34 protein-coding genes, 1 rRNA gene and 2 riboswitches are annotated in these 41,644 nt (G+C 42.8%); of the genes, 26 read left to right on the forward strand and 9 right to left on the reverse strand.

Features of this window, described 5'->3' with window-relative positions:
- Together FZC78_RS24435 and FZC78_RS22015 are read right to left on the reverse strand one after the other, a co-directional pair.
- On the reverse strand, positions 1-285 hold a 285-nt coding region (locus tag FZC78_RS24435; RefSeq protein ID WP_353733592.1), incomplete at its 3' end, for a DUF6431 domain-containing protein.
- Positions 266-475, reverse strand: a complete 210-nt coding sequence (locus tag FZC78_RS22015) for a hypothetical protein (protein WP_148948309.1) — start codon at positions 473-475, stop codon at positions 266-268. The genes FZC78_RS24435 and FZC78_RS22015, both read right to left, overlap by 20 nt.
- A 5-nt stretch (positions 476-480) precedes the next feature.
- Between FZC78_RS22015 and FZC78_RS22020 the strand changes: the two genes are divergently transcribed.
- The 8 genes from FZC78_RS22020 to FZC78_RS22055 all read left to right on the forward strand — a co-directional run bounded on the left by FZC78_RS22020 (position 481) and on the right by FZC78_RS22055 (position 10,251).
- Positions 481-1,632, forward strand: coding sequence for an ABC-three component system protein (locus FZC78_RS22020; RefSeq protein ID WP_148942225.1), 1,152 nt, complete (start codon positions 481-483; stop codon positions 1,630-1,632).
- A gap of 1 nt (position 1,633) precedes the next feature.
- Positions 1,634-2,137, forward strand: a complete 504-nt coding sequence (locus FZC78_RS22025; protein ID WP_148942226.1) for a three component ABC system middle component — start codon at positions 1,634-1,636, stop codon at positions 2,135-2,137.
- Complete coding sequence (locus FZC78_RS22030; protein WP_187445058.1) at positions 2,137-4,122, forward strand: DUF3732 domain-containing protein; 1,986 nt, start codon at positions 2,137-2,139, stop codon at positions 4,120-4,122. Before FZC78_RS22025 ends, FZC78_RS22030 begins: the two co-directional genes overlap by 1 nt.
- Before the next feature lie 1,134 nt (positions 4,123-5,256).
- The gene (locus FZC78_RS22035) at positions 5,257-5,826 is read left to right on the forward strand and encodes a Uma2 family endonuclease (RefSeq protein ID WP_148942228.1); all 570 of its coding nucleotides are present in this window, start codon (positions 5,257-5,259) and stop codon (positions 5,824-5,826) included.
- 551 nt (positions 5,827-6,377) lie between these two features.
- Positions 6,378-6,785, forward strand: coding sequence for a hypothetical protein (locus tag FZC78_RS22040; protein ID WP_148942229.1), 408 nt, complete (start codon positions 6,378-6,380; stop codon positions 6,783-6,785).
- Positions 6,786-6,914: 129 nt separating this feature from the next.
- A complete protein-coding gene (locus FZC78_RS22045) occupies positions 6,915-7,466 on the forward strand; it encodes a nitroreductase family protein (RefSeq protein WP_148942230.1) in 552 nt (183 codons plus the stop codon).
- Positions 7,467-8,123: 657 nt separating this feature from the next.
- Positions 8,124-9,233, forward strand: coding sequence for a polysaccharide pyruvyl transferase family protein (locus tag FZC78_RS22050; protein WP_148942231.1), 1,110 nt, complete (start codon positions 8,124-8,126; stop codon positions 9,231-9,233).
- A 94-nt stretch (positions 9,234-9,327) separates the two neighbouring features.
- Positions 9,328-10,251 carry a glycosyltransferase gene (locus tag FZC78_RS22055; protein ID WP_148942232.1) on the forward strand — a complete coding sequence of 308 codons (924 nt, stop codon included), beginning with the start codon at positions 9,328-9,330 and terminating at the stop codon, positions 10,249-10,251.
- Positions 10,252-10,480: 229 nt separating this feature from the next.
- On the opposite strand, the gene FZC78_RS22060 is transcribed toward FZC78_RS22055, so the two are convergent.
- The 3 genes from FZC78_RS22060 to FZC78_RS22070 all read right to left on the reverse strand — a co-directional run bounded on the left by FZC78_RS22060 (position 10,481) and on the right by FZC78_RS22070 (position 13,064).
- Positions 10,481-11,299: an alpha/beta fold hydrolase gene (locus FZC78_RS22060; protein WP_148942233.1), complete on the reverse strand. Its 819-nt coding sequence runs from the start codon at positions 11,297-11,299 to the stop codon at positions 10,481-10,483.
- Between the two features lie 947 nt (positions 11,300-12,246).
- On the reverse strand, positions 12,247-12,804 hold the full coding sequence (locus FZC78_RS22065) for a manganese catalase family protein (RefSeq protein ID WP_148942234.1): 558 nt from the start codon (positions 12,802-12,804) through the stop codon (positions 12,247-12,249).
- A gap of 2 nt (positions 12,805-12,806) precedes the next feature.
- Positions 12,807-13,064 carry a spore coat protein CotJB gene (locus tag FZC78_RS22070; protein WP_148942235.1) on the reverse strand — a complete coding sequence of 86 codons (258 nt, stop codon included), beginning with the start codon at positions 13,062-13,064 and terminating at the stop codon, positions 12,807-12,809.
- Positions 13,065-13,357: 293 nt separating this feature from the next.
- Between FZC78_RS22070 and FZC78_RS22075 the strand changes: the two genes are divergently transcribed.
- From FZC78_RS22075 to FZC78_RS22095, 5 genes are read left to right on the forward strand one after another with little or no spacing between them, the layout of a single operon-like run.
- Positions 13,358-14,326: a YncE family protein gene (locus FZC78_RS22075; RefSeq protein ID WP_148942236.1), complete on the forward strand. Its 969-nt coding sequence runs from the start codon at positions 13,358-13,360 to the stop codon at positions 14,324-14,326.
- Positions 14,323-14,994 (forward strand): response regulator transcription factor, encoded by a 672-nt coding sequence (locus FZC78_RS22080; RefSeq protein WP_148942237.1) that lies wholly within the window; start codon positions 14,323-14,325, stop codon positions 14,992-14,994. The genes FZC78_RS22075 and FZC78_RS22080 overlap by 4 nt, the downstream gene beginning before the upstream one ends.
- On the forward strand, positions 14,975-16,411 hold the full coding sequence (locus FZC78_RS22085; RefSeq protein ID WP_252183706.1) for a sensor histidine kinase: 1,437 nt from the start codon (positions 14,975-14,977) through the stop codon (positions 16,409-16,411). Before FZC78_RS22080 ends, FZC78_RS22085 begins: the two co-directional genes overlap by 20 nt.
- A 45-nt stretch (positions 16,412-16,456) precedes the next feature.
- Positions 16,457-17,236, forward strand: a complete 780-nt coding sequence (locus tag FZC78_RS22090) for a FixH family protein (protein WP_187445059.1) — start codon at positions 16,457-16,459, stop codon at positions 17,234-17,236.
- 25 nt (positions 17,237-17,261) lie between these two features.
- The gene (locus tag FZC78_RS22095) at positions 17,262-18,656 is read left to right on the forward strand and encodes a PepSY-associated TM helix domain-containing protein (RefSeq protein WP_148942239.1); all 1,395 of its coding nucleotides are present in this window, start codon (positions 17,262-17,264) and stop codon (positions 18,654-18,656) included.
- A gap of 78 nt (positions 18,657-18,734) precedes the next feature.
- On the opposite strand, the gene FZC78_RS22100 is transcribed toward FZC78_RS22095, so the two are convergent.
- The 3 genes from FZC78_RS22100 to FZC78_RS22110 are packed head-to-tail and all read right to left on the reverse strand — an operon-like array spanning position 18,735 to position 22,427.
- Positions 18,735-19,892, reverse strand: coding sequence for a Ger(x)C family spore germination protein (locus FZC78_RS22100; RefSeq protein ID WP_148942240.1), 1,158 nt, complete (start codon positions 19,890-19,892; stop codon positions 18,735-18,737).
- Complete coding sequence (locus FZC78_RS22105; protein WP_148942241.1) at positions 19,889-21,331, reverse strand: spore germination protein; 1,443 nt, start codon at positions 21,329-21,331, stop codon at positions 19,889-19,891. Before FZC78_RS22105 ends, FZC78_RS22100 begins: the two co-directional genes overlap by 4 nt.
- Positions 21,309-22,427 (reverse strand): endospore germination permease, encoded by a 1,119-nt coding sequence (locus FZC78_RS22110; RefSeq protein ID WP_148942242.1) that lies wholly within the window; start codon positions 22,425-22,427, stop codon positions 21,309-21,311. The genes FZC78_RS22105 and FZC78_RS22110 overlap by 23 nt, the downstream gene beginning before the upstream one ends.
- 1,072 nt (positions 22,428-23,499) lie before the next feature.
- Between FZC78_RS22110 and FZC78_RS22115 the strand changes: the two genes are divergently transcribed.
- The 10 genes from FZC78_RS22115 to FZC78_RS22160 all read left to right on the forward strand — a co-directional run bounded on the left by FZC78_RS22115 (position 23,500) and on the right by FZC78_RS22160 (position 37,335).
- Complete coding sequence (locus FZC78_RS22115; RefSeq protein WP_148942243.1) at positions 23,500-24,468, forward strand: LLM class flavin-dependent oxidoreductase; 969 nt, start codon at positions 23,500-23,502, stop codon at positions 24,466-24,468.
- A 274-nt stretch (positions 24,469-24,742) separates the two neighbouring features.
- Positions 24,743-24,997 (forward strand): hypothetical protein, encoded by a 255-nt coding sequence (locus tag FZC78_RS22120; protein ID WP_148942244.1) that lies wholly within the window; start codon positions 24,743-24,745, stop codon positions 24,995-24,997.
- 193 nt (positions 24,998-25,190) lie between these two features.
- Positions 25,191-26,666: a nicotinate phosphoribosyltransferase gene (locus FZC78_RS22125; RefSeq protein WP_148942245.1), complete on the forward strand. Its 1,476-nt coding sequence runs from the start codon at positions 25,191-25,193 to the stop codon at positions 26,664-26,666.
- Positions 26,667-26,751: 85 nt separating this feature from the next.
- Positions 26,752-27,582 carry an ammonia-dependent NAD(+) synthetase gene (gene nadE, locus FZC78_RS22130; protein WP_148942246.1) on the forward strand — a complete coding sequence of 277 codons (831 nt, stop codon included), beginning with the start codon at positions 26,752-26,754 and terminating at the stop codon, positions 27,580-27,582.
- A 222-nt stretch (positions 27,583-27,804) separates the two neighbouring features.
- The gene (locus FZC78_RS22135) at positions 27,805-28,413 is read left to right on the forward strand and encodes a nuclease-related domain-containing protein (RefSeq protein ID WP_252183708.1); all 609 of its coding nucleotides are present in this window, start codon (positions 27,805-27,807) and stop codon (positions 28,411-28,413) included.
- Positions 28,414-29,337: 924 nt separating this feature from the next.
- Positions 29,338-30,294 (forward strand): AAA family ATPase, encoded by a 957-nt coding sequence (locus FZC78_RS22140; RefSeq protein ID WP_148942247.1) that lies wholly within the window; start codon positions 29,338-29,340, stop codon positions 30,292-30,294.
- Entirely contained in the window at positions 30,295-31,512 is a 1,218-nt protein-coding gene (locus tag FZC78_RS22145) for a DUF58 domain-containing protein (RefSeq protein ID WP_148942248.1), read from the forward strand.
- Positions 31,509-33,719 carry a transglutaminaseTgpA domain-containing protein gene (locus FZC78_RS22150; protein WP_148942249.1) on the forward strand — a complete coding sequence of 737 codons (2,211 nt, stop codon included), beginning with the start codon at positions 31,509-31,511 and terminating at the stop codon, positions 33,717-33,719. Before FZC78_RS22145 ends, FZC78_RS22150 begins: the two co-directional genes overlap by 4 nt.
- A gap of 42 nt (positions 33,720-33,761) precedes the next feature.
- A riboswitch (purine riboswitch) is annotated at positions 33,762-33,863 on the forward strand.
- Between the two features lie 227 nt (positions 33,864-34,090).
- A complete protein-coding gene (gene guaA, locus FZC78_RS22155; RefSeq protein ID WP_148942250.1) occupies positions 34,091-35,644 on the forward strand; it encodes a glutamine-hydrolyzing GMP synthase in 1,554 nt (517 codons plus the stop codon).
- 97 nt (positions 35,645-35,741) lie between these two features.
- Positions 35,742-35,843: riboswitch (purine riboswitch) on the forward strand.
- A 157-nt stretch (positions 35,844-36,000) separates the two neighbouring features.
- Positions 36,001-37,335, forward strand: coding sequence for an NCS2 family permease (locus FZC78_RS22160; RefSeq protein ID WP_148942251.1), 1,335 nt, complete (start codon positions 36,001-36,003; stop codon positions 37,333-37,335).
- 134 nt (positions 37,336-37,469) lie between these two features.
- Here FZC78_RS22160 and FZC78_RS24440 read toward each other — a convergent pair whose 3' ends face one another.
- On the reverse strand, positions 37,470-37,670 hold the full coding sequence (locus FZC78_RS24440; RefSeq protein WP_252183709.1) for a hypothetical protein: 201 nt from the start codon (positions 37,668-37,670) through the stop codon (positions 37,470-37,472).
- Positions 37,671-37,772: 102 nt separating this feature from the next.
- Between FZC78_RS24440 and glcT the strand changes: the two genes are divergently transcribed.
- From glcT to FZC78_RS22180, 3 genes are all read left to right on the forward strand, one after another.
- On the forward strand, positions 37,773-38,615 hold the full coding sequence (gene glcT, locus FZC78_RS22170; RefSeq protein ID WP_148942252.1) for a glucose PTS transporter transcription antiterminator GlcT: 843 nt from the start codon (positions 37,773-37,775) through the stop codon (positions 38,613-38,615).
- Positions 38,616-38,792: 177 nt separating this feature from the next.
- Complete coding sequence (gene ptsG / locus FZC78_RS22175) at positions 38,793-40,859, forward strand: glucose-specific PTS transporter subunit IIBC (RefSeq protein ID WP_148942253.1); 2,067 nt, start codon at positions 38,793-38,795, stop codon at positions 40,857-40,859.
- 415 nt (positions 40,860-41,274) lie between these two features.
- Positions 41,275-41,644 (forward strand): 16S ribosomal RNA (locus FZC78_RS22180); the annotation flags it as partial.

Raw genomic sequence — 41,644 nt, forward strand, 5'->3', positions numbered from 1 at the left:
CCTGTAAATCGTAGATTCATCTGCTGCCACCGTCAGGTGGGCTGTTTGGAAAATGGTTTCCTCGATGACATCTGCAGCGTATCGTTTATATGGGATCATTAAGTCAGGAAGCTCGTGGTGAATCTTGTTGCACTGCTGGCAACGCAGCCTCCTGATGATAAACGTTCTGGCCATGCCTCTCTCATCTTTTAACTTTCTCTCCCTTGAACCAATGACCTTGAAGTCCTGATGATTACAACAGGGACAAGGAACCTTTTCTGCACATTTAATAAAAAACGCTTTTATCGGCGGATTCCACTATGATATAATCATTTACAACAATCATATTGTTTGAGGGACGTCTTCCGTCGCGCCACTGGTAATGGCCGGCATAATGGAAGGCGTCTTTTCCTTTCTTCAGGGTGATTAAGGACATTATATCCGTCAATCCCCGGACAAACAATACCGTCAACATATGGACGTTTTTAGACAGCATTAACAATGAATCACAATGCACCTGGTCAGTTATTAGGTTACTCTATGCAATTTCCCAGAGCTCTATATCATCTCTTAACATCTGAACCTGGAGATGTAATATGTGTTGAGGTATTAGGGGACGTTTCTTCTGAAGATAACAAAGGAAATATTATTACAGAAGAAGACAAATCTTCAATAAATGGAAATCCAGTAACCGATAGATCGACTGATTTGTGGAAAACGTTTTATAACTGGCTTGTTACTATACAAGAAGGGGATTTGAAAGTTGAAAGTTCTAAATTCATCTTATATTGTAATCAATCTGGAAGAGAGGGGATAGTAGGAAGGTTTAGTAAATGTATTACTATTCCTGAAGTAGAAGAAGCATTAGCTTATGCAAAAGATAAACTTGCAGATATTAAGAGTGACCATGAGATATGGAAATATTACAACTATGTTATGAATAATGAAGAGTTATTTCGATCACTAATATTGAAATTCGAACATCAAGTGGGCAGCAGTAGTGGGTTTGATGAACTAAGATTAGAGATAAAGAAAAAAATTATCCCAGAAGGTCAAAGAGAGTTTATCATTGATAAATTGCTTGGATGGGTACAGAAGAAAGTAATGGAAATGATTAGCCAAAAAAAGCCTGCAAAAATTAGTTGGGAAGCATTCAATGAAGAATGTCAACTGATTTTTGATAGGGCGAGGGGACGAGAGTTGGTTGATTTTACTCATGGAATTAATTATACCCATGATTTAATTGAGGAACAGTTTAAGACTAGACCAAACTATTTAATTCAACTTGAGGAAATAGAATCCAGTGGTGATCAGATGATAGAAGCAGTTTCCGACTTCCTCAGAGCAGAAACTAATCGCGATAAATGGATTGAAACAGAGATAATAGATAACGAGGTAGCTGTGGAATTTGAAGATAAATTAGAGAGGTTTTGGAAAAATCAACAAGAAAGAATTGACTTATTGCATACAGATAGAATTGAGATTCATAAAGGCAAACTACTATTAAATGAATGTAAACTTTACCAGGTAACTATTAGGGATATGAGTCCACCTGCATCAACTATTACAGGTACCTATCACTATCTCGCGAATCAATTAGTACTTGGTTGGCATCCCAGGTGGGAAACAATTTTCAATAAGGGAGGGGTGTAGTATGGGGAAATTAGTTGAAGAAGTACGCCTTTGGAATACACCGACTATTGGTGCTTACTTACTATGGAGGTTTTCAAGAGGATATATTAGAGGACATTCTACTGGGGACTCCCCAAATGGATTACTACACTTTATCGCTATGCCAATCCTTTTAAATAGAAGGTTAATAGAGCCTATAACTAGAAAGAGAAGTGGGTTACAATCTTATGTTCGTAGTTTTATAGATAATAAAAATTCAGATATTCTTTTCTCTATACATGATAGAGTCGACCAGAAGAAAGAATATACATTAAGTGCTATAGATATTGGTATTTCACAGGGATTACTATATTGGGATACTGAATCAGGGGGAATACATCCAAGAGATATAGAAGTCAAGGTAGGCAGAGGAAAGGCTTTAAAAAAGAAATTTAAACAGGATGGAGATAAAGCTGAAATATTAGGAGAATGGTTCGCCCAACACGACCTATATACAGTTATAAAATATTTAAAGGTGGTTTTATAATGCATTTTCAATTACTGAACCTTATAGTCTGGCCAGATTCAAGTCAATTAAAACCACAAGTTATTAAATTCAAACCAGGAATGGTTAATGTTATAACAGGTGCCTCGAGAACTGGAAAGTCCGCAATAATACCAATAATTGATTACTGTTTAGGTTCAAGCGATTGCTTTATACCAATTGATACAATTCGAGATTATGCCTCATGGTATGGTGTTGTTTTTCAAACTGATACCGAAGAGATATTGTTTGCAAGGAAAGTACCTATAGGGACTCATGTTTCTAATGAATTTTATATTCTTAGGGGGAAATCGGTTGAAATTCCTAAACAAATAACAGCAAGTAATCAAAATCTTGATGGAGTGAAAGATATTCTCAATACCCTTGCCTCAGTTCCTTATTTTAACCTTACAGGAGAAGAATCAAAAGAAGGTTATCATTCTAGGCTTGGATTTAGAGACCTTATGGCATTTATATTTCAAACACAGGATATAGTAGCAAATCAAAATATATTATTTTATAAAACACACTCCCATGTTCATAGAGAGAGGTTAAGGAACTGGATGCCATATATACTGGGTGCTGAAAACATAGAAACCCTTATGGCTAGACAAAGGATTAAAATATTGCAGAAAAAATTAATGCAATTAGAAAAGGAAAGAGAACAGGCGAGATCTGTTTCTACCAAGTGGGTTTCTAACATAAAAGGTCATTTACTCCTAGCAAGCGAATATGGACTTGTTAAAAGAAATGTAATCGAAGATGCTACACCTGACGAATTACTATTAATTGGGGAGAGGATAGTCGATAGTATTCCTGACTTTACACAGACAGAAACTTTTCATATAAGTGATTCAAACAGTCAATTGCTTAACCTGGAAAAAGAAGAAGAAATTTTAAGTACTGACATAGGGGTAACTAAAAATAGGCTAAGAGATTTAGAAAGACTTACAAGTGGATATAAAAATTATGGAAATACTATTCGGAAAAGAGCAGAAAGGTTACATATTTCAAGTTGGTTAGAGGAGATTTCTAGTGGGTCATATGATTGTCCAATTTGTGGATCAAACAAACACCCAAAAGCCGAATCAGAATTAAAGAAAGTGAGTACTGCTTATAAAAAGTATGAAGAACAAGCGAAGAGTGTTGCAGAGATCCCCTCGACTTTTTTAAGAGAAGAAGAAAGATTAAAAAGTGATTTAGAAACTCTTTTAGAAAAAAAGAAGAACTTAAATAATCGTATAGAACTACTACTTGCAAGGAATAAAGAGGCACAAAAAGAGTTTCATAAAAATAAAAGTTTATTTTTGTTTATGGGACAGTTTCGATCATCTTTCGAATTATATAGAGAAATTTTGAATAATGACTTAAATGAAGTGGAAATAGAGAATCTTAGAGAAGAATATGAAGGTTTGACGAAATTGTTAAACCCCATGGTAGTTCAGAATAGAACAGATAGTGCTGTTTTGAACATTGCCCAAGGTATGTTTACATACTTAAAATTACTAGATGTAGATGATAATTATAGAAGAATCCCACCAAAATTCAGTATAAAAGACTTAAATATTTCTGTTCTAAGCAACAATGATAACTGGCATTACATTTCTGAAGTGGGAAGTGCTTCTAACTGGGTGGCATTCCATATTTCTCTAATGTGTGCCTTACAAGAGTTCTTTCTAAAATTAAAAGGATCGTCTGTCCCAAACTTTGTTATATTTGATCAACCAAGCCAAGTATATTTTCCGAAAACTAAAAGCAGGAATAACAGAAGTCTAGATAACAAAAATTACGAAGATGAAGACATAGAAGCGGTTAAGAAAATTTTTTCTACTCTTGCTAGTTCTGTTAGTTCAAGTGATTTTGGGTGGCAAGCGATTGTATTAGATCATGCGGATAGTAGTATTTATGGGGGAATTGATAATATATATGAAGTAGATGTTTGGAGAGATGGAAATAAGCTGATACCACCTCATTGGTATAATTCTTAAAGTATTTATTAAAAGCTGCTCTATATTAAAGAGCAGCTTTTACCTAAATTTATTCTTTATTTCTTTCTAAATTAGAGTGAGATTTAAAAATAATAATTTTATGCATTATAGTTATTCGATTACTTGTAACTTTCGACCTGTCCCCTGAAAAATAATCTTGGGCAATTTTTTGATGTCATTCTCGTCAATCCATTGCTGTCATCCAGATTTATACTTTACAAGATGCATTGTATATGATATAGGTGCTTCCTGATCAAAGAATTTTTTCTTGAATAATTCATTAGGGAATAAAATAATATTTATCTCTTGTTCTAATTTCTCGTTAGTTATTTATTAAGAGTGCTAATTCAAATTCAAAATTGCATAAAGATTTTTTGAATTTTTCTTCTCCGATAACTTCTAATGTATCAACACACCAAACTACATTAAACAACTCCTATATATATTCCTAATATTAAATTACTTTATGTGTAAATTCCTATGGAGGCATTCGTATAAGATCTATACTTTCAACTCAACACATGTGGAGTGTGTTAACAAGTGCATTAAGCTATCTATTTAAATTTGCTAACATTTTGCTAACGTAATTCAGTAAAGAACTGTAACATCTCGTTAAAGATGTTACAGTTGAAAAATCCCGAAATGTTGATATACGCACTCTTTGCGCACTATGTTATAGATATGACACACCCTAACCTTAGGGGCGGCATGATGTAATAAGCCGCTCATCCCCTTGGTATATAAGGGGTTTGAAGTGATTTGCTAACAAAATGCTAACATAAGATATAAAAGAGGCTTCTCATTAGGTGATTAAACTTTTGAGAAGTCTCTTTTTTTACTAAAAGTTATTTTTTATTTAAAAAAAAGCCGTTTTTTCATCTCAGTACCACTCTGCTTGCTACGCTTTGGCTCAAAAAATTTGCTCTTTGCTGCTACAGACCTTTCGTTCCCTATATACCTTGTTCAGTGGTCTAAGATTAATGTGTTAAAAAACAGTAAAGTTTTAAAAAAGAGCCTTATTAAACGTGCCAGTTGGGGCAAGACTTGTTGTATTATGAGGCCTTGAAGTGAAGCTGAGGAATGCTTGCCGATATGCTAAAATATAATTAAGTATGAGTTGAAAGGGATGATTTAATGACCATTCCGGATAAAAAAGAGAAGTACTCGTATGCCGATTATCTAACATGGGACGAAGGTGGAAGATTCGAATTAATCGATGGGGAAGTTTTTAATATGTCTCCTGCTCCATCACGCAGGCATCAACAGGTTCTCAGAGAGCTATCTACAGCTTTTTCGATTTTCTTGCGAGAAGAAGAATGTGAAGTTTTTTTTGCGCCATTTGATGTAAGGCTATTAGTTGAAAATAATCAAGATGATGATATAAATAATGTTGTTCAACCTGATTTATCGATTGTGTGTGATCGGAAAAAGCTTGATGACAAGGGGTGCAATGGAGCACCGGATTTGATTATTGAAATCCTATCACCTTCATCTGTTAAGTTAGATCGCTGGAATAAATTTCAGCTTTATGAAAAAGCAGGAGTGAAAGAGTACTGGCTTGTTGACCCGGTTAACGAATCTGTAGAAATATATCTATTAGTCAATGAGCAATACAAGTTTCAAGGAGTCTTTACAAAAGTTGATACAATTACCGTGAACATTTTGTATGGATTAGAAATAGACCTAAATCAAATATTTGAATAAATTAAAGTGCCTGACCCCAGTGTGTTAATGCTTTAGCGTCCTGGGGGTCAGGCACCCTTTTTTTGTCTATAGAAACGTCCCAAGGCTCTTCTGCAAAGGTTCCATTGCCTATATATTCCTTGAGCCGTAATAAGGATTATAAAAGTGTATGATACACATTTGACATTGAGAATCATTATCAGATATAATAAAGCCACAAATGATAACAATTCTCATTTGTTCCCTGCGCTCAGAACTTGATACCCCCTCTTTTATCAGGTTCAAATGCCGGTTTCTTATTGCTTCTTTTATAGGGGCAATAAGAAACTTATTTAAGAACCCTTTTAAATCGGAAAGAGGCTGGAAAGGCAGGCGAGGAACAATCGAATTTATAATGTGCCAATGGTGCTTTTATGTCTATACACAGGATTTAGATGAAGGTGAATATGGCATTGATGGTGAGCACTGTCCATGCTGTGGTTCAAAAAATTGTTTAGAACAGGTACCGTTTAATGAAGGGGCAGCTCGCGATGAGTAAACGATAGAGGACTATTCTAAATGGAGGAAAAAGAATGGTGAATCATTATATTGCTGTACAATCATTTGTTCACAAGATTGATTGCTTTTGTCCAGGTAAGGAACATTCGGATAAGATAAAGGTCAGTCAGGGAGATATCATCAGCTTTCAATATGAGCGTACATATAACATGGTAAACGGTTGGTATGTCTTAGTCCAAGTGAATCATTCCAATTTTTATATAGCGGTCGAGGATTTAACTCACTATTATTTACAAGGGTTATTCTATACAGAAACGGACCTTGAGCTTCAGATTAATTATCTGAATTTCTGTGTAAATGAAGCTCTTGATCTTAATGATGAGGGAAAGTTTAAAGCGGCAGCAGAGAAATGGATAGAGTTAAAAGAGTATAGAGAGAAGCTGGCAGGAGCAGCAGATAGCAGTATGAAAGTATCTCTATAATCAGCTTAGCCTTAGTTCTCTAAGTCAGAGAACGATTTTTCTGTAAGAGAAAAACTACATACCTAAAGATAACATTCGTGCTGTCACGGATTGTTGGTCTATATAAAAGGTTTTGAGGAGGATATGAAAATGGAGAAGCTACTATCACCAATAGCAAAAGCAATTCGCGAACGAAGGTCCATCAAAACGGGGTATACGGACAAACCAGTTACAGAAGAGGTTGTGAAAGAGATATTGAGTGATGCGGTATGGGCACCTAATCACGGTTTAAGAGAGCCATGGCGTTTTCTATTTGTGCCGACAGAACGAAAAGAAGATTTTATAGAGGAAGCTGTACAATGGTTCCCAGCAGGGATGCAGGAGAATAGAAGGAATTACTTCAGCCAGCCGTCAGCATTTTTGATTGTGGTAATGAAGGAAGATCCAAGGCAGAAGCAATGGGACGAAGATTATGGAGCGGTGAGCTGCATGATCCAAAACTTTCAGCTGCTTGCGTGGGAACAGAAGCTCGGTGTTGTTTGGAAAACAAACCCTCACAATTATGATCCAAAAGCACGCGAGGCATTAGGAGTGCAGCCTGGTGAAAAGATTGTTGCTTTTCTCCACATGGGGTACTTTTTAGAAGCCCCAGCACCAAGGCCGCGTACGCCTATTGAAGAGAAATTTAGTGTTTATGAGTGATTATAAAAATCACTATATCCAGGAGTTAAGATTAAGCATGATGTGCTAACTTTTCTCCATAAAAAAGGCTTCCGGTAATTTTCATATAACCGAAAGCCTTTTTAGTTTCAGATTCCTTCTGTCTCTCTGTCTCTCAGAAGAAAAGAAATCCAATGAGCAGCAGATAAGAAACGACAGCGGTCAAAGAAGGAAGAAAATAGGTGTGAAAGAGTTAGGTGTACACTCTCTTTTTATAAGGCTGTTTTCGCATATCTTGCTGCTATCGGAAAAATTCCCAAGAGCCGGATTCCCCCCTCTTAATATGGTTGCTTTTTCGGGATGAGTATCAAACAGCAACAAAGTTTACGAAAAAAGCCTTTTATACTGATCATCACACTAGCGGTTAATACAAACCTAATAAATCTTATGCCCGCCTATACTCCATGTTTTTTTCTTCATCCTTGTAAATCTTGACGAATAGGCGTTAGCCTGCTCATCACCTGTGAAGCTGTTAGTTCTGTGCAGAAGGTGCTTCCAAGGATATTAATAGACGAATAAAGCAGGAAAAAGGGCCCTTTTTGCCATCCCTCTTCACCCAACATATAACTTTCAGCTCACAGAATACCAAATGATTCATACACTATATAACATTTACTAAGCTTAGAGAGGTGTGTTCGTATGTCTAGTAAGAATCAAAAGATTTTATACATGGGGTGGCTGGGTTACAAGAATCTTGGTGATGAACTATTATGGGATCTTTTTAAGGAGAAATTTCATACAGCTATGGAGGGACAACCTTGGGAACTCACATCCACCCCTCCCAGAAGATTCATATATGGCCTAAATGTTGATCCATTTGATGTCGTGATCTTAGGCGGGGGATCCATTATTGGGCAAGATAGTATCGATTTTTTATACAATGCTATGAAAAAAGGAAAAAAAGTGATCATTTGGGGCACTGGTATCGATTGGATTGAAAAAGAGGATCTCAAATTGATAGAAAAGGGACACCGTATTAACCTTTATAAATATCTTTCAAAAGGGCATTGTGAGAAACTAGTCGAAGTAATTGAGCGAGCAGAGTTTGCTGGAGTCCGAGGACCACTAACATATGAATTTATCAAGCAAATGGGAGCCAATGAGGATAAGCTGATTTTAAGTGGAGATCCAGGTGTTCTCTTATCAAGAGAACAGGAAGTTGCTGAACCATTAAGAAGGTTTGAAGGAAGTAAGGTTATTGGGGTCAATTGGGGGACTTCTTATAATAAGATTTATGGAGGAAGCGAGAAAAAGGTGGAGGGGCAGCTAGTAAAAGCTATCCAATCTCTTATAAAAAAGGGTTATAAGTTTTATTTTTACAGCGTTTGGGAAACAGACATTGATTTTACAAAAAAATTATATAACCAATTAAATGATGCTGATAACATTATATTAGACACAAACCTTCACCATCAGCAGTACTTACTGGATTTAATCTCAAATTTTTATTTTACAATCAACCTCAAACTTCACGCGAATGTTATATCTGCAGCAGCAGATGTCCCGCCTATTCTTTTGGCTTATCGTTATAAAGTGTTTGATTTTGCTCAATCCATCAACTTGAACCAATTAGCTGTATCAACAGACTGCCTAACGATTGAAGAGGAAATCTTAAAACTGGAACAACTTATTGCCTCGGATCGGGAAAATATTATCAAGAATATGCGGTCACCAATTCAGAGGTATAAAAATATCATAAATGAGCCATTTAATAATTTGCTTTATGTAGGGAAGCAATGGCCGTCATGAAAGTTCCTCTTCTGAAAGTAAGTGCTTTAGGGGAGATGAAAGTCAAGGGATGTTCTTCTTCCTTAAAGAAGTGGCAAAAAGGTGGTTTAATTACATGTTAAACCTATTATTTATTACGAAAGACACTTCCAATCTCATCGTGAAAAATTATTCGTATCTAGAGCAAGAACTGGGAAAAATATCGAATCTGATGATATGGAGGCACCCGGGTAATTTGAAAGAAATTTTAGAGAGGCTGCCTGTAAAGCCGGATTTTATCCTGGTATTGAATGACCTGGGTGGATTCAATCCCATGGTGAATGGTATTGCTGAAACGAAAATTCCAGCTGGCCTATTTATTAATGATGTTCACCGCCTTGTTCAAGAAAGGGAAGAATATATTAAGGATAATGCTATTCCATACCTGTTTTCGGTTTATCGTGATAAATTTCATCAGAACTATCCTTCTTATAGAGACCGATTTATTTGGTTTCCTCATTTTATCAATCGGGATATCTATAAAGATTATGGTGCAGTTAAAGAAAATGAACTATTAATGTTAGGTGCGATAAACGGTTACTATCCTTTTAGAAAAATCGTCAAAGAATATTACAAAGATGATAAGAGATTTATCTATAAAAAGCATCCAGGATATAGAGCATTCTCAAAACAAGAAGAAAGTGCACTGCTGATAGGAGAGAGCTATGCAAAGGAGATCAATAAAGCAAAAATCTTCTTCACGGATTCCTCAATCTTGAACTATCCATTATTAAAATATTATGAGGTTCCAGCTTGTAAAACCCTTTTACTGGCACCTACCTTCCCGGAACTTGAAGATTTAGGATTCATACCAGATGTCCATTTTGCAGCGGTTACAGAAAATGATTTTGCCATCCGTGCAAAGTACTTCCTGGAGAATGAAGAACCTAGAAATCAGATTATAGATCAAGGGCATAATTTTATTTTGAATAACCATACAGTACAGGTCAGAGCAAGGCAGCTAGTCGAAAAAATTAAAGAAATTGTTTCAGAAAAATAAAATATACCCAGCCAATAAAAAGGAATTCGTTCATCTGAAAACGATGAACGAATTCCTTTTTAATTTTTTCCAGTTCCTTGTTTCCGTAACTTTCCGCATTGTTTGGGTAGTTTAGCTCTAGTTCTTCCGATTACCTTTCCACAGGAGCTGCACCTTCTTGACTAATTACCCAGCAAAAAAGTGTTACTGGTGCTGCACTCAAAAACCTTCGAGGATGAGAGAATCCAGCCTACTTATGGACTTTCCGTAAAAACCCCTCAACCATCTCATTGAATTTCTCACTATGCTCCCAAAACATCAGATGCCCGCCGAGTACTTCCACTGAAGCTTTAGGAGTCAGCCTACTTAGATATCTTGTTGCTGTTTCTGCCCAGTGCTCTGCGACAACATATAAAGTGGGAAGGGTTTCACTGCTCGCGGCCGCTTCAATACGATAGTCGGAAAAAAGCCCCGAGGAAAACAAATGAGCTGCGATATAGTAAGGTGTTTTAAGAGACTGCTCAACGATCCATTCTAATTCTTCTTCTTTCAGATCTCGCTGTACCATGACTCCTTTGGCATAAGCAGAAATGAAATCCCGTTGTCCTTTAGGATTGCGGAGGTAGTTGGTGTAAGCAGCCGCCATATCATCAAGCGGCCCCTCCACCCATTCCTGGTCCTGCTGCAGAGATAAAGATTTTGGCGGCATATCAATCAAGATAAGAGATTTGATGCCTTCCGTTCCGAATTGGCGGATATATTCCCAGACTGTCAAGCAGCCGAAGGACCAGCCGGCAATTGTCGGGTTCTCGACTTTTAACTGCTTCAGCACCTTGTGCAAATCCGTTCCATGGGTAATATAGTCATTTCCATGGACAGTCATTGTAGACCTGCCGTGGCTTCTCGGATCCATTACAATTATACGGTGGGTTTTGGAAAAATGCTTCACCTGCTCGGAAAAGACTTCTGTAGTAAAGGTAAAACCCGGAATAAGGACGATGGGATCGCCGCTGCCGGTATCCTGCACAAACAATTCTACTCCTGGCTCCACTTCAATGTAAGAGTTCATCGCGTGCCCTCCCTGAATTCTTTTCAATTTGTATATTATATTCGTCATAATACATTTTCATTTCTGGAAGTTAAGAAAAGATCGATAAGCTTGTCCGGGAGATATGGGGAACCGGTGGGTAAGGAGTTCTGTTTTCAAGGGAAATTAACAATTACACATCAAAAGGAGTGTCCGATCGCATTGATTTTGACACTTTTTTTGTTGATTTAACGGTATTCTTGTTGGTAATTCTGTTCAATTGGTAATACAAAGGGATCCTGATTTGTGGCACAATTTCCTTTACACTTTCAATCCCGTATTAATATGAAAAGAGTGTTAATTATAAAAAATCTAGCAATGATTTGATTGGAACGGAAGGTGCGTGACCTCCTGCGGGACTAGCGTGACAGGTGAGACCCCCAATCTAGTTCCAGCGCCTAGCCCCTCGGGGTCAAATAACCTCTAGAGAATAAAAGGGAAAACCGCCTTTTTTTCTCTAGAGAACATTTGCCTGTCGGGGCTGACCAAGGCGCTGCCACTTTTTATACAGGCGAAGCCGAGGGAGGCTCATCCAGCTCCAGCGGCCAGCGACTAGCAGATTTCGGTCTCTCTCCTTGCGATAAGTCATCATCGAATCGCTTCGCTCTCCGTGATTCCTTTATCTCATACGAGAACCCTAAAATCTGTACGTCGCTGAACGGCCTCTTCCGCTTTTGCTTCACCGCACGCCCCGCGGAGTCACGCACCTGGAGTGGAGATCAATAGACATTGTTTTTGGGGGCAAATCACTCAACAATTACTTTAGCTAATTAGAAGTTTGTACTTAAAAACAGAACCCGTTACCTGTTGAGAGCATTTTTTTTAGTAGAAAATCCAGACTTGAAGGATTTATTTATAAGATGGCAGGGGGGAAGAAAAATATTAAAACGTGCTTGTCCTCTTTTACTTCAAAAAGAAAAAATCAAAGATTAGTCTGTTTCCTCTCTTAACAGCTCCAAAGCTTCTCTGAATCTCAAAGAGTGAACGATAGTCCGCTCTCTTAAAAAGCGCAGAGTATCCAATATTTCCGGGTCATCAATCAGCTCCAGTAGATGCTGATAGAGCACACGTGCTCTTTCTTCTGTGGCAATATTGCTGGACAGATCAGCAATGGGATCACCGGTTGCCTGGATATATTGTGCTGACCAGGGAACACCCGCGGCATTTTGATAGAAAAGTGATTTTCCATGACTGGCGAAAGAAGGTGCTAAGCCGGCCTCTTCTAGTTGATCCGGTGTTGCATCCTTGGACAACTGATAAATCAAGGCTGCTATGAGTTCAGCGTGAGCCAATTCTTCTGTGCCGATATCGGTGAGCAGGGCGATGACTCGATCATCCGTCATGGTGTAGCGCTGGTTTAAATATTGAAGGGCCATTGACAGCTCTCCGTCCTGGCCGCCGTAAGCTTCATATAGAAGTTTGGCTGTCCTTGGATCGGTCTTGGTTACTCTTACAGGATACTGCAGTTTTTTCTCGTAAATCCACATGTTTAACACCTCCTGTCTATTTGCCATGGCCAGGGACTATTCACCCATTGCCAAGTCATCTTTGATTGAGAAAATCCATTTCCCAGCAGGGGACTGAACTTCCTTTCATATAGCGCCTTCAACTCTTGTGATACAGCAGATAATTGATTGAATTGCTTCAGAGCGATTTTATCGGCAGCGCGTGTATCAAAATACAATTGTAAATCTAACAGAGCAAACTCCACTATCTGTCTCCTCTCTAAAAGAGCTTGTCTTTTCATAAGTGACCTCCTTCTCGATATGTCTTCATTTACTACTATATTCAAAACTATGGATTTAGATTGGGTGGGGGAGGTAAGCACATCATAAAGCTGTTGTTTTCGTAATATAGCTGATTGGCAGCTGAAGCAGAAAATGAGCTAGATGAGTTAGTGCTATTTAAACGGGTTTTAAAAGAATCCCTTCTCCATTTCACAAATCGTTCCCCAATACTTCGCAAAGATTTCAAATTTATCTTTTATACTAGATAGCGTTGGGTAAAACTCTAACTAAAAGAAAGGATTAGAGGTCCTTTATGAATAATATGATATTTTTTATATTAATGAGTATGTTGTTGGTCTCGGGCTGTCAGAGCGAGTCGCTGGCTGTACCGGAGAATGCGGAAGAGGCTGTCATGGTTTCCCATTTGAAGGATGCCGGGCTGACTTTTATCGATAAAGAGAAACAGCAGGTGATAGATTCGATTGAATTGAGTTCTGCCATTGTGGACATGGTCCGCGTAGATGATGTCCGTATTGCTTTTACCAGTAAAGACGGTTCTCTCTCCCTTCTGAATACGGAAAACGGTGACTTGGAGCAATGGGAGGGTAGTGGTGAAGGTGTGAATGAGCTGTTGTACAGCAAGCGCACCCATCAATTATTTCTCGCAGACAGTGGGAAAAACAGAGTGAGAGTATTCGATTTAAAAAAGAAAGAAATGATTTCAGAAATTGCAGTAGGGAAGTTTCCGCTGTCAATGGCTCTGGATAAGGCGGAGAAACTTCTATATGTAGTGAATCAGAAGAGTTCTTCCATTTCTGCCATTGAGGTGGATACGCTGCAGGTGAAAAAGGAAATGCTCGTTCCTTATCTCCCGGAAGGCATTTTGGTCAAGGATTCAAAGCTTTATATTGGCGGACATGGTCCCGTCCATGGGGAATTGAACAGGTATGTTTATGTGATCGATCCGGAAAGCGGGGAGGGGGTCCAGCGCATAGAAGTCGGGTTGATGCCGGTCAAACTTTTCAGCCCTCCATCAGGCAGGGATGTGTACGTCGTCTGCCATGGCTCTCATGAACTTTACAAGATTGGCGGCGAAAGCACTGAAAAAATCAATGCAGGAGCCAATCCGTATGATGTGACCGGTAATGAGGAGACATTATATGTTTCGAGCATAGACAGCAATTCTCTTTTTATAGTAGATCTTCAAACATTTAAAGTTAAAACGGAAATGGAAATCAGCGGGGGTCCTGTTGCGATTATCGAGGGAGGGGGAGTTCAATGAATATTCTTGTGGCCGATGATGAAAAAGATATGATTCTGCTTTTAAACTCTTATTTAAAGGCTCACAATTATTCCGTTTTTCCAGCAGAAAATGGCTGGGAAGCGCTTGAGGTGCTGCGAAAAGAGCCTATCGATTTAGTGCTGCTGGATATCATGATGCCGGTCATGGATGGATTGGAAGCGGCAAAGGAAATCCGCACTTTTTCTGATGTCCCGATCATCATGCTGACAGCGAAAGGGAGTGAAGATGACCGTGTCACCGGCCTGAAGATCGGTGCGGATGATTATGTGGTCAAACCGTTCAGTCCAAAAGAGCTCCTCGCGAGGATCGAAGCGGCTCTCCGAAGGTCTAAGGGATACCGCAGTCCGGGTGCAGACAGCCAGACGATCACTCATGAAGACTTGTCCATTGATTTGAAAGGACATGTGGTGAAGGTCGATGGAGCGACAGTGAACCTCACTAGAAAAGAGTTTATGATCCTTTCGTTATTGGCGCAAAACCGCGGGCAGGTGTTCAGCAGGGAGCAGCTTCTGGATAAAGTCTGGGGATTTGAAAGTGAAGGAACAGCGCGGACTGTGGACACTCACATCAAAACCTTGAGGCTGAAACTGAAAACAGCCGGGCCATATATCGGAACGGTTTGGGGTGTTGGCTATAAATTCATTTAGAAACCAGCTGACCAGAATCGGGCTTCGGCAAAAAATATGGTTCACCATTGCCTTAGTGGCGCTGCTCACGGTCCTGATTACCATCGGGTTAACCTTCTATTTATATGAAAAGTTGTATGTGGACAAGCAGAAAGACCTGCTCCTCCTGCAAGGCAGGAGCCTTGAAGAGGCGTATTATGAAGAGTGGGATACGGAGAATTTCCAGGAGAGGCTGGAATGGGCGTCAGCCAATTCAGAGGCTGATGTGATTTTTACCGAAGATCCAATGAAGCTGAGCGCATCCCTTCCATACGGAGGTGCAGAGAGTGAAACGCTGATCACTTTTGAAGAAAGGCAGCAGCTATTGAACGGTGAAACGGTGACCATGGTCCGGCAGCATCCTGTTTTTAATCAGGACATCCTGGCTGTGGCCATTCCGCTGCTGGATGGTGATGTACTTTCCGGGGCGATTTTTCTTTATATGCCTTTGGAGGATGTCTACGCTCCTTTTGAATCGATTCGATATGTTTTGGCCGGGCTCCTTCTATTGATATTGCTTGTGGTCGTTTGGTCAGGCAGAAAAATTGCCTCCCAGCTGATTCAGCCGCTGAAGAAGATGGAAATGATTTCAGGACGGATGGCCGCAGGGGATTTTTCAAAAAGGATCGAGGCATCCACTTCGGATGAAATGGGGGCGCTGGCACGGTCATTCAATCAATTAGCGAAATCGCTGGAAGAGGTCGAGGGTAATAGAAGGGAATTCCTGCAGAACGTTTCGCATGAACTCCGGACCCCGCTTAGTTATATGAGGGGGTATACGGAAGCAATGCTCGAGGGTGTCGTGGAGAGTGAAGAGGAAAGGCAGAGGTACCTTGGAATTATCCATAAAGAAACAGCGCGTTTATCCCGCCTTGTCAATGATTTACTGGACCTCGCGCAGCTCGAAGGCGATTCCTATCCGATGAAAATGGAACCTATTCCATTTGGGCAGCTGGTGCTGGATGTTACCGAAAGATTCAAGCTGCCTCTGGAGCAAAAAAGGATTCAACTTGACCTCCAGCTGGATGAAGAGGCCATCATTGAAGGTGATCCCGACCGGCTCGAGCAGGTCATCGGCAACCTGCTGGATAATGCGGTTCGTTACTCTCCGGAGGGAGAAAAGATTTTTATGAAAATGGAACAAAGAGAAGAATGGACGGTGCTGACCATTGAGGATAGAGGACCGGGGATTCCGTCTGAAGACCTGTCCAATATTATGGATCGCTTCTACAGAGTTCACAAATCACGGACCAGAAACGAAGGCGGTTCTGGCCTGGGCTTGGCTATCGTCAAACAAATTGTTATGAAGCATGAAGCAAAAATAGATATAGAGTCTGCTCCGGGAAAAGGAACCTCAATCAGCCTGGCGTTTAAATCCATAGCGCTTGGCGGTGAATGATGAGAGCTGACTTGAATGCCGGAAACTGAAATGGAGGAAAAGAGTATGATGATAAAAAAATTAGGGATATCGATTGCACTAAGTGGCGTACTCATCCTGGGAGCATGCGGGGAACAAAATGAGGGAAATTCGGGTGAATCTCATCAGCATGACGATGGTGAAGCCTTACATGTGCTGGAGGTAGAACTCACTACCCAGCCTGGGCCAGATGAACTTCAGGACGGGGAGGGCTTCACCATCGAGGCGAAAGTCACTCATGAAGATGAAAACGTGGATGATGCCAAAGAAGTAGAATTTGAATTCTGGAAAAAAGGCGAAGAAACAGAAGAGCACGAAATGTTTGAAGGCGAATCCAAAGGAGATGGAATTTACTCTATCGAAAAGACAGTGGACGAGCCGGGTATTTATTATGTGGTTTCCCATGTAACGGCAAGAGATATGCATACCATGCCGAAGTTAGAGCTTGCGATTGGTGATATAGAAGAAACAGAACATGCTCATGATGAGGGCCATGAGGATTCCCACAGCCATGGGGAAGAGGTTTCAGGCCACATTATGATGGCAGATACGGTGAAATCAGGAGACGAAGTGGAGCTGACCGGACATGCGATGAATGGAGATCATCCTTTGTCAGAGGCGGACGTCCGTTTTGAAATATGGAAAGACGGCGAAGAGAAGCATGATTTCATCGATGCTTCAGAAGTGAGTGAAGGTGAATATAAAGCCTCCCATACTTTTACAGAAGCGGGGATGTTTCAAGTGAAACTTCACATCGAAAAAGGCGAACTGCACACGCATAAAGAAAAAATATTGACTGTAAAATAAGGACAGTTTTAGAGGGAGAAACGACATGGAAGAAAGAATACATCACAGCTATGACAGCAAACCAGAAGGAAAACCAAGCAGGAAAGCGGCGATTTTCCGGGCAGTATGGCGATGGCATTTTTATGCAGGGATTTTTACGGCTCCTTTTCTCATCGTCCTGGCAATCAGCGGAGGGCTCTACTTATTTAAACCCCAGATTGAAGCAAACTTGTACCAGGAACACTTTTTTATCGAAGGCGGGTCGGAAGGAAAACCAGCCCTGACATTAGCGGAGCAAACGGAAGCAGCCAGCCGGGAGTTTGGAGAGAAAGCATCGATTTTGTCGGTCAAGCAGTATGATGACCCCCTGCGAACAACCGAGCTGAGCTATATGGAAAACGGCACTATGATGTATGGCTTCATCAATCCTTACACTGGAGGCTACCAAGGCTCTTTGGCCGCGGATGAAACATTTTCAAGTATTTTCAAGAGAGTCCACAGCGAATGGTTTGCCGGCGGAACTTTTGTGAATCTCCTTGTCGAGCTTGCGGCCTGCTGGACCTTGATCCTTGTGCTGACAGGATTGTATCTATGGTGGCCGAAAAAGAAAAGCCAGATATGGGGAACGGTCCTGCCGCGTTTGGGGAAGAAAGGGCGGGTTTTCTGGAGAGATCTTCATGCCGTTCCTGCCTTTTGGCTTTCTATCTTTATCACGATCCTTATTTTAACAGGGCTGCCTTGGACAAGCGTCGTCGGAGAACAAATCAACAAATTAGCGACAGCTGCCAACAGCTATCCTCAATATGCTTTAGCTTTCGGTGCTAAACCAGAGTCAGTCCTGACTACGAAAGACGTGGTGGGAGACGGTCCGTGGGCAACCGAGAATATGGAGGTGCCTGCATCTTCTGGCAGCGGAAACAGCAAAACCCTGGACGAAATCAATCAGGTCGCGGACAGGAGTGAAGTTCAGAAGCCCTATACCATCTCGCTGCCACAAGGTGAAAAAGGGGTATACACCCTGGCAACCTCCCATACAAAGCCAGGAGATAACGCAACATTGAACGTGGATCAATACTCAGGCGAAGTCTTGAGTGATGTCCGTTTTGCTGATTACGGACTGATAGCAAAAGCCATTACAGTCGGCATCGCCCTCCATGAAGGAAGGCTGTTCGGCTTGGCCAATCAGATTCTTGGTGCGATTACCTGTCTCGGAATTGTCCTGATGGTCTTCAGTTCCTTTGTCATGTGGCGGAAGCGAAAGCCGAAGGGAACCTTTGGAGCACCGGCTGCCATGAATGATGCGAAAGTGAAGTGGGGAGTCATTGCCATCCTGGCGGTCCTGGGAATCCTTATGCCTCTTGTGGGACTGTCCATCCTGATCATCGTCATCATTGATTTCATGGTGCTCAGCCTCAGGAAAAGAAATGAAGGAACATATTAGGAATAATGTTTTAATACACTAAAGCGCTAAGAGGGACTGTCCCTTTTAGCGCTTTAGTGTGTGAAAGGATGGGATCCTTTAATCCTCATCATACTTTGTGTCATATTTGTAGCTGTTAAAGTGGACCATCGTTACACTTACGTTTACATCCGTTAAAGAATCCTTGTCCAAATAGAACTTTTTGCTCTCTTTCAATTCTTTATACCTCCGGGGGTGTTCCCTGTACCATTTTTCGCCTGCATCCAGGATATCTGTCTGGTTCTCAACACCTGTCTCATAAAGGGAAATCACTTTCTTTCTGAAGTCCTTTATGATGATGGCTTCCAGGTCCTTTAAAGGAATATCTTTCACTTTCTCGAGTAAATCTCCTTGAAGGGAGAGGGTGATGGAGAATTTAGGTTTATCCGGATTTTCTTCATATTTTATTTTCATCTTGGGAGAACTGAGCTTCACGGCAGCGATCAATTCTCCGTCCTTCTCGACCTTGTGATCGATCACAACCCCTTTTTCCGAAATCCAATTAGTGAGCAAAGCATCCTGGAATCCCAGGTTGGCTTTGTATTCCTGATGCTGAAATACAGCGTAGCCATCGAAATACAAGACAGGGAATTCTTTATCAGCTTCCCAAGATTCCTTGTCGATTTTGACAGTGGGTACTTTCGCCACTCCCATCGGCTCATAAAAGTCCCTTAAAAAGTTCATCAGAATCATCGGCTTGATTTCATCTTGTGACAATTCGTTTCCTTTCCCTTTGAATAAGACAGTGTAGATAGCAGGGTAGTCAAATAAAGCCTTTGTTGAAAAAGTATCCTCAAGATTTTCTTTAGAAATGACAACCCGGAGAGTCGGGCGAAGGGACCGGTTCCGGCCGATTTCGTTCATGACTTCCTGAAATTGCTCCTTCATGACATTTTCGGTTAATACAAGGGTAACCACATGGCCGAAAAAAAGAGGAGGTTCTGACTTTTTATAAAGCTTGCTAACTGCCAGGTTTAAGGTCTCCCCGGTAGCAGAAGCTAAAAATATTGGGACGGGCTCAATGGGCCTGCTGCCTTCCTGCTTTGCGACGTTAGCGAAGTTAAGCCCCTGGATGTACACCTTGAATTCCTTATTCTCCTCGTCATAATCCATACCCATGCTCACGATATAGGTTAAATCCTGTATATTTTTCAAACTTGAACATCCGGATAAGCTGAAGGCAGTGAGAGAAACGATTAAAAGAATCCTCACCCTCATGATCCGCCGCCCCTTCTTGAAGAATCTTCCGGACTTGTCAGGGAAGTTCTTGATTTAAAATACTGGCGAGGGGCCCGCAGAATTGATTTGACGGCTTCTGTGAAGCTGATAGGAGCCACAGATCCAAGATAAGGACTGCCAAAGGAAGAAAGAGTTGCCATATAGAAAAGGGTGAGCAAAAAGGCGATCGTAACCCCGAATAAGCCGAAAAAAGTACTCATTAACAGCACGGCAAACCGGATGATGGTGAAGGTGGAACTCAGGGATTGATTCACTAAGGTAAAGGAAGAGATATAGGTAATGGCAGCCACGACCAGCATAGTCGGGGAGGTTAAACCCGCCCGGATGGCAGCATCACCGACGATCAATCCCCCTAGGACGGCAACCGTCTGCCCGATGGCACGAGGCAGGCGGACCCCTGCTTCATTAAACAATTCAAACAAAAGCAGGATCACAAACATCTCGATGGGTGCGGATAAAGGCAGTCCGAAACGGGATACGGATATGGTGGCGACAAGCAAGTAGGGAATCTGCTCTATATTGAAAGCAGAAAAAGAAATCCACAGTCCCGGCAAAAAACCGGCAACCGTCAGGCCCAAGAGCCGGATGATCCTTTCGATTGAAACATAGGCAAAGTTATTATACGTGTCTTCAGGAGACTTGGTCTGCAATAGCAAATTGATAGGAGCAAAGGAGACAGTCGGATTTCCATCCACTATGAGAGCAAATCTCCCCTGATTCAATCCTTGTACAATAAAATCAGGCCTTCCCGTATAGTCCAGGGTAGGAAAGACAGAGTAAGGACGGTCGCGTACATACATTTCCAGATCGTAAATATTGGTTAAAATATCAAGGTCAATCTTCTGCAGTCTCTTTTGTACCTCCCCGAGGACATCTGGATCAATGATATCATCGAGATACATCAGGGCCACCTTTGTCTTACTTCTTTTACCTATTGTGTATCTTTCCAAGCACAAGGAAGGAGTATTAAGCCTCCGTCTAATCAAGGAAATATTTGTTTTAATATCCTCGACAAAGCCATCCTTCGGTCCTCGTATCGATGTTTCCAGTGCCGATTCTTCAGGCTGTCTTTTTGGAAATTCTGATGCTCGGATACTCAGGATGACAGAATCCAATAGAAACAAGGCGCTTCCTTCAAAAAGCAGGTCTGACAACTCTTCAATGGATTTGCTGCTGACATCTTCTGCCTGAAAGAGTGACAGAAGCTTATCTTGAACAGAATCACCGTTGTCTTTTCCTAGTTTGGGAAGGATATACTGATCGAGATATTGGAGGTTAATCAAGCTGTCAAAATAAAGGATTTCAAAAGACTCGCCTTCAGTCTTATGAAGTTTGGATTGAAGATCCTGGCTTTTTTGAAACTGAAGCTTTAATTTATCCGCTTTTTCAAGTTGTTTATCCTTGGATGTTTTGGACATCTTGTTCAACCCTCCTGTTAAATAAGAATAGAAGCAGTGCCGACAACGGGATATAGGTGACGAAGAACAGTAAACATCCCGGAAGATAATAATGATAGATAAATTTGCTGAAGTAATAAGGATCCAATTTTACAAAAATGACGGCGGTGAATAACAGCGCATAACTTACGACAACAATCCTTGGCTTTAATCGATAGTGCTTTAATTCCCTGGTGAAATATACACCAAGTAAGTACATGAACAGACCCGCACGGACCAATGCCCCGCTAAGCCACTGGTATAAAGCGAAGAAATCCATATGATTGATATATTCGCCGACGCTCAAAATCCGCCATTGTTCATAGGCCGGGTAGCGGAACTTAATTGATTCCACAGGACCAAATTCCATGATCGATGCCGATAAGGGGCCGAGAATTAACCCGGTAAGAATGACCAGCAGAATAACCAGATGCCTGAATTTAAAAGGCTCTTGTGAAAAGGGGCACAGTAAGATAATGATATAGACTTCAAGCAGCCCGGAGAGTGTATAGATGATCCCTTTTAAAACTGGAGACCATCCCTCACTAAGAATAGGTAACAGCAGGATTGGATCCTTTACACTCGTATTGATGGCCGCAATCATGATGCCGAGCAATATGACAAGGGGCAGGATAAACCCGCTGGCAATCGCGATATACTTTATTCCTGCCATGGTGACGAGAAGACAGGATACAGTAATGACACTAGTAATGACCAGCAGCGAGAAATCGGCAAGAAAATAGGCATTCAACCAAATAATTAAATCCTTCAGCGTCACATAAGCACTTGAAAAAAGAAATAAAATGACCGGAATGATTAGAAGGCTGTACACCCATTTGCCCATTCGCTGTTTCATCATGGAAAAAAAACCTTCAGGAGGACTATTCTTAACAACGTAATAAATCAGGAGTAAAAAAATAAGGGAAATGGGGAAAGCGGCTATCACTCCGACCCAGCTGTCCCTGCCGGAAGCCGTCAGAAGGTTGGGAATGAGGATAACGTGATTCAATAACCCGGTTGCAAGGACAAGCAGCAGCAATAACTGCCTTGGAATTAAAATCCTGATTAAGCTTTTCATAGAAAAACCACCAATTTTTAATAAGATAGGTAGTATTGTTTCCTAAAGAGAGCAATATATGAGAGGGTTATTTTTGGGATATCTTATAGTAAAACAATTCTGGGAAGCGGAAGTTTGGCTAGCTTAAAAGCTTTTGGGTAAGGTAGGTACATAAATAGTGGTTTTAGGCTGAGGGATGTACCCGGGTGGCGAAGGTGGGTACATGAGAGAGTGGTTTTAGGCCGAGATGTGTACCCAGAACGCGAAGGTGGGTACACGAGTGAGCGGTTTTCGGCTGAGATGTGTACCCAGAAAGAGAAGGTGGATACACGAGTGAGCGGTTTTAGGCCGAGGTGTGTACCCAGAAAGAGAAGGTGGATACACGAGTGAGCGGTTTTAGGCCGAGATGTGTACCCAGAAAGAGAAGGTGGGTACATGAGAGAGCGGTTTTAGGCCGAGATGTGTACCCAGAAAGAGAAGGTGGATACAYGAGTGAGCGGTTTTAGGCCGAGATGTGTACCCAGAAAGAGAAGGTGGATACACGAGTGAGCGGTTTTAGGCCGAGATGTGTACCCAGAARGAGAAGGTGGGTACATGAGAGAGAGGTTTTAGGCCGAGATGTGTACCCAGAARGAGAAGGTGGGTACATGAGAGAGAGGTTTTAGGCCGAGATGTGTACCCAGAACGCGAAGGTGGATACATGAGAGAGAGGTTTTAGGCCGAGATGTGTACCCAGAAAGAGAAGGTGGGTACATGAGAGAGTGATTTTAGGCTCAGATATGTATCCAGAAGGAGAGGGTGGGTACATGAGGTGGCGTTTTTAGGCTGAGATGTGTATCCAGAAGGAGAAGGTGGATACATGAGAGACGGGATTTTGTTTAAGATGTGTACTCAGAAGGAGAAGGTAGATACATGAGGTGACGTTTTTAGGCTGAGATGTGTATCCAGGAGGAGAAGGTGGGTACATGAGTGATGTGTTTTAAGTTGAGATGTGTATCCACAAGGCGGGCAGCCGAAGAGTATACTTCCGGGCAGCCTCCCCAAACCCATGACCATCCTGCAAGATAGAACTATTGAGTAAAGGAGGCCCAAAATGATATCACTTAGCATACTGGACTACTCTCCGATTGATGAAGGATCGGATGCTCATCAAGCTCTTTGGGAAACAACAGAGTTAGCGAAGCAAGCGGAATCACTTGGATATAAACGATTTTGGGTGTCTGAGCATCATATGGTTCACTCCGTGGCAGGCAGCAGTCCCGAAATGCTGATGATGCATTTGGCAGGGAGCACATCCCATATTCGAATCGGCTCGGGAGGAGTCATGCTGCCTCACTACAGCAGTTATAAGGCAGCGGAGAATTTTCGGGTGCTGGAAGCTCTTCACCCTAACAGGATTGATCTTGGTATCGGAAGGTCGCCGAGCTACCGGATGGTCAATCAAGCGTTGAATGAAGGGAAAACCAAGAGGCAGTCCTATGAGCAGCAAGTGGAGGACTTGAAAAAATATTTTACAGACAACACTAGGGATGAACACCGTTTTCAAACACTGGTCGCAGCGCCGGCCATATCAACTAAACCGGAAATGTGGATGCTCGGTACCGGAGAAAGAGGTGCCCGGGTGGCTGCGGTCCAGGGAACAGGGTATGTATTTGCCCACTTTGCCAAGCCGGGTATGAGCGGCGTGAAAATCGTTGAAGATTATCGTAAACACTTCGAGCCCTCTCCATTTTTAGACAAACCCAAAACAATCATTTCGCTGTTTGCTGTTGTCGGAGAAACAGAAGAAGAAGCTGAAGATCTGGCAAAAGCATTCGATCTGTGGCTGTATTTTGTGGAGTCGGAAAATCAGCCGCCTTATTACCCTTCCGTCGAGACAGCCAAAACACGGGGATTTACCTCTGAGGAAGAAGTCAAAGTGAAAAAGAACCGCAGCCGGATGCTCATTGGGACAGCGGAGACAGTCAGTAAAGAGATCAAGAGGATTGCCGAAGCTTTTGGTACGGACGAAATCATGGTCATCCCGAATGTATCACGAATTGAGAATCGAAAAAAGTCATAAAACTTCTCGCAGATGAACTTGCCAAGGGAGACGAATGACGTCAAATTCATCTATGACAATCGGTTGGGCCATGTAATTGCTGGTTTAACCATGCGCTCCTTGGGAAATCTAAAAGAAAGGCTTCTTTCTTAAAATATATTCGCTTGTCGTACAGTTCTTCGCCCTCATTCTAACGTAAGGTTGACTGGAGCGTAGTTCAGCTGCACTCCAGATAAAAAAATCTGTATGAATAGAGCAATAAGAAAAAGCCGCAAAACAGAAAGGGAGTGGGATCTTGGAATTTTCATTAAGTTTTATCATCAATATCATCATCGCCGTCTATTTATTCGTCGATGCCAGGAAACGCGGGAAGAACCCATGGCTTTGGGGGATTTTAGGACTGATTTTCGGTGCGATCGTACTGGGGATTTATTTTATCCAGACAGGCAGAAAAGGACTGGGATGGGTCATTGTCATTCTGTCCATCCTGTGGTTTATCCTCGCATTGGTATTAGGAATTGTCGGGGCTCTTTTCGGGCTGTTAGTTTAATGGAGAACACCAGTTGTTTAGGAGCAGCTGGTGTTTTTTTATTTTCTATAAAAATTTTATATCGAGAAGCAACACCATTTGCCCCGGCTGAAGATCCAAATTCCCGATGAAAACCCCCATTTATGGTTAAAATATAAAAAATAGTCTATTTATATAGGATAACAAGAATCGCAACTCGAAGGAGTGAAGGTGGATGTATAAGTATTCTGATGACAGCCTGGCTTTACATACAGACTTGTATCAAATCAATATGGCCAAAACTTATTGGGAAGATGGAATTCATGATAAGAAAGCGGTATTTGAATTGTTTTTCCGGAAGCTGCCTTTTGGTAACGGTTACGCAGTGTTCGCCGGCCTGGAGCGGGTCATCCGCTATATTGAAAACTTTCATTTCAGTGAATCGGATATTGAATTCCTGCGGGAGGAAGTTGGATACGAAGAGGAATTTTTACAGTATTTGAAGGAACTGCGCTTCACGGGAAGCGTCCGTTCGATGAAAGAAGGCGAGCTGGCATTCGGAAACGAGCCGATGATCAGGGTGGAAGCTCCACTGGCACAAGCACAGCTCTTGGAAACAGCCCTTCTCAATATTGTGAATTTCCAAACCTTGATTGCGACGAAAGCGGCAAGGATCAGGGAAGTCGTTCAAGATGAGGTCGTGATGGAGTTCGGTACAAGGCGGGCCCAGGAGATGGATGCCGCCATTTGGGGAACGAGGGCAGCATTCATTGGAGGCTTCAATGCGACAAGCAATGTCCGCGCCGGCAAGCTATTCGGTATTCCGGTAGCCGGGACTCATGCCCATTCAATGGTACAGGCCTATCGCGATGACTATACTTCTTTTAAAAAATACGCTGAATCCCACAAGGACTGTGTGTTCCTGGTTGATACCTATGATACGTTAAAATCAGGAGTGCCGGCCGCAATCCAGGTTGCGAAAGAGATGGGAGACCGGATCAATTTTAAAGGAATCCGCTTGGACAGCGGAGACATGGCTTACTTGTCAAAAAGAGCAAGGGTGATGCTGGATGAAGCGGGCTTCCATGATGCCGGTATCGTTGCCTCGAATGATCTTGACGAGTATACAATCATGAACTTGAAAGCCCAGGGCGCTAAGATCAATACCTGGGGAATTGGGACCAAACTCATTACCGGCTATGATCAGCCTGCACTTGGAGCGGTCTACAAGCTGGTGTCGATCGAGAACGAAAAAGGTGAAATGACCGATACAATGAAAATTTCCAGCAATGCCGAAAAAGTGTCAACCCCCGGATTGAAGAATGTCTACAGAATCATCAACAAAACGAGTGGCAAGTCAGAAGGAGATTACATCACTCTGGAAGAGGAAAAACCGCAGGAGCAGGACAGGATTAAAATGTTCCATCCTGTCCACACATTCATCAGCAAGTTTGTCACTAATTTTGAGGCAAAAGATCTTCATATCGATGTCTTCAAGGATGGACAGCTTGTCTACAAGCTGCCATCACTGCAGGAAATCCGGGCCTACTTAGAGGAAAGCATTGATCTCCTTTGGGATGAGTATAAGCGTCTCATGAACCCCGAGGATTATCCGGTGGACTTAAGTGAAAAGTGCTGGAACAACAAAATGCGCAATATCGAGGAAGTCAAACAGAAGGTCCAGGAATACCGGCACAGCGCCAAGTGCTAAGGTTCCATGTTTGTAGCCTCTCGTGCAAAGGTATTATAATAGTAGAATAGTTAAAAAAATCCTGTCAGGAGAGTGAAATCACAAGATGGATTCTTTGCAAAAACAAATTGTTGAAGAAATGAAAGTGCAGCCGGAAATCAATCCCAAAGAAGAAATCAGAAGAAGCGTAGACTTGATGAAAAATTATTTGAAAAAATATCCATTTCTGAAAAGCCTTGTGCTCGGAATTTCAGGAGGTCAGGATTCCACGCTTGTCGGAAAGCTGGCACAGCAAGCGGTGAATGAACTGAACGAAGAGAACAATACAGATGAATACCAATTTGTCGCTGTCCGCCTTCCTTATGGAAAACAAAATGACGAACAGGATGCCCTGGATGCGATCGAGTTTATCCAGCCGAGCAAATCCTACACCGTCAACATCAAAGGAGCCGTCGACGCAAGCGCAGCGGCAATGAAGGAAGCAGGAGTTCCGCTCTCTGACTTCACCAAAGGCAATGAAAAAGCAAGAGAACGCATGAAGGTGCAGTACAGCATGGCTGCCATGAGTAATGGTGTGGTTCTCGGGACGGATCACTCCGCCGAAGCGGTAACGGGCTTCTATACCAAACACGGTGACGGAGCTGCAGACCTTGTGCCGATTTTCCGCCTGAACAAGCGTCAGGGCCGAGCGCTTCTTATGGAACTAGGTGCCCCTGAGCATCTATACACTAAAATCCCAACAGCCGACCTCGAAGATGACCGCCCGCTTCTTGCTGACGAAGACGCATTGGGAGTAACCTATAACGAAATTGACGACTACCTCGAAGGCAAAGAAGTATCAGAACAAGCCGCCAACACGATCAGCGGCCACTTCCTCAAAACCAGGCACAAACGCGAACTGCCTATAAGCGTTTTTGATGATTGGTGGAAGGAATAGTTTAATTTTGAAGAGACCGGCTGGTGTACCTAGCCGGTCTTTTTGCTAGGTGAAGACCGGAGACTGCGGTTCATTGCGTGTTAATGCCCGCGCTAAAGGTGGACGCCCCGAAGGTTATTGTATAAAATTAACATATCTGAAGGGAAGGAATGATGCTGCTTGATCATGAAAGAGCGGAGTGTACCCCGAGAGCTGATAATATTAAGAGGTCTGCGGCCAAGGATGAATTTCAGCGAAAGTGAAGAAAGCTATTACCTTTACAAAGAAAAAGGATACGAAGGGGAAGTGAACTTCGATAAGTGGGCAGTGCCGCTGTCGGTATCGGAAAAAGTGATCTTCCTGAATGACGTAAATCTTAATCAAAACAATAACCATTTCCAAGTCGACTCATTCGGAATCTCCTCGGGCACCCTCCATCACTTCGAAGTCAAAAACCTCGAAGGCGACTACTCCATAGACAAAGGGAAATGGATTTCTCCATCAGGAAACCCTGTTAAAAACCCCCTAATTCAAGTTGATAAAACAGAAACCCTATTAAACCAACTAGTCAATAACCATAGTATCCCCCTCGCTGTAAAGTCTCACCTCATTTTAATCAATCCCGAATTCCACCTCTACAATGTCCCGTCCAATCTGCCCATCGTCTATCCAGCTCAAATGAACCGGTTTCGGAATAGCCTCCTGCACAACTCTTGGAAAATCAGAAATGCCGATATCCGTGCTGCCGAGAAACTATTAGCTCTCAATATTGGCGAGTCTCCCTATGATAGTGTGCCGAAGTACCGCTATGATGAGCTGCGCAAGGGAATGGTTTGTCGGGGGTGCGGGTAGTTTTATGCGGAGTTTAAAAGAGTTCTTTGCTGCGGGTTTTGCGGAGGAAAGGAGTGCAGTTCTGATGCTATATTGCGGAGTGTGGAGGAGTTTAGGTTTTTGTTTCCTGAAGTAAGGTTGACTACCGTCAAAATTCATGAATGGTGTGGCATTGTTAAAGATGAGAGAACTATCAGGATAGTGCTTCAGAAGAATTTTATTTATCAAAAGCATAGTCAGTGTTCTTATTATAGCTGAACGGAGAACTAGAGACTTAGAATCTTATAAATGATGAATACTCTGTTTTGCTCGAAAAGCCAAGTACATCAAAAGAGAAAATCCTCAAGATGATGTACCTCGCTCGAAAAGCGAAGTACATCAAACGGAAAAATCCTCAAGATGATGTACCTCGCTCGAAAAGCGAAGTACATCAAACGGAAAAATCCTCAAGATGATGTACCTCGCTCGGAAAGCGAAGTACATCAAACGGAAAAATCTTCAAGATGATGTACCTCGCTCGGAAAGCGAAGTACATCAAACGGAAAAATCCTCAAGATGATGTACCTCGCTCGAAAAGCGAAGTACATCAAACGGAAAAATCCTCAAGATGATGTACCTCGCTCGAAAAGCGAAGTACATCAAAGAATTTGTACCCGCGATCCTGTCTAGAACATCCCCAAAAAATTCCCAAACCCATCACCATTTCAAAATAATGTATTTTGTTATATAATTGTAACAGAAAATTCAGATTGTTAATCCGTCAGCACCCCATCAAAGAAGGGTCCCATAAAGTAGTCTAAACAAAGATTAATATCAAAGATTAGACAAAATACCTAAAGATTCTCTATATTATTAAAATATTCTGAAGGGTTTTCACTCCCTTCCCGAGAATGTAATAAGTAAATAGACAGGTATATGTCAGTCAGAGCCTCAGGAGGGAATAGAATGACGACAAACGTAATGAATCCAAAGTTACAGAATGTGATAGATAATATTGAGAAAGTGATGATCGGAAAGAGGACCGTCGCTGAACTGAGCCTAGTTGCGCTTTTGGCAAACGGTCACGTGCTTCTAGAAGATGTACCGGGTGTGGGGAAAACGATGATGGTCCGTGCTCTCGCGAAGTCGGTGGGAGCATCGTTCAAGCGGATCCAGTTTACCCCTGACCTGCTGCCATCAGATGTAATCGGTGTTTCGATTTATAATCCGAGAGACAGTGAGTTCCATTTCAGGCCGGGGCCGATCATGGGGAACATCATCCTTGCCGATGAGATCAACCGGACATCGCCAAAGACACAGTCCGCGCTGCTTGAGGGGATGGAAGAGCACAGTGTGACGATTGACGGGGTTACCCGTAAGCTTGATAAGCCGTTCTTCGTAATGGCGACACAGAACCCGATTGAGTATGAAGGTACATATCCTCTTCCGGAAGCGCAATTGGACCGTTTTCTTCTTAAGATGAAAATGGGTTATCCCGAGATGGAGGAAGAAATGGAGATTCTTCACCGTGCCCAGAAAAATCCGCCGATAGAGGATTTGGATGCGGTCATTTCGCTGGAAGAACTTCGCATGCTTCAGGAGGAAGTCAAAGAAATTATAGTCGATGATACGCTGAAAAAATATATCGTGGAAATTGCCCACAGAACAAGACTTCATGCCCAGGTGTATCTGGGAGCGAGCCCGCGTGGGTCAATTGCATTGATGAGGGCTTGCCAGGCGTATGCTTACTTGAAAAATAGGGATTATGTTATTCCGGATGATGTTCAGTATCTTGCTCCATTCGTGTTCTCTCACCGGATTATTTTGAAATCAGAAGCTAAATATGAAGGCATTACTGCTGAGGATGTAGTGGAACGTGTCATTGCACGGATTCCTGTGCCTGTTCAAAGGCTTGTGAGATAAATGAAGAAGAGATTACAGCTTTTAAAGGTGATAGGCAAGCTGCTGCTGCTCATTGTTTTATGGGCAGTGACACTTGTTTACGCATTGTTTCAAGGGGGGTTCGTCAGCTGGTTCCTGTTCTACAGCTTTGTTCCTTTTGCCTTGTTTTCCCTGATGGTTTCGATGTACCCGCTGTCCAATTTCGAAGTGGAACGTACGTTTAAATCAACAGATTTTAAAGCGGGGGAATCAATGGAAGTGTCACTCCATATCAGGAGGAGATTTCCGTTTCCATTATTTTATCTGGTTGCAGATGATATCGTATCTCCTTCGATTTTTTACAGATCTTCTTTTCAAAAAGCAAAATCCATCATATACCCTGGTTTCAGAAGGGAATTTCATTTGAAATACACCATAGATGAACTGCCCCGGGGAGAGCATCCTTTTTCGGCAGTCCGTTTGAAGACAGGTGATTTCTTTGGGATATTTGAAAAAGAGACAACGGTAACGTGTTCCAACACCCTTCTTGTGTATCCGTCGTTTGTGGATGTGATCTACCGCCCGATGGAAAGCCGGTATGATCAGGGAATGACTTCATCCAATGTGAAAATCCAGAAGGATACGACGATGGCGACGGGAATCAAGGAATATCAGCCCGGGGATCGTTTTTCATGGATTCATTGGAAATCCTTTGCCCGTACAAATGAGTTGATGACCAAAGAATTTGAAGAGAGGCAGTCACACGACGTGCTGGTGGTTCTGGACCGTGAATCTTCACAGGCTTTCGAACCCATGGTCACTTTTGCGGCTTCGATTTTAAAAGCGATTTTGCGAAAAGGTGCCCAGGCAGGACTGCTTTCTATTGGAGAAGACCATATTTCCTTCCCAATCAGAGGGGGAGAAGAGCATCAGCGCCAGCTTTATCATCATTTGGCCAAGGTGAAAGCAGACAGTAACTATGATCTTTCCAAGGTCCTTGAAGGAGAAGGGATCAATTATCAGCAATCTGCTGCAGTCATGTTCATTACCGGTTCCATTTCAAAAAAATTGATATCGACGGTGAGATCGTATGCCAAACGGAATTCGTCAGTAGTCATCTTTTTAATTAAGGAAAAAGGGGCATACCTCACAGATGAGGAAAAAGCCTTGAAAGCAATGGCTGCCGGAAGGGGTATTTGGCTGAAGGTTAGTTATGAAGGAGAATTTGATTCTGCGTTTTCGGAGGTGAAGAACGCATGAATAATGGAGCACAGCCCATGAAGTTCCAGCGGGTCCTTCTATATGGTCTCGCATTCATTTTATTATGGGAATGGTTACGGCCGCTGAATGAAGTTACGGATACAGGGAACATAGGATATTTCGTCGCATTCATCTTCCTGTCGATGGTCCTGTATTATTTCAATTTGAATAAAGTCCTGTCGTTTTCCATTAAAACGATTTTTATTTTGTTTTCGCTGTATCATCTATATTCAAAGGATACTTTCCTTCATCCTGCAGAAGCAATGATAAGAGAACTTTGGGACAATATTGGATTAACAATAGGCAGGGAATGGTCAATGCTATCGGATATGTACCGCAGCCTCTTGTTTTTCATTCTGCTGTGGCTGATGACGTATTTGATTCATTATTGGTTGTCGGTTAGAAAAAGCATGCTTTTGTTCTATATCATGACAATCATCTATATCAGTTTACTCGATACTTTTACATCGTTTGACGCGAAAGGCGCGATCATCCGTGTCATTATTCTCGGATTCCTGCTTCTCGGAATGCTGGCCCTTCTTCGCTTGAAGGACCAGGAGAGCCTGCGGGGTTCGAGGCTGGGTGCAGGAAGCTGGATGATTCCGCTGGTAATTATGATCGGGGCAAGTTCGGTGCTGGCTTTTGCAGGACCGAAGATTGATCCTGTCTGGCCGGATCCGGTTCCTTACCTGAAGGCATTTGCTGATGATAATGACGGTGTCGGGAGTGGTGTTTCCAAGCTCGGTTATGGAACAGATGACAGCCGCCTTGGCGGTCCGTTCAGGGGTGACCCGAAGACGGTGTTCGATGCGGATGTCGTCAGGGAACACTACTGGAGAATCGAGAGTAAGGATATCTATACCGGCCAAGGCTGGGAGCGAACAGGTACTGAGGAGTCAGAAGAGAGTGTCACGTTCGCTTCGGGGGAAGAAGTGCCGCTCTATTTAACTGAACCTGACCCGGAAAGGGAGCCTGATTCAGAAGTATTAAAAGTCAGGGAACCCTATTCCCACGTGGTCTATCCGTATGGAGTCAGTTCTTTTCAAGGAAATGAAGAGGGGACATTCTCCATCAGTGAGGATACTACAAAAATCACAACTCTGAGAGATCAGGAAAAAGTGAAGCTTGAAGAATACAGTGTTCACTACCGCAATCCTGTTTACTCTTTGAAAGGGTTGGAATCTGTTTCGGAGGATTCGTTCTCTGAAGAAACACAGCCATTTCTTGAAAAATATACCCAGCTGCCGGAAGAACTGCCGGAGAGGGTAAGGGAACTGGCGGAAACCATCACGGCAGATGAGGAAAACTGGTATCAAAAAGTGAGAGCGATCGAAGGGTATTTCAGTGAGGAAGGCTTCGTGTATGAACAGACGGAAGTCCCTGTCCCTGAAGAAGGGCAGGACTATGTCGATCAGTTCTTGTTTGAAACACAGATGGGATACTGTGATAACTACTCCACTTCAATGGTAGTGCTTGTCCGTTCGCTGGGTATTCCTGCGAGATGGGTAAAAGGGTACACCGAAGGGGAGTATCAAAGGACGATCGATACCCAATATAAAACGTATAAAGTGACTAACAACAATGCCCATTCCTGGGTAGAAGTGTATTTCCCTGGAGAAGGCTGGGTCCAGTTCGAGCCTACTGTCGGTTTTACCGGAAGCACGATCGTAAACTATGATTATGAACTTCCTGAAACGGATGAAACAGCGGTAGTGCCTGCACCGGAACCTGAGACACCTGAGAAGGATATGACACCGGAAGATGAAGAGGCTTCCGGCAGCAATTCATCAAGCTTTTCCCTCGCTGGTTTGTGGGAGGATACTGTGAACAACGTTAAGGATCATTGGGAAAAAATCCTGCTGGTTATCCTTGCGATTACTATAATCGGTTATGGGGTTTTCCTGGTGAGAAGGCGCTGGCTGCCTTACCTCCTCATTCCATATTATAAGTTCAAAAAGGATGAAGACACCTTCCCGAAAGCATACCTGGCGCTGCTGGATCAGTTGAAGCGCTATGGGCTGAAAATGGATGAAGGGCAGACACTCAGAACTTATTCGCAATATGTGGATTCTTTCTTTGGCAGCAGGGAGATGACATCCCTCACTGACAAATATGAACGAACACTTTACGGTCAAAAGCTTACGGAGCATGATTGGAATCAGCTTCGGGAATTGTGGGAAAATTTAATTAAAAGGACAACAGGTTGACCATCGCTCCTTCCCGTTATAAAATGATGTCGAAATGTAAAATAAATACGGTTTGCAAACCTTCATATATCCTCGAAGATATGGTTCGAAAGTCTCTACCGGGTCACCGTAAATGATCTGACTATGAAGGCAGTATTCATTTTGATGTGATATAAGCGTGAGGGATCAAAACCAGAATTCTGCCTTTATATAAGGCTGGATTCTGGTTTTTTTTCGGGTGGATCCGTTTTGAGGATTCGGTTAGGATAGCTGAAGACGGCTTTGGCGCTAGGGGCCTTTTATTGAATTAACCAAAAGGGCGCCTGTGCTGTTAACTCTTTTGGGCAAAATAGTGTAATAAATAAACGAAATAACTCTATGAGGTGAACAGGATGACGGGAAAAGCGGAATTGCATAATCAGGAAATGATTGTCGTTTTGGATTTCGGCAGTCAGTATAATCAGTTGATCACGAGAAGGATTCGTGAGTTTGGTGTGTATAGTGAACTTCACCCTCACACGATTACAGTGGAAGAAATTAAAGAGATGAATCCAAGCGGAATCATCTTCTCGGGCGGTCCTAATAGTGTTTACGGAGAGGATGCTTTCCGTTGTGACGAAAGGATCTTTGATTTGGAAGTCCCGATTTTGGGAATCTGCTACGGCATGCAGTTAATGACAATGCACTTTGGCGGGAAAGTGGAGAGAGCCAAGCACCGTGAATATGGAAAAGCCAAGCTGACTGTAGAGCACTCTTCAAAATTGTTCGGCAGCCTGCCTGAGGAGCAGATCGTCTGGATGAGCCACGGCGATCTGGTTGTGGAAGCTCCTGAAGGTTTTACAGTGGATGGGACAAACCCGTCTTGTCCGATTGCGTCAATGAGCGATGAAGCCAGAGGCTTATACGCTGTTCAGTTCCATCCGGAAGTCCGTCATTCTCAATACGGAAATGACCTGCTGAAGAATTTTGTCTTTGATATTTGCGGATGTACAGATGATTGGTCCATGGAGAACTTTATTGAAATTGAAATGGAGAAAATCCGCCAGACAGTCGGAGATAAAAAAGTCCTTTGTGCCCTTAGCGGCGGGGTAGATTCTTCTGTAGTAGCGGTATTGATCCATAAAGCAATCGGTGATCAGCTGACATGTATCTTTGTTGATCATGGATTGTTGAGGAAGGATGAAGCAGAAGGTGTCATGAAGACATTCTCTGAAGGCTTCAATATGAATGTGATCAAAGTGGATGCGAAGGAACGCTTCATGAATAAATTGAAAGGTGTTTCTGATCCTGAGCAGAAGCGCAAGATTATCGGAAATGAATTTATTTATGTTTTCGATGATGAAGCCACAAAGCTCGAAGGAATTGATTACCTGGCTCAAGGAACGCTCTATACAGACATCATTGAGAGCGGAACCGCGACTGCGCAGACAATCAAGTCTCACCATAATGTCGGCGGCCTTCCGGAAGATATGCAGTTCCAGCTGATCGAACCTTTGAATACCCTTTTCAAGGATGAGGTTCGTGCGCTTGGCAGTGAAATGGGAATCCCTGATGAAATCGTTTGGCGCCAGCCTTTCCCGGGACCAGGCCTTGGCATTCGCGTGCTGGGTGAGATTTCCGAAGAGAAGCTTGAAATTGTGAGAGAGTCCGATCATATCCTTCGTGAAGAGATCAAAAAAGCCGGTCTTGACCGTGATATTTGGCAGTACTTCACTGTTCTGCCAGATATCCGCAGCGTCGGTGTCATGGGAGATGCCCGCACATATGACTACACAATCGGCATCAGAGCAGTTACATCGATCGATGGAATGACATCGGACTGGGCAAGGATTCCTTGGGATGTACTTGAGTTGATCTCCACAAGGATTGTCAATGAAGTCGATCACATCAACCGGGTGGTTTATGATATTACGAGCAAGCCGCCAGCAACGATTGAGTGGGAATAAAAACCTTTTTTACGAACGTTAATAAAAAATCATATAAAAATGTTCGTGTTTCGTATTGACTAGTACGGTTCTGATTGTTACAATAACAATGAACTTAATTAGATAACTAACATTACGTCGTATAATTTTGGGGATAAGGCCCAGCAGTTTCTACCGAGCTACCGTAAATGGCTTGACTACGAGGTGATGGTTTGTGAAGACTAGTCTATGATTCATGCTATCATTTATTCTTTGAAACTAGTTTTTCTTACCATACCAGTATGTCATGCCCTGAACGACGGTCGTTCAGGGCATTTTTCTGTCCAGGCGGATCACCTTAACTGAAAACGGCGGGAATTTTAGAGGAGGTAAGGAAAATGAAAAAGTTTTTCCAATTTGATCAGCTTGGCACCACCTACAGCCGTGAATTTATAGGCGGATTAACAACATTCTTATCGATGGCCTATATCCTGGTCGTCAACCCGATCACGCTGTCTTTACAATCTGTACCGGATCTGCCGGACAGCATGAGAATGGATTATGGAGCGGTATTCGTCGCAACAGCTTTGGCGGCGGCAATCGGTTCTCTCATTATGGGACTGATAGCCAAATACCCGATTGCTCTGGCGCCGGGTATGGGACTGAACGCATTCTTCGCATACACTGTCGTGTTAACGATGGGCATTACTTGGCAAGCGGCTTTGACAGGCGTTTTGATCTCAGGGTTAATCTTCATTGTCTTAACATTGACTGGTCTCCGGGAAAAAATCATTAATTCTATACCTGCAGAATTGAAGTTCGCGGTTGGAGCAGGTATTGGACTTTTCATTACCTTTGTTGGGTTTCAAAATGCAGGAATCATCACGAATAATGATGCTACACTCGTGGGTCTTGGTGATTTGACGAACGGAAATACGCTTCTGGCTGTGTTTGGTATCTTCATTACGGTCATTCTGATGACAAGAGGAACCAAGGGCGGGATTTTCTTCGGAATGGTCGCAACGGCAATCGTCGGAATGATTTTTGGACTCATCGAACTTCCGAATCAGGTTGTTGGTGCAATCCCAAGTCTTGAGCCGACTTTCGGGGCTGCTCTCGATCCGCTTTTCAATGACATATCAAGTGTTTTCACCATTCAAATGCTGGTTGTTGTATTAACATTTTTATTCGTTGACTTCTTTGACACAGCCGGGACTCTTGTGGCAGTAGCGAATCAGGCTAACTTGATGAAGGACAACAAACTTCCAAGAGCGGGCAAGGCTCTTTTTGCAGATTCATGCGCGACGGTTGTCGGAGCGGTATTAGGTACTTCAACAACAACTTCTTACATTGAATCTTCTGCAGGGGTTGCAGCAGGAGCAAGATCAGGATTTGCTTCTGTAGTGACAGCCGGATTCTTCCTGCTTTCCCTGTTCTTCTTCCCGCTGCTTGAAGTCATCACCTCACCGGTAACAGCGCCGGCATTAATCATAGTTGGTGTGCTGATGGTATCTGCTATTGGGAAAATTGACTGGAACAAATTCGAAATCGCCGTACCTGCTTTCTTGACGGTTATCGCGATGCCGCTCACGTACAGTATCGCAACAGGAATTGCGGTCGGGTTCATCTTCTATCCAATCACGATGCTTATGAAGGGCCGTGGAAAAGAGATTCACCCGATTATGTACCTTCTGTTTGCCATCTTCGTACTATATTTCATATTCTTAGTTTAATCTCACGGCAGCTTCTCTTTTGGAGGGGCTGTTTTTTTATTGTTAAGAAATGATTGAATTAATCTTGGGTGACAAGGCTGATCAAGGCGCTTTCGCTTTTAATCCGTCCAGCTCCAGCGCCTAGCCCCTCGGGGTCAAATGTTCCAAAGAGAATAAAGGAAAGCCCGCCTTTTTTCTCTTTGGAACATTTGCCTGTCGGGGCTGATCAAGGCGCTTCCGCTTTTGTTGCGTCCAGCTCCAGCGCCTAGCCCCTCGGGGTTAAATAACCCAAAGAGAATAAAAGGGAAGCCCGCCTTTTTTTCTCTTTGGAACATTTGCCTGTCGGGGCTGATCAAGGCGCTTTCGCTTTTGTGAACTACAATGATTGAAAAGAGAGAGCGCTTTCGTTAGAATCAATAAGATACTAGAGTCTAACCTGAAAAAGAGGGAAAACGTGCATGGTTCATATAGAAGTGAAAAAAGTACTTAACAATAATGTCCTGATTGCCAAGCATGAAAACTATGAGGAAGTCGTGTTGATAGGGAAAGGGATCGGTTTCACGGCGAAAAAGGGAGATCTTATTGAAAATGAAATCGTCGAGAAGATGTTTGTTTTAAAAGGAGAGAAAGAGCAGGAGCAGTACAAGTTGCTGCTGCCGTATCTGGAGGAAGATATGCTGGATACCATCATCTCTGCTATAGAACTGATTAGAAACAGAACTAACTCCTTTCTTAATGAACATATTCACGTCGCTCTGACAGATCATATCTTGTTTGCGATGAACCGGCTGATGAAAGGCATGGCGATACGCAATCCTTTCCTGATGGAAACCAAAGCCCTTTACCCGTTTGAATATGAGGTGGCCAAAGATGTTGTCACTCTTTTAAATGAAGAAACCAACGTTGAACTCCCAGAAGGTGAAATTGGGTTCATTGCCCTGCATATTCACAGCGCAATGATGAACAAGGATTTGTCGCAGGTCAATCGGCATTCTCAACTGATAGGAACATTGACTTCAATGATTGAAGGAACCCTTCAGGTTGGAATTGATAAGGAGAGCGTTCCCTATATGCGGCTTGTCCGACACCTTCGTTACACCATCGAGCGGGTTTTGAGGCAGGAACGTGTACAGGAACCAGAAAAAATAGCATTATTATTGAAAGAAGAATATCCAGTGTGCTATAATCTATCATGGAAATTAATCAAGATAATGCAGCAAACACTAAAAAAACCAGTGGACGATGCGGAAGCGGTCTATCTGACGATGCATCTGCAGCGGATACAGAATAAAGTTAAATAATGAACTTATCTCTTCACGTGTTACTGATACGATCAGGCATGAGTAAAGAAGATAATTGATTTGTGTATTTTGGGGTAATCTATCTCTATACACGATCAGTTTCTCTTTTGCTCATGCCTTTTTTGTGTTTGCCGCTATTATTTTGTCCATTAAAAACAATTTTGGGAGGTTATTACTTTGTTTAAAAAAGCATTCGGTGTTTTGCAAAAAGTAGGTAAAGCGTTAATGCTGCCAGTAGCGATTCTTCCTGCAGCCGGTATTTTACTGGCCCTTGGATCGGCACTTGAAAACCCGACGCTGCTCGACATCGCCCCTTTCCTTGAAACAGGATGGGTGGCCAATGTTGCAGCTGTCATGAAGCAGGCTGGCGGAATTATCTTTGATAATCTCGCGCTCCTTTTTGCAGTTGGTGTTGCCATTGGCCTCGCCGGTGGTGAAGGAGTTGCCGGGCTTGCAGCCATAGTGGGGTATTTAATCATGAATGCCACAATGGGTGCTGCCCTGGGCATTACAGCAGAAGAAGTCGCAGATAATACGGCATACGCAAGTGTGTTGGGAATCCCGACTCTGCAGACAGGAGTATTTGGCGGTATAATCATCGGTATTCTGTCAGCCTATATGTACAATCGCTTCTTTAATATAGAATTGGCGTCGTACTTAGGGTTCTTTGCAGGTAAACGATTTGTGCCGATAGCAACAGCCGCATCAGCCGTAATTGTTGGTTTATTGATGCTGATAGTGTGGCCGCCTGTACAGTCAGGATTGAATACATTCTCCAATTTTATGCTGAATGAAAATAGAACATTTGCAGCATTAATCTTCGGGATTGTGGAACGATCATTGATCCCGTTCGGTCTGCATCATATTTTCTATTCACCATTCTGGTTCGAATTCGGTTCATATACTACGGAAGCAGGAAATGTTGTCCGTGGTGACCAGGCAATCTTTATGAAACAAATCCAGGATAACGTCCAGGAATTGACTGCTGGAACGTTCATGACGGGTAAATATCCATTCATGATGTTCGGACTTCCTGCAGCAGCGCTCGCTATCTACCATGAGGCACGACCTGAAAGAAAGAAAATTGTTGCAGGGATCATGGGGTCTGCTGCTCTGACTTCTTTCCTTACAGGTATTACAGAACCACTTGAGTTCTCATTCCTATTCGTAGCTCCGGTTCTTTTCGGGATCCATGCGGTCTTTGCCGGACTTTCGTTTATGACTATGCATCTGCTTGATGTAAAAATCGGTATGACCTTCTCTGGGGGATTGATCGATTACATCTTATTCGGTGTTATCAATCCACAGACAAACTGGTGGCTTGTCATTCCAGTAGGGTTGGTATTCGCGGTCATCTATTACTTCGGGTTCCGATTCGCCATCCGCAAATTCAACCTGGCTACTCCAGGCCGTGAAGAAGAAGAAGAAGAAGAAGAGGACGGAACGCCTTCAACAGGTTCCGACCTGGCGAACGATGTACTAGGAGCACTGGGCGGAAAAGAGAACATCGCTCACCTTGATGCATGTATCACCCGTCTTCGTGTATCAGTAAATGATGAGAAGCAAGTTGATAAAAACAGGTTGAAGAAATTAGGAGCCTCAGGAGTGCTTGAAGTAGGAAACAGCATCCAAGCGATTTTCGGTCCTAAGTCAGATACCCTGAAATCACAAATCAAAGATATCATGATGGGCAAAACTCCTCGCAAAGCAGAAACAAACGCTGATGAGGAAGTCGAGCAGCAAATTGAAGAAGTCAATCCTGATGCTCTTCAAAATGAGGAAGACTTTGCAGATGAAAAGTTTGTTTCTCCTATCACAGGGGAAATCAAAGATCTTTCTGAAGTACCTGACCAGGTCTTCTCGCAAAAAATGATGGGAGATGGATTTGCCGTTCTGCCAACTGATGGCCTAATCGTATCTCCAGTGGACGGTAAAGTAGTTAATGTCTTCCCGACGAAGCATGCAATCGGCCTTGAGTCCAAAGGTGGAAAAGAAGTGCTGATCCATGTCGGTATTGATACAGTAAAATTAGAAGGAAAAGGATTTGAGTCTCTGATAAAAGAAGGAGACAAAGTCGAAGCAGGTCAGCCGCTATTGAAAGTGGATCTGGACTACATCCGAGACAATGCTCCTTCTATTATTACGCCGATCATCTTTACAAACCTGAAAGAGGGCAAGACCGTAAGGATTGAAAAAGAAGGTAAGATAAACGCTAAAGACGAGAATATCATCTCTATTGATTAGGGAAAGAGAAAACCGGATCCTTTTAAAGGGTCCGGTTTTTTTGTGTGTAATTATGGAATAAATGAGGGGTAGAATAAATTTAATAAAGGCTGTTGACTCATTTATAAATACTTGTTATACTGTTTAGACCGTCGCGGGAAACACAGCGGCTTAAGCAGCTCTTAAAAAGTTAAAATAACTTGTTGACAGAGTATGTGGGTGATGATAAGATATAAAAGTTGCTTCAAACAGAGCAACGAAAAATGAATTTCGCAGAAGTTGACAATGACGAAACGTCATGGTATGATAGACTTCTGGTCGATTGAACCTTGAAAACTGAACAAAACAAACAAAACGTCAACGTAAATCTAGTAGGAACATGTTTCTTACAAAGTTGCTAACACTTTGAAAATTAGCAAATGAGCAAGTCAAACTTCTTTCGGAGAGTTTGATCCTGGCTCAGGACGAACGCTGGCGGCGTGCCTAATACATGCAAGTCGAGCGGATTGATGGGAGCTTGCTCCCTTAAATCAGCGGCGGACGGGTGAGTAACACGTGGGTAACCTGCCTGTAAGACTGGGATAACTCCGGGAAACCGGGGCTAATACCGGATAGTTCTTTTCCTCGCATGAGGAAAAGTGGAAAGGCGGCTTCGGCTGCCACTTACAGATGGACCCGCGGCGCATTAGCTAGTTGGTGAGGTAACGGCTCACCAAGGCAACGATGCGTAGCCGACCTGAGAGGGTGATCGGCCACACTGGGACTGAGACACGGCCCAGACTCCTACGGGAGGCAGCAGTAGGGAA

This window comes from Rossellomorea vietnamensis, from assembly GCF_008180415.1.
Classification (GTDB): Bacteria; Bacillota; Bacilli; order Bacillales; family Bacillaceae_B; genus Rossellomorea; species Rossellomorea vietnamensis_C.

Coding starts and splice junctions, on each gene's coding strand:
- FZC78_RS22020 (WP_148942225.1), top strand. CDS start 481: ATGAATCACAATGCACCTGGTCAGTTATTAGGTTACTCTATGCAATTT.
- FZC78_RS22075 (WP_148942236.1), top strand. CDS start 13,358: ATGAATAATATGATATTTTTTATATTAATGAGTATGTTGTTGGTCTCG.
- FZC78_RS22090 (WP_187445059.1), top strand. CDS start 16,457: ATGATGATAAAAAAATTAGGGATATCGATTGCACTAAGTGGCGTACTC.
- FZC78_RS22125 (WP_148942245.1), top strand. CDS start 25,191: ATGTATAAGTATTCTGATGACAGCCTGGCTTTACATACAGACTTGTAT.
- glcT (WP_148942252.1), top strand. CDS start 37,773: ATGGTTCATATAGAAGTGAAAAAAGTACTTAACAATAATGTCCTGATT.
- FZC78_RS22145 (WP_148942248.1), top strand. CDS start 30,295: ATGAAGAAGAGATTACAGCTTTTAAAGGTGATAGGCAAGCTGCTGCTG.
- FZC78_RS22115 (WP_148942243.1), top strand. CDS start 23,500: ATGATATCACTTAGCATACTGGACTACTCTCCGATTGATGAAGGATCG.
- FZC78_RS22055 (WP_148942232.1), top strand. CDS start 9,328: ATGTTAAACCTATTATTTATTACGAAAGACACTTCCAATCTCATCGTG.
- FZC78_RS22025 (WP_148942226.1), top strand. CDS start 1,634: ATGGGGAAATTAGTTGAAGAAGTACGCCTTTGGAATACACCGACTATT.
- FZC78_RS22065 (WP_148942234.1), bottom strand. CDS start 12,804: ATGTGGATTTACGAGAAAAAACTGCAGTATCCTGTAAGAGTAACCAAG.
- FZC78_RS22070 (WP_148942235.1), bottom strand. CDS start 13,064: ATGAAAAGACAAGCTCTTTTAGAGAGGAGACAGATAGTGGAGTTTGCT.
- guaA (WP_148942250.1), top strand. CDS start 34,091: ATGACGGGAAAAGCGGAATTGCATAATCAGGAAATGATTGTCGTTTTG.
- FZC78_RS22100 (WP_148942240.1), bottom strand. CDS start 19,892: ATGAGGGTGAGGATTCTTTTAATCGTTTCTCTCACTGCCTTCAGCTTA.
- FZC78_RS22030 (WP_187445058.1), top strand. CDS start 2,137: ATGCATTTTCAATTACTGAACCTTATAGTCTGGCCAGATTCAAGTCAA.
- nadE (WP_148942246.1), top strand. CDS start 26,752: ATGGATTCTTTGCAAAAACAAATTGTTGAAGAAATGAAAGTGCAGCCG.
- FZC78_RS22110 (WP_148942242.1), bottom strand. CDS start 22,427: ATGAAAAGCTTAATCAGGATTTTAATTCCAAGGCAGTTATTGCTGCTG.
- FZC78_RS22015 (WP_148948309.1), bottom strand. CDS start 475: ATGCTGTCTAAAAACGTCCATATGTTGACGGTATTGTTTGTCCGGGGA.
- FZC78_RS22035 (WP_148942228.1), top strand. CDS start 5,257: ATGACCATTCCGGATAAAAAAGAGAAGTACTCGTATGCCGATTATCTA.
- FZC78_RS22160 (WP_148942251.1), top strand. CDS start 36,001: ATGAAAAAGTTTTTCCAATTTGATCAGCTTGGCACCACCTACAGCCGT.
- FZC78_RS22080 (WP_148942237.1), top strand. CDS start 14,323: ATGAATATTCTTGTGGCCGATGATGAAAAAGATATGATTCTGCTTTTA.
- FZC78_RS22040 (WP_148942229.1), top strand. CDS start 6,378: ATGGTGAATCATTATATTGCTGTACAATCATTTGTTCACAAGATTGAT.
- FZC78_RS22045 (WP_148942230.1), top strand. CDS start 6,915: ATGGAGAAGCTACTATCACCAATAGCAAAAGCAATTCGCGAACGAAGG.
- FZC78_RS22095 (WP_148942239.1), top strand. CDS start 17,262: ATGGAAGAAAGAATACATCACAGCTATGACAGCAAACCAGAAGGAAAA.
- FZC78_RS22150 (WP_148942249.1), top strand. CDS start 31,509: ATGAATAATGGAGCACAGCCCATGAAGTTCCAGCGGGTCCTTCTATAT.
- FZC78_RS22135 (WP_252183708.1), top strand. CDS start 27,805: ATGAATTTCAGCGAAAGTGAAGAAAGCTATTACCTTTACAAAGAAAAA.
- FZC78_RS22140 (WP_148942247.1), top strand. CDS start 29,338: ATGACGACAAACGTAATGAATCCAAAGTTACAGAATGTGATAGATAAT.
- FZC78_RS22050 (WP_148942231.1), top strand. CDS start 8,124: ATGTCTAGTAAGAATCAAAAGATTTTATACATGGGGTGGCTGGGTTAC.
- FZC78_RS22105 (WP_148942241.1), bottom strand. CDS start 21,331: ATGTCCAAAACATCCAAGGATAAACAACTTGAAAAAGCGGATAAATTA.
- FZC78_RS22060 (WP_148942233.1), bottom strand. CDS start 11,299: ATGAACTCTTACATTGAAGTGGAGCCAGGAGTAGAATTGTTTGTGCAG.